This window comes from Subtercola vilae (genome assembly GCF_004923255.1).
Lineage (GTDB): Bacteria > Actinomycetota > Actinomycetes > Actinomycetales > Microbacteriaceae > Subtercola > Subtercola vilae.
The window spans coordinates 1-51,344 of sequence record NZ_QYRT01000026.1 but is presented as its reverse complement, the minus strand read 5'-3'; the positions used below and the strand labels follow the sequence as shown (position 1 = coordinate 51,344).

Sequence of the window (51,344 nt, the reverse complement as noted above, 5' to 3'; positions counted from 1 at the left end):
GTGAGCATTCAGGGGCAAGCCCGCAGGGCGCGGCAGCCCCCAACGAATGCCTCGGCCGACAGCCAGAGGATGGGTTGGTGGTCTCTGATGTGTTGACGAGGGATCGTCGTACGGGTGAGCAGTTCGTCTTCGACCGGTTCTATGACCTCCTGACCGTCGCGGCAGGCCTCACCGGTGCGCCGCGGATCAACGGGGCCGCCCCGGTGCTGAACATCCGGGTGGAACTTGACGACCTCGCCCAAGGGCATGGTGTGGGCTGGGTTGATGGGATTGTTGACCCGGTCCCGATGTCGAGTGTGGAACAGCTCCTCTGCCACGGCGACATCACGACCACCGTCTTCGGGCTGCACGGGGAAGTACTCCAGCACGGGAAAACGAAACGGCTCTTCACGACAGCGCAAAGGGCCGCTATGGCCGCGCGGGATGGTGGGTGTGTGTGGCCGGGCTGCGACCGGGGCCCGTCGTGGTGCGAAAGCCACCACGTCGATGATTGGAAACACCAAACGTATGCACCCGGCCGTACAGACATCGACAACGGGGCACTGCTGTGTCACTTCCACCACACACATGTGCATTCTTCTGAGTGGAAACTTGCCATGCAGAACGGCGTCCCGGTTTTGATCCCACCGAAAAGCATCGACTGGGAACAAACCCCACGACCCTGCTCCCAAATCAGATCACGAAGACGCGGACCTTTGCCCACAACACCATTACCGCCATGGGTCAGACAACCACGACCATACACAACCTGAGCACTATCGAGTCTGCCCAGCCACTCTGGCGTACCTCAGTGAACCAGCGACTGACCCGACGTCGTCGGCGCGCTCGAGTACATGCTCTCGATCGTCGGCGCGAAGTCTTTCATGATGACGCTGCGCTTGATGGTGAGCTTCGGCGTGAGGTGCCCGCTTTCTTCTGTCAGGTCAGACGAGAGCACGACAAACTTGCGAATCGACTCAGCGCGCGACACCTTCGTATTCGCCGCGTCGACGGCCCGCTGAATCTCGGCGAGCACCGCCGGGTTCTGCGATGCCTCTTCGAGCGTCATGTCGGCCTTCTGACCGTTGTTTCCGAGCCAGGTGGCCAACATTTCGGTGTCGAGCGTCACCAGAGCCGAGATGAACGGCTTCTGGTCACCCACCACGACGATCTGACCGACCAATGGGTTCGCGCGAATGGGGTCTTCGAGCACAGCAGGGGCCACATTCTTGCCGCCGGCCGTCACGATGATCTCCTTCTTGCGGCCCGTGATGGTCAAGAACCCGTCGTCGTCGAGCGCACCGAGGTCGCCGGTCTTGAACCACTCGCCGTCGAAGGCTTCGGCTGTGGCTTTCTCGTTCTTCCAATAGCCGGCGAACACGTTGATGCCAGCGACCTGAATTTCGCCGTCTTCAGCGATACGGATGCCCACCCCCGGCAGCGGCGGGCCGACAGTGTCGATCTTGAACTGCGACACCAGGTTCACACTGGCCGGCGCTGTGGTCTCGGTGAGGCCGTAGCCCTCGAGGATGGTGATGCCGAGCGAGCGGTAGAAGTGCCCGAGCCGGTGTCCGAGTGGAGCAGAGCCCGACACGGCGTACTTCGTGCGGCCACCGAGCGCAGCGCGAAGTTTCGAGTAGACCAGGCGATCGAAGAGTGCGAACTTGATCTTCAAGCCGAGCGGGATGTGTCCGGCATCCAGAGCCTCGGAGTGAGCGATGGCCACGTCGGCAGCCTGGCGGAAGATCTTGCCGCGGCCGTCGCCCTCAGCCTTCTGCTCAGACGAGTTGTAGACCTTCTCGAAGACCCGCGGTACCGCGAGCAAGAAGGTGGGCTTGAACGAACCGAGGGCGGGTAACAGCTGCTTGGTGTCGGCCTGGTGACCCACCTTGACTCCGGCGTGAACGCAGATGATGGCGATGAACCGCGCGAAGACGTGAGCTGTGGTGATGAACAACAGGGTGGATGCGCCGGGGTGAACCACATCACTGAGCTTCACCGCGGCGTTTCGGGCGAGCTCGACGAAGTTGGAGTGCGTGAGAATGCAGCCCTTCGGCCGGCCCATAGTGCCGGAGGTGTAGATGAGCGTGGCGAAGTCGCTGCCTTTGGCGAGGGTGCGGCGGCGCTCGACTTCGGCGTCGTCGACGCCTGCGCCGGCCGCGACCAGTTTGTCGAGGTCACCGAGGTCGATCTGCCACACCTTGGTAATAAGGGGAAGCTCGGGGTGAGCTTCGTCGAACCGGGCGAAGTGATCGGGCGTTTCGAGAATCACGGCCACGGCTTCGGAGTCGCTGAGGCTCCACTGCACCTGCGAGGGGGAGGAGGTCTCGTACACGGGTACGAGAACGGCCCCGGCGAACCAGGTGGCGAAGTCGATGAGGGTCCATTCGTACCTCGTACGGCACATGAGGCCGATCTTGTCGCCGGGCTCGATACCGGCCGCGATCAGACCTTTCGCGAGGGCCCGCACCTGGGCCAGAAACTCTGCACCGCTCACATCAGACCAGCCACTGCCGTTCGGCAGGGCGAACAGCGGCTCGTTCGGTGCCAGCGCAACACGCTTCACCAACAGGTCGGTGGCGTTGGCTTCGGGATCGGCCCCAACGACGGCTGGGGCGACAAACTGCTGCACGGCAACTCCTTCGGTTCCTTAAGCCTCGAGTCTATCGGCACCGCAATTCGACAGCGGGTCTGGCGCTTGGCAAGATGGCCTTGTGCATGCCATCGGAATCGACATTGGCGGAACCAAGATCGCAGGAGCCCTCGTTGACGAGCTGGGCACCATTATTCGCGCCGATCGCCAGCCGACCACTGCAAGCAACCCCCAGCTCATCGAAGACGCCGTCGTGGCCATGGTCGAACGCCTCTCTGAGGGCGTCGAGGTGGCAGCCGTCGGTGTTGCCGCGGCCGGCTTCATCGACGCGTCGCAGTCGATCGTCTACTACGCGCCCAACATCGCGTGGCGCAACGAGCCGTTTCGCGAGAAGCTGGAGCGTCGGCTAGGCCTCCACATCATCGTCGAGAATGACGCCAATGCCGCCGGCTGGGCCGAATTTCGGTTCGGCGCGGGCCGACTGGTCAGCGACATGGTCATCCTCACCATCGGCACCGGCGTCGGCGGCGCGATCGTCTCGGGCGACAAACTCTTTCGTGGGGGCTTCGGCGCTGCTGCCGAACTCGGGCACATGCGGGTCGTACCCGACGGTTTGCCCTGCGGCTGCGGGGCACGTGGATGCATCGAACAGTACGGCTCCGGCCGTGCACTGTTGCGCACCGCCAACGAACTGGCCGATGCCGGTGGAGTGGGTATCGGACTCGCCGACGTTCGCGCCCGGGTCGGAACCCTCTCCGGAATCGACGTGAGCACGCTCATCCAGTCGGGCGACCCAGGTGCACTTCTCGCCCTGCGCACGCTCGGGCATTGGCTCGGTCAGGCCTGCGCGAGTTTCGGAGCCGTACTCGACCCACAGCTGTTCGTGATCGGCGGCGGGGTGGCTCAAGCGGGAGACCTGCTGCTCGACCCTATTCGCCAGGCGTATCTCGATGTGCTTCCCGCTCGAGGCTTTCACCCTGAGCCCGAGTTTCGTATCGCCGAGCTCGTCAACGACGCCGGTGTGGTGGGTGCAGCCGATCTGGCCCGCATCTATGCCGAGTCGATCTAGACTCAGAACCACGGCACACCGTCGCACCACCGGAGAACCACTACTGCCCACGGCGAGGACAACGATGTTTTACTGGTTCATGAAGTACCTGGTGGCTGGCCCCATAGTGAAGGCCGTATTCCGCCCGTGGGTGCGCGGCGCCGAGAATATTCCGAAGACCGGCGGGGCCATTCTGGCCAGCAACCACCTGTCGTTCGCCGACTCTGTATTTCTTCCCCTGTCGATCGACAGGCGAGTCTCCTTTCTTGCGAAGAGCGAGTACTTCACAGGCAAGGGCCTCAAGGGTCGGTTGGTGAAACTGTTCTTCACTGCCACCGGCCAACTGCCGATCGACCGGTCAGGCGGCAAGGCCAGCGAGGCCTCGCTCAACACGGGCCTCGAGGTTCTGGGCCAGGGTGACCTGCTCGGCATCTACCCCGAAGGAACCCGCAGCCCCGACGGCAAGATGTACCGCGGGCGCACCGGCGTGGCACGCATGGTGCTCGAGGCGGGGGTGCCGATCATCCCGGTCGCCATGATCGATACCGAGAAAGTGATGTCTGTCGGCAAGGGCATCCGCATTCGCCGGGTTGGCATCGTGATCGGTGAGCCGTTAGATTTCTCTAGGTTCGAAGGCATGGAATCAGACCGATTCGTGCTTCGGAGCATCACCGACGAGATCATGTACGAGCTGCACCGCATCAGCGGTCAGGAATACTCAGACGTATATGCGACTTCGGTCAAGGAGAAGCGCGCGCGCGTCGCTCGCTAGCTCGATCTGGTTCGACTACAAGGGTCGATTCAGAAATTCTGTTCAAACGAAAACAATGGAAATGTGTTGCTGTGATAGATCTGTCTGAACGTGTCATCGAAGCGGAGCCTTCTGTGATTGACGGACTCGACTATTGGCGCACACTCGAGGCGAAGCAGCAGCCGACGTGGAATGACCGCTCGGCCGTCGAAGCCGCCTCTGCTCAGCTCTCTGTACTGCCTCCGCTGGTTTTCGCGGGCGAGGTCGACACGCTGCGCGAACGACTCGCCACCGCAGCATCCGGTAACGCATTTCTGCTTCAGGGCGGTGACTGCGCCGAGACTTTCGCCGGTGCGACCGCCGACCAGATTCGCAATCGCGTCAAGACCGTGCTGCAGATGGCCGTGGTTCTGACCTACGGCGCCTCGATGCCCGTCATCAAGATGGGCCGCATGGCCGGCCAGTTCGCCAAGCCGCGCTCGAGCGACACCGAGACCCGCAACGGCATCACCCTGCCCGCCTACCGCGGCGACATCGTGAATGGCTACGACTTCACACCCGAGTCGCGCGCCGCCGACCCCGCGCGCCTCGTCGCTGGGTACCACACGGCCGCGTCGACCCTCAACCTGATCCGCGCCTTCACACAGGGTGGGTTCGCCGACCTGCGTGAGGTGCACCACTGGAACAAGGGCTTCACCTCGAACCCCGCCAACGCGCGCTACGAAGACCTCGCACGCGAGATCGACCGCGCCATCCAATTCATGATCGCGTGCGGCGCCGACTTCGAGGCGCTGAAGCGCACCGAGTTCTACACCGCGCACGAGGCGCTGCTGTTCGACTACGAGCGACCCATGACGCGCATCGACTCGCGCACGGGTACCCCGTACAACACGTCGAGCCACTTCCAGTGGATCGGTGAGCGCACCCGCGATCTCGACGGTGCGCACGTCGACTTCCTGTCGCGCATCCGCAACCCCATCGGCATCAAGCTCGGCCCCTCGACGACCCCCGACGACATGTTGCGCCTCATCGACAAGCTCGACCCCGCGCGCGAGCCCGGTCGCATCACGTTCATCACGCGCATGGGTGCGGGCAAGATTCGGGATGCCCTCCCGCCCCTGCTCGAGGCCATCAAGGCATCCGATGCCACGCCGCTGTGGGTCACCGACCCGATGCACGGCAACGGGCTCACCACCCCGAACGGCTACAAGACCCGTCGTTTCGACGACGTGGTCGACGAGGTCAAGGGCTTCTTCGAGGCGCACCGCGCGGTCGGAACCCACCCGGGCGGTATTCACGTCGAGCTCACGGGCGACGACGTCACCGAGTGCCTCGGCGGTTCGGAGCACATCGATGAGCACACGCTCGAGTCGCGCTACGAGTCGCTCTGCGATCCTCGCCTCAACCACATGCAGTCGCTCGAGCTGGCCTTCCTGGTAGCCGAAGAACTGCGAAACGCCAAGCAGTAGTAGCACGCTGGCCGGCTGCCGGCTGTTGGCTGCTGGCCGGATGGGCGCATGGGCCGAAGGGGCGGCGGGTTGCTGACTGGTCGGCAGCTGAGGCCGGCGGTCAGAAGCCGCTGAAGCTGACGGTGATCTTGCTACCGCGGGGGAGTGAGGTGCCGGCGACGGGGTCGGTTGCACGCACGGTGAAGGCGGAGGGTGCCAGATCGGCGAGGCCGTTATAGGCGAGGGTGAAGCCGGCGGCCTGCAGTGCCGCCTTCGCGTCGCTCCACGACTTGCTCGTCACGTCGGGCACGGGAACCGGCGCGGGCCCCTTCGACACTTCGAGCGTGACCGTCGCACCGACCGGAGTCGGGTCGGCCGGCAGCGCGTACGAGATGACCACGCCGGTCGGCACGGTCTCGCTGTAGCTCTCGGTCGCCACCGAACTCGCCAGCCCGGCCGCGACGAGTGCCGCATTCGCGTCAGCAGACGACTTGCCCACGGTGTTCGGTACAGACCCGAGCGACACCATGAACGTGACAGGGCGTTGCTCGGCGTAGGTCGGCCCCAGCGGCTGCCCGTCTGCACCGAGTACCTGCATGACGGTGCCCGTGTCGTTCTTCGACGAGAATTCGGTCTGCGACGGGGCAAGGGTGAAGCCCGCGTCTTTCACGGCCTGGCCCGCAGCGGCTTCGGCCTGCCCGACCAAGTTCGGCGGCACGGGTAGCTGCGCCGGGCCGGTCGACACGATGACGGTGATGTTCGATCCGTTCAGAACCATGGCCCCGCCGCTCGGGTCGCTGCCGATGACAGTTCCCGCTGGCACGGTGGGGTTCGTCGCCGAGCCCTGACTCACCTGCAGTCCCACACCCGTGAGTGCCGCTGATGCCTGGTCGGGCGTGAGCCCCGCCACCGACGGAACGCCGAGCTGGCCGCCGGGGCCCGAACTGAAGTACCACCCGGTTCCGCCAGAGGCCGCGGCGATCAACAGCACCAGCGCCACGATCCACCAGCCGCGCCGACGCCGCTTCGAACTGCGGGCGGCGAGCTTCTCAACAGGCCCGGCCGGCCGTGTCGCCACCGCGATACCGTGCCCGCTGCCGTCGTTCGAGCCGCTGCCGTCGTTGTTGTCGAACCCCGCGTCATAGTCGTGGGGGTAGCCCGGTGCGCCCGGGGCTCCGGATGCCCCACCACGCTCCGACGAACCGATCAGCCCGGTCGACCCGAACTTCGTCGTCTCGCCCGTAATCGCCGGCATCGCCGCAAACCCAGTGCCGCCCGCAAACCCCGTAGCGCCCGCAACACCCGTACCAGCCAGCTGGCTCGCGCCCGGAGCGATCCTGGTCGAACCAGCGCCAGCGGCTGCGCCAAAACCGGCCGCGCCGGCAATGCCAGCCGCACTGGCCAGACCCGCCGCATCCGCCGCAGCACGCTTGCGCTCGGCTCGCCGAACCTTTGCCGGGCGACGCAGAACCTGTGTCTCGCCTTCGTCTTCACCCTGGGCATCCGCGCTGGCCGCATCGAAGCCGCCGCCAGCAGCACCAGCAGCAGCACCAACACCGTTGACCTCGAACATCGATTTCGGCAGCACCGCCGTCTCGAGCGCCGACGCCCGCAGCATCTGCGCCGTCGCGCGAATCGACGCGGTCGCCACCGCCTCGGCCTCGAGCAGCCGGTCGAGCATCACCCGCGCATCGTATGGTCGTTCGTTGGGGTCGCGCGACGTGGCCCACGTGACCAACTCGTCGACCTCCGGCGGAATCGACGGGTTCGCGATACTCGGCGCCGGAACCGTCTCATTCGCGTGCTGAAAGGCGATCTGCATGGGCTGTTCACCCTTGTACGGCTGCTCACCGACGAGCATCTCGTACATCATGATTCCGGTGGCATAGATGTCGCTGCGGGCATCTGCCACTCCGCGCGTCAGAAGTTCGGGGGAGAGGTACGCGATCGTACCGAGCAGGGCCTGGCCGGTCGCCGTGTTCGCCGAGGCCGCCCGCGCCAGACCGAAGTCACCGATCTTGATGCGCCCGTCGTCGGCCAGCAGCACGTTCTCTGGTTTCACGTCGCGATGCACGATGCCCGCCTTGTGCGCAGCCGCCAGCCCGCCGAGCACCGCCTCCATGATGTCGAGCGTCTGCTCGGTGGTGAGCCGGCCGTAGTCTTTCAGCAGGTCGCGCAGCGTCATGCCGGGCAGGTACTCCATGACCATGTAGGCCATCTCGCTGTCTTGCCCCTGGTCGAACACACTGACCACGTTCGGATGCGCGAGCCGAGCAGCCGATCGCGCCTCCTGCACGAACCGCTCGCGAAACGCATCGTCGTCGGCGAGGTGCCCGTGCATGATCTTGATGGCGACCCGGCGGTCGAGCCGCAGGTCGTTCGCCACGTAGACCGTGGCCATGCCGCCCCGGGCTATGCGCGAGTGCACCTCGTAGCGGCCGTCGATGAGACGGTCGATCATGGGGTCGGCAGGCGCGCTGGTCACGTGCTGATTCTAAATTGCCGAGACCGGGTAAGCCGGTATAGACACTGGGAAGCCGGTGGTGACATCTCTCGATTCGACATGACAGTTCCCGGCGCAACCCGTCGAAACACGCCGGATTGTCGCTGAAGGCACGCGACATGGCAGTCTTGTCGTGTGAGTGAAACTTCTTCGGCCAGAAATTGGCTTTCCATTACCGACCTGTCTGACCGGCTGGGCATCACCCCGAGCAAAGTGCGCAAGCTCATCGAAGAGGGCGCGCTGCTGGCTGTTCGCCGCGACGGCGTGCTGAGCGTGCCCGACGTCTTCATCGCCGGTGACCTGCCGCTCAGCGAGCTGAAGGGCACCATCGTCGTGTTGGGCGACAGCGGCTTCTCGAACGACGAGATGATGACGTGGATGCTCGAGCCCGAAGACTCGCTCGGTGCAGCCCCCATCGATGCACTGCTCGCGGGCCGCAAGGCCGAGGTTCGCCGCATCGCCCAGGCGCTCGGATAGAACCTTCCGGCCGAACGGCCCACCGGCCCAACGGCCGAACAGTCAGGCGTCGCGCTGTGTGATCAGCGTGGCGAGGTTCGCCAGCTCGATCTTCGACTCCTCGCCGAGCTTCGACGCGGCCAGCGCGTGAAGAGCGTTCTCTGCGTGTTGGCTGATCAGCGCCTCGACGCGATCGGCCGCCCCACTGTTCGAGATGGTGGCCTGCAGCATGCTGATCTGCTCGGCATCGAGCTCGGGGTCTCCGAGCAGTTCGTCGAACAACCGTCGGCTGCCGGGTGACAGCGTCTCGCGGGTCAGCGCAACCAGAACGGTGCGCTTGCCCTCGCGCAAGTCGTCGCCGCTGGGTTTGCCGGTTCGCTCTGCGTCGCCGAAGACGCCCAGCAGGTCATCCCGAAGCTGAAACGCAATGCCGAGCGGCAGACCAAAGGCCCGAAGCGCCGCAACGTGTTCGTCGCCCGCCCCGTGCAGCCGAGCACCGAGCACGAGGGGCGCTTCGACGCTGTACTTTGCCGACTTGTACACGATGACGCGCTCAGCCCGAGCGAGCAGCTCATTCTCGGCCACCACAGGCCAGGCACCCTCTTCGAGAATGTCGAGGTACTGCCCCAGCGTCACCTCGGTGCGCATGCGGTTGAACTCGAGGCGAGCGGCTCTGGATGCCCGGGGGTCGCTGAGCATCTCAAGTGCCTGCCCCACCAGCTCGTCGCTGAAGGCCAGCAGAAGGTCGCCCATCAGAATGGCACTGGCTCGGCCGTAGTCGCTGGCGTTTCCCGTGAAGGAGCTATTCGCGTGCAGCGCTTCGAACCGTCGATGCGCGGCGGGCATGCCCCGGCGAGTGTCGGAGTTGTCGATGATGTCGTCGTGCACCAACGCGGCCGCGTGAAAGAACTCGAGCGCCGTGCAGAGTTCGACGAGGGCCCCGAACTCAGCCTTCGCTTTCGGGCCCGATTCCACCCCTGAATCGGGCACAAGATCGGCGTCGGAAACCGCCCGCCAGCCCCAATAGCAGAACTGCGCGCGAAACCGTTTGCCGCCCCTGAGAAGATCCCGCGAGAATTCGGCAAAAGGCGCGAGATCTGGCGCGATTGCGACGAGAATAGGAGCACGGTCTGCGACAAAGCTTGCGATGTTAGAGTCGACGAGCGAGGTCAGGTGTGTACTTTGAGTCACACGCCTAGCCTAGCTACAGACCAAGCAGTAACATTTTGTGGCGCAGTACTATTTGAAGGGCGCGAAGGCCGTGTGTCAGCACGGTCTCTCCCGAACCTGAGGTGAAGAGAAATGCCGCTTTCGGAGCAAGAGCAGAAGCTCCTCGATGAGATGGAGCGCAGCCTCTATCACAACGATGCCGATTTCGTGTCGGCCGTCGGTGCCGGTCGGGGTCGCCTGAATTACGGGTCGCTGGTTCTCGGCGTGCTGCTGGCCATTGTGGGCCTGGGCGTCGTCATCGTGGGTGTCGTGATTCACGTACCCCTGGTCGGCATCCTCGGCTTCGCCCTCATGTTCACGGGTGTACTCGTGGCGCTTCGACCGAGCCGCGGTCTCGGCCGCATGGGCCGCTCGAGCGCCCGTTCGGCAAGGTCGCCGGGTTCGCCGCAGAACAGGGCCGGCTTCATGGATCGACTGAACGATCGCTGGGACAACCGCGACGAGAAGAACGAGTAACAACAACAGAGACTTTCGAAAAAGGCCAACCCTCGGGTTGGCCTTTTTTTGTGCCCAAAAGGGAGGCGCGGGGAACTTGGTGGAGGAATAAACCACCAATGTGGGGTGAAGTGGAGTAAAGTGGAGGAACACCCGCAGTCTGGCCGGAAATGAGGGGGAGTAAGGAGCATGTTCCTTGGTACCTACACCCCCAAACTCGACGACAAAGGCCGCGTCATCCTGCCAGCGAAGTTTCGAGACGAACTCTCGAGCGGCGTCGTGATGACCCGGGGCCAGGAGCACTGCATCTACGTGTTCAGCACGCGTGAATTCGAGACTTTGCACGAAAAGATCCGCGAAGCTCCCGTGACCAGCAAGCAGGCACGTGACTACCTCCGTGTCTTCCTGTCTGGCGCGAGTGCGGAAAACCCCGACAGCCAGCACCGGGTCACTGTGCCGGCACCACTTCGCAGCTACGCCGGCCTCGATCGCGACCTCGTCGTCATCGGTGCGGGCAGCCGCGCCGAGATCTGGGACGCCGAGGCGTGGGAGACCTACCTCGCGGCCCAGGAGGCCGCATTCGCCGACACCTCTGAGGAGGTGATCCCGGGCCTCTTCTGACGACCTCGTTGCCTGTGACTCCCAGCCGTTCGCCCTGACACACTTCCCCGGTGCCAGGTCGAAGCGGGTGGGGATCAGGGGCAACGAATCCCAGATCTCCCTCTTACATATGAACGATGAAATGCACACAGACCCAATCGCCGAGACCGAGACGAACAAGATCCACGTTCCGGTCATGCTCGAGCGCTCGATCGAGCTGCTGGCGCCGGCCCTCAGCCAGCCCGGGGCGATTCTGGTCGATGCCACGCTCGGCCTGGGCGGGCACGCCGAGAACTTCCTCAGCCGTTTTCCCGGCCTCACCCTCGTGGGGCTCGACCGCGACCCCGAGGCGCTGAAGCTAGCGGGCGCACGGCTTGCCCCCTTTGGCGAGCGGGCTCAGCTCGTGCACTGTGTCTACGATGAGATTCAGGATGCCCTGCGGAGCCTCGGCCACGCCGAAGCCCATGGCATCCTCTTCGACCTCGGTGTCTCCTCGATGCAGCTCGATCGTGCCGAGCGCGGTTTCGCCTACTCGAAAGACGCCCCGCTCGACATGCGTATGGACGGCACGGCAGACGTCACCGCCGAGCAGATTCTGGCCGATTACTCGGAGGGCGAGCTTCGCCGCATCTTCTGGGAGTACGGCGAAGAACGCCTCGCTTCGCGCTACGCCAAGCGCATCGTGGAGCGTCGCGCTGACACGCGGCTGGTTCGCTCGGCTCAGCTCGTCGACCTCATCCAGCGGGCCACTCCTGCGGCCCTCGCCCGCCAGGGCCACCCGGCCAAGCGGGTCTTCCAGGCGCTTCGCATCGAGGTGAACCAGGAGCTGGTCGCGCTCGAGAACGCGATTCCCCGCGCCATCGAGTCTCTCGCCCTGCACGGCCGCATGGTCGTGCTGTCGTACCAGTCGCTCGAAGACCGCATCGTGAAGCGCGCCTTCGCCGCCGCCTCCACCTCGAGTACGCCCCAGGGCCTGCCCGTCGAACTGCCCGAACACCAGCCGCAGCTGAAGCTGCTCGTTCGCGGGGCCGAGCTGGCCACCGATGACGAGAAGGCAGCCAACCCCCGATCAACCCCCGTGCGCCTGCGCGCGGCCGAGCGAGTGAGAGTCGCATCATGACCAACCTGGCCCCCGCCTACAGCCCTACGATTGCGCCGTCAGACAGCCCCGAGCTCGACCCGTTCGACGACTTTCCGGCACCCAGCTGGGCCCCGAGCTGGGCCCCCGGCCACACGCCGGGCACCCGCCCGGGCATCCGGTCGACCCTGACTCTGGCCGGCAATGGCGTGCTTCGTCGCCGCAAGCCGAAGCTCGCCTACGCCGCCGTCGTGATCGTGGGCGTGATGGCCATCGTCGTGACCCAGCTGCTGCTCAGCATCGGGCTCTCGAACGGCGCGTACCAGATCGAGTCGCTGCAGTCGACGCAGAAAGACCTCGGTCGCTCGAACGAGTCACTGAGCGAGAAGATCGACTCGCTCTCGTCACCCCAGAACCTCGCGGCCAGCGCCGAGTCGCTCGGCATGGTCTCGAACGTGAACCCGGTGTACCTGCGGCTCTCCGACGGCGCCGTTCTCGGCACACCCAAGAAGGCGCAGGCTTCGGCTGGCTCGCTCACGGGCGGGCAGTCGTCGCTCACTCCGAACGCCGCGATCGCGGGCGCAGCTGCAGCCGGCCAGCCGGCGACCCCTACCGCCGCCGCGGGCGCGGCAGCGGTCACTCCGAGCGCGCCTCCCGCCGCAGCGGCCGCGGCAACAGTACCGTGGACGGGTGAGTTGCCCTCGCCGACAACACACTGATCTTCACCGCCCCACAACGAAAGTGCATTCGTGACCAGTAGACGTTCCACACGAAACCGCATCGCTGTCGCCATCGTTGTGATCACCGCGGTGGTCGCTGTTCTGGTGGTCAAGCTCGTCGACATCCAGGTGGTGCAGGCCAGCTCGCTGAATGCCCAGGCATACGACAAACTCTCGGTGGGGCAGACGCTCTACGGGGCGCGGGGCGATATCGTCGATTCCACCGGAACAGTGCTGGCCACCACGGTCATCCGGTACGACGTCACGGCATCGCCTAAAGACGTTGCAGACTTCACTCAGACCGTCAACGGCGCTGCGGTCGACGTGACACCCCTGCAGGCCGCCGGCCAGATCGGCGCGATCACCGGGCAGAGCGCGACCGATGTGTACGCACTGCTGACGGCCGATCCGTCGTCGGGCTACGCGCTCATCATCAAGGCCATCGACCTCGACAAGTACAACGCCATCAGGGCTCTCAGCATCCCGTGGCTGCAGTACCAGACCAACCCCCAGCGGGTCTATCCCAACGGCAGCGTCGGTGGCAACCTCGTGGGTTACCTCGGTGCCGACAGCTCCACCAACGGCGGCCTTGAAGCCAAAGAGAATCAGTGCCTCACCGGCTCAGACGGCTCGCAGACCTACGAGAAAGGCGCCGACGGGGTGGCGATTCCGAACACCCTCGTCGTCGACAAGGCGCCCGTCACCGGCGGTACCGTGATGACCACCATCGACAGCGACCTGCAGTACTACTCGCAGCAGGTGCTCGCCCAGCAGGTGACGTCCACGAAGGCCGAGTGGGGCAGCGTGGTCGTCGAAGAAGTGAAGACGGGCAAGCTGCTGGCCGTGGCGCAGTACCCCACCCCCGACCCGAACAACCTCGACGCCACCGACCCGCACTTCTGGGGCGCCACGGCGTTCAGCGACCCGTTCGAACCGGGCTCCACGTTCAAGGCCGAGTCGGCCGCGGCACTGATCGACGCCGGTAAGGCGACCCCGGCCACCCAAGTGCTCGTTCCCTACCGCTACAAAGCGCCGGGCGGCTCGGTCATCACTGACTCGGAGAACCACGACCCCGCCCAGTGGACCCTGACCGGCGTGATTCAGGAGTCGTCGAACGTCGGTATCTCCATTCTCAGTGCCATGCTCACCACGCAGCAGCGCTACGACTACATGAAGAAGTTCCACCTCGGAGAGAAGACCGAGGTCAACTTTCCCGGCGAGTCGGAAGGCATTCTGGGCGATCCGAGCCAGTGGGGTGAGCAGACCCTCTACAACAGCTCATTCGGCCAGGGTGTCACCACCACGGCGGCACAGATCGCGAGCATCTACCAGACCCTCGGCAACGGCGGCGTGCGCCTGCCGGTGAGCCTCGTCTCGGGTTGCAAGGCCGCCGACGGCTCCGTGAGCGAACAGCCCTCAACCCAGGGCGAACAGGTCATCTCCTCCGACGCGGCGCAGCAGACAGTGAACATGATGCAGAGCGTGGTGACCGGTGGATACGCCGCAAGCCTGCTGAAGATTCCGGGCTACAACGTGGCAGCCAAGACGGGCACCGCTGAGGTCAGCAATGGCCAGGGTGCGTACGGTGGCGGGTACCTCACCAGCGTCGCGGGCCTGGCTCCGGCCGAGGCCCCGCAGTACGTCGTTTCGGTCAACCTCATGAAGCCGGTTACCATTGAAGACGGTTCTGCCGCCGCCCCTGTCTTTCAGAAGATCATGTCGCAGGTTCTGCAGAAGTACCGAGTGCTGCCGTCAACGACGCCAGCCGTCAACTACCCGACAAGCTATTAAGAAGACAAGGAGCCAGGTGACGACAGGGGTTTCTCCCAGGCTGCGGCCTTCGCACCCCGACGCTCGTCTGGTGACCGATCTGGTTTCGCAGTTCGGGCTCGAGGTGCGCGGCTCGGTCGACGGCCTCGAGATCACGGGCATCACGCTCTCATCGAAGACCGTCGAACCGGGTGACCTCTACGTGGGGCTCGCCGGTGTGCACGCGCACGGGGCGCAGTACGTCGACGACGCGAAGGCGAAGGGTGCCATTGCCGTCGTGACGGATGCCCGGGGGGCAACGCTGGCCGCCCGCTCGGGTCTGCCCGTGCTGGTCACCGCCGACCCGCGCGCCGCCCTCGGAGCCCTCTCTGCCTGGGTCTACCGCACGACCGAGAACACACCAACGCTCTTCGGCGTCACCGGAACCAACGGCAAGACCTCGGTCGCCTACATCCTCGAGGCCGTCCTCCGTCAACTCGGCGTGCTCGCCGGGCTCAGCACCACAGCAGAGCGCCGCATCGGCGACCTCGCCGTGACGAGTGCCCTCACCACCCCCGAGGCGACTGAGGTGCACGGACTGCTGGCCCGCATGCAGGAGGCCGAGGCCGAGGCCGTCATCATCGAGGTGTCGGCTCAGGCGCTGACCCGCCACCGCGTCGACGGCATCGTCTTCGACGTGGTCGGGTTCACGAACCTCACACACGACCACCTCGACGACTACAAAACGATGCAGGCCTACTTCGAGGCGAAGATGCCGCTGTTCACCACCGAACGTGCCCGCCGCGGCGTGATCATCACCGACGCGGAGTGGGGTGTGAAGCTGTCTCGCGCCGCGACGGTGCCGGTCACGACCGTCTCGACCTATCCCGGCCGCCCGGCTGACTGGTACGCAGCGATTCTTCGCGAGAGCATGGACGAGACGCGGTTCATTCTGAACGGTCCCGACAATCAGAGCATCACCACGAGCATCCCGGTTCTGGGTCGGCACATGGCCGAGAACGCAGCCCTCGCGCTCGTGATGCTCGTCGAGTCGGGCATCGAGCTGTCGGCCATTGCGGCCGTGCTCGAGCGCGACGGCGGCATCGATGTGTACATTCCGGGCCGGGCCGAGCGCATCGCCAACTCGGGGCCCGCCGTTTTCATCGACTACGGGCACAGCCCCGACGCCTTTACCAGCACCCTCGATTCGCTTCGGCGCGTCACCGATGGCCGCATCATCATGCTGTTCGGTGCCGACGGTGACCGCGACCCGAGCAAGCGCGAAGAGATGGGCCAGATCGCGGCACGGCTCGCCGACGTTGTGGTCATCACCGACTTTCACCCGCGCACCGAAGACCCTGCGGCCATTCGCCGCGTGCTGGTCGATGCGGCCCGGGCTGCTGTGCCGTCGCGCGAACTGTATGAAGTCGCCGACCCCCGGAAGGCACTTCGACAGGCCCTGTCGGTTGCGACACCCGACGACGCGATTCTGTACGCGGGGCCGGGCCACGAGGATTACCACGAGGTGGCGGGCGAACACCTGCCCTACTCAGCACGAGACGACGCGCGACTCGCGCTTCACGAATTTGGATGGCTCTGAACCCATGATCGACCTGACCCTCGATGAGGTCGCCCGCATCACCGGCGGCACCCTTGTTCTCGGCGACCACGCCGTGGCACAGGGCACAAACGAATCGACTATCGTGAACGGGCTGGTCGACACTGACTCCCGCGAGATCGGCACCGGCGGTATCTTCGTTGCCAAGCCCGGCGAGTTCAGCGACGGGCACCTGTTCATTCCGGCCGCCATCGATAACGGCGCAGACCTGGTCATCTGCGAGAGAGTCATCGACGACCTCGCGGTGCCGCAGATCGTCGTGGCTGACTCGGTCGACGCTCTCGCGGCGCTGGCCACCGAAGTGGTTCGCCGCATCCGGGCCGGCGGCGTGCTGAAGGTCGTGGGTATCACCGGCTCGAACGGCAAGACCACCACGAAGAACCTCGTGCGCACCATTCTCGAACGCCGCGGCCCCACGGTTGCCCCGCGGGATTCGTTCAACAACGAGGTCGGCGCGCCGCTCACCATGCTGAAGCTCGAGAGCGACAGCCAGTACCTCGTGGCAGAGATGGGCGCCAGCAAGCCAGGCGAGATCAGCCGCCTCGTTCGCATGGCTCGCCCCGATGTCGGGGTGGTGCTGACCGTCGGCCTCGCCCACGCCGGCGAGTTCGGCGGCATCGAGAAGACGCTTCAGACGAAGACCGAGATGGTCACCGATCTGCTGAGCACCGACGTCGCCGTGCTGAACATCGACGACTTTCGCGTCGAGGGCATGGCGGCCAAGACGAGCGCCTCTGTGCTGTGGTTCGGCCTCGAGTCGGGGGCGGATGTTCGGGCCACCGACCTCGTCGCGACCTCCACCGGCACCACCTTCACCCTGAGCCTGCCCACCGGCGAGTCGCAGAGCGTGCGTTTCGGCGTTCTCGGGGAGCACCACGTCATGAATGCCCTGGCCGCGGCCGCGGTGGCACACACTCTCGGAGTTCCCCTCGCCGAGATCGTCGACGCCCTTCAGTCGGTCACCCGTGCCGAGCGCTGGCGCATGGAGGTGCTGCCCACGACGAAGGGCGTCACCATCATCAACGACGCCTACAACGCCAGCCCCGACTCGATGCTCGCCGGGCTGAAGACGCTCGCGCAGATCTCGGGCGAGGGCATCCGGCGCGTGGCGATTCTCGGTGAGATGAGCGAACTCGGCGAATTCTCGCTGGCCGAACACGACCGCATCGGGCGCACCATCGTCAGGCTCGGTATCGAACGTATCTTCGTCATCGGCGAAGGCGCGCGCGCTCTGCACCTCGCGGCCACGCACGAAGGCTCGTGGGACGGCGAGTCGGCGTTCTTCGAAACGGCTGATGAGGCATACGCTCTGCTCGAGACCGAACTGCGCCCGGGCGATGTGGTGCTGGTGAAGTCTTCGAACTCGGCAGGCCTGCGCTTTCTGGGAGACAGACTGGGGGAGCTGTTCGCATGATCACACTGATCGGCGCGGGTGGTCTCTCGATGATCTTCTCGCTGCTCATGACACCCGTCTTCATCAGACTGTTCAAGAAGCTGGCCTGGGGCCAGTACATCAATATCGACGGCCCGAGCAGTCACCAGGTGAAGCGGGGTACGCCCACGATGGGCGGCATCGTCATCATTCTGGCGACGCTGTTCGGGTACTTCGTGGCGCTGCTGGTCACCGGCAACCCGCCCTCGGTGTCGGTGCTCCTCGTGCTCTTTCTCATGGTGGGCCTGGGGCTGGTGGGGTTCATCGACGACTTCATCAAGACTCAGAAGAAGCGGAGCCTCGGCCTCGGGCCGAAGTCGAAGCTGGCCGGCCAGATCATCGTCGGTGCGGTGTTCGCTCTGCTGGCCATCCAGTTTCCGAACTCAGCGGGTGTGACGCCCGGCTCCACCCACATCTCCACGGTGCGCAACCTGAATTTCGACTTCCTCGGCTGGGGTCTGGTGATCGGCACCATCGCCTTCGTGCTGTGGATCGTGCTCATCGTCATGGCCACGTCGAACGCGGTGAACCTCACCGACGGGCTCGACGGCCTCGCGCCCGGCTCGGCGATTCTGGCCATCGGGTCGTTCGTCATCATCGGGTTCTGGCAGTCGAACCAGTCGTGCGCGAGCCCGACGCTCGATGCCGAAGTGGTGTTCAAGTGCTACGACGTGCGCGAACCGCTCGACCTTGCGGTCATCGCCGCGGCCATCGCGGGTGCGCTCGTCGGCTTTCTCTGGTGGAACACCAACCCCGCAAAGATCTTTCTCGGCGACACGGGCTCACTGGCCATTGGCGGCGCCCTCGCCGCCCTCGCCATCGAGAGCCACACCGAACTGCTGCTCGTTCTGATCGGCGGTATCTTCGTGATCGTCGCCGGCCAGGTCGTCATTCAGCTCACCTACTTTCGCCTCACCGGCGGTAAACGCATCTGGCGGGCCAGCCCACTGCACCATCACTTCGAGATGAAGGGGTGGGCCGAGGTCACCATTGTGGTTCGGTTCTGGATCATCGCCGGGCTCTGCGTCGCAGCCGGCGTCGGAGCGTTCTATCTCGAATGGATTCTGCAGGACTGACATGGCACACGACAGGCTTTCAACACTCACCAGCTGGCATTCCGACTGGAAGGGGCTGAGGGTCGGTGTTCTCGGCCTCGGTAAGACCGGGTTCTCGGTGGCCGACACGCTCGTCGAACTGGGTGCAGAGGTGCTCGTCGTGGCGCAGCGTGCCGACGACGCGCAGGTGCGGCTGGTCGAGGTAATCGGTGCGGCGCTGGTGCTCGACGAGCAGCTGGCGGCGGCCCCCGGGCAGCTTGTCGAGCTTCGGCCCGAGGTGCTGGTCGTGTCGCCGGGGTTCCACCCCGATCATCCGGTGCTCGAGTGGGCCGGCGAGCAGGGCATACCCGTTTGGGGCGACGTTGAATTGGCCTGGCGCTTGCGTGACAAGGTGCTGACGAATGCTGACGGTTCAAACCGGGCGCCTGCCGAGTGGATCGCCGTGACCGGCACCAACGGCAAGACCACCACGGTTCAGCTCACCGCCACGATGCTCGTCGAGGGCGGCTTCAGGGCGGCCCCCTGCGGCAACATCGGCATTCCCATTCTCGATGCCATTCGCGACCCACAGGGGTTCGATGTGCTGGTGGTCGAGCTCTCGAGCTATCAGTTGCACTCCACTTTCAGCATGTCGCCCTATTCCGCTGTGTGTCTGAACCTCGCCGAAGACCACCTCGACTGGCACGGGTCGTTCGACGCGTACGCTGACGCCAAGGCCCGCGTGTACACGAACACGAAGGTGGCCTGCGTCTACAACCGGTCGGATGCCCGCACCGAGTCGATGGTCGAGAACGCCGATGTCGTCGAGGGTGCCCGCGCCGTGGGTTTCGGGCTGGGGGTGCCCGGGCCGAGTGATGTGGGCATCGTCGACGGAATCCTCTGCGACCGCGCGTTCATCGACGATCGCCGCACGGCAGCTCGTGAGATCACGACCGTCGCCGACCTCGCCGCACGCGGCCTCGGTGCGCCGCATACCGTCGCCAACGTTCTGGCGGCCGCTGCCCTCGCCCGCAGTTTCGGCGTGAGCGTCGAGGCCATTCGCCGAGCGCTAGCCCGGTTCGAACTCGATCACCACCGCATCGAACTCGTCGCCTCGGCCGACGGGGTGAGCTGGGTCAACGATTCGAAAGCCACCAACGCCCACGCGGCGAACGCGTCGCTCGGTGCCTTCGACTCGGTGGTCTGGATCGCCGGCGGGCTGCTGAAAGGTGTCGATGTCGATCCGCTGATCAGGGGTCGGGCCGGCAGGCTGCGGGCTGTCGTACTGATCGGCACCGAGCGCGAGACTCTCAGAAAGGCATTCGAGCGACACGCGCCCGGGGTGCCCGTGTTCGAGGTCGACCACACCGAGACTGAAGAGGTGATGTCGGCCGCGGTGCGGTTGGCGGCGGCAGTGGCACTCGCGGGAGACGTGGTGCTGCTTGCACCCGCGGCGGCGTCGATGGACCAGTTCGTCGACTATTCCGACCGTGGCACCCGCTTTGCCCAGGCAGTACGCGACTTACTTGGAGGTGGGGCAGCTGACGAACACGATGCGCCGCCCCGGGGCTAGAAGCGCCGCCGATCATCCGTCGGCTTCGCGGATGCACACCGCGCGGGTCTCGGTGGGCCGGGCCTTTCAGGCCGAGTCGAGCAACTACTACTTTCTGCTCGGCACCACCCTCTTCCTGGTTGTGCTCGGGCTGGTGATGGTGCTCTCGTCGTCGTCGGTCGACTCGTACACCGCCCGGCAGGGCTTCTTCGGCACCTTCGCCAAGCAAGGCCTCTTCGCGCTCATCGGTGTGCCGCTGATGCTCGTCATCTCCCGCCTGCCGATGCGCTTCTGGAAGCGCTGGGGCTGGCTCGCCCTCGCGGGCGGCGCGGGTCTTCAGCTCATCGTGCTCTTCACTCCTCTCGGCGTCGAGGTGGGCGGCAACCTGAACTGGCTGTCGGTGGGCGGCATCAACATGCAGCCCTCCGAGCTCATCAAGCTCGGTCTCGTCATCTGGCTGGGTGTGATCCTCGCTAAGAAACAGCGCTACCTGCACCTCTGGGGGCACCTCGCCATCCCGGTCGTGCCCGTGGCCGGCGCCGGCGTTCTGCTGGTGATGCTGGGCGGCGACCTCGGCACCGTGATGATCATGGCCGGGCTCATCTTCGGCGCCCTCTTCTTCGCCGGCATCAAGCTCCGGATGCTCGCGGTACCCCTCATCATCGGCTCGGCCGCCATCGTGGTCATCGCGTTCTCGAGCGCAAGCCGGGTTTCGCGCATCGGGTCGTTTCTGAGTTCGGAATGCTCCGACTACGCCGACAGCTGCTGGCAGACCCAGCACGGGCTCTTCGCGCTGGCCGCGGGCGGCTTCTTCGGTGTGGGCCTCGGCAATTCGAAGGCCAAGTGGTCGTGGCTGCCGGCCGCCGACAACGACTTCATCTTCGCCATCATCGGCGAAGAGCTGGGCATGATCGGCGCTCTCGTGGTCATCGCGCTGTTCGTTGCTCTCGCCGTGGCGTTCCTGCGCATCGTGCGTTCGAGCAACGACATGTTCTCGAAGGTCGTCGCCGGTTCGGTCATGGTGTGGATCATCAGCCAGGCGTTCGTGAACATCGCCGTGGTGCTGGGGCTCATTCCGGTGCTGGGGGTACCGCTGCCGCTCATTTCGTCGGGAGGGTCGGCGCTCATCACCACACTCATCGGAATCGGTGTTGTGCTCTCGATCGCCCGCCAGCAGACCACGCCGGTCGGCGACGACGATGACGAACTCGTTCTTCCGGGCGCCCCTCGCCGGGCTCCGTGGGTGCGTCGCTGATGGCCACCTACCTTCTGGCCGGCGGCGGCACGGCCGGCCACGTGAACCCACTTCTCGCCACAGCCGACGAGCTGCGCCGCCGCGACCCCTCCGCTGAGATCATCGTGGTGGGCACGGCCCAGGGCCTCGAGGCCCGGCTCGTTCCGGCGAGGGGCTACGAGCTCGTGACCATCGCCAAACTGCCGTTTCCGCGTCGCCCCAACCGCGCCGCCGTGACGTTCGCGCCGAAACTGCTGCGGGTCATCTCCGACCTCGCCGCGCTGATCGTCGAGCGCCACGTCGACGTGGTGGTCGGATTCGGCGGCTATGCGGCAGCACCGGCGTATCTGGCGGCCCGGCGGGCGCGGGTGCCGCTGGTCATCCATGAAGCCAACGCCAAACCGGGGCTCGCCAACCGGCTCGGGGCCCGCTTCACGCCCTACGTCGGCGTGGCTTTTCGGGGAACAGAGCTGCCGCACGCGCGGTTCGTTGGCATGCCGCTGCGAGCCGAGATCGAGACGCTAGAGACAGCTGAGGCTCTCGCCGAGGCGCGCATCGAAGGCCTCGAGCTGTTCGGGCTTTCAGACGACATGCCCGTACTGCTGGTCACCGGCGGATCGCTCGGCGCCGAACGCCTGAACAGCGCGGTCTTCGCCTCGATCGCGCCCATTCTCGCTGCCGGCTGGCAGGTTCTGCACATCGTGGGCGGTCGCTCGACACTGGTCGACCCCGAGATCTCGGGCTACCGGATGCTCGCCTATTCCGACCGAATGCATCTCGCTCTCGCGGTGGCGTCGCTCGCGGTCTCGCGGGCGGGCGCCGCGACGGTCTCAGAGCTTGCGGCGCTCGGCGTTCCCTCGGTGCTCGTGCCCTACGCGGTCGGCAATGGCGAGCAGCGCTTCAACGCGGCCGACGTGGTTGCGGCGGGCGGTGCGATTCTCGTCCCCGACTCCGATGTCACGCCTGAGTGGGTGGCGTCGACATTGGTGCCGCTGCTCGGCGAGCCTGACCGCGTTGCCGCCATGGCCCGGGCGGCGGCCAGTGTGGGCGTGCGCGACGGTTCGGCGCGCACGGCGAACCTCATCGGCGCTGCCCTCACCGACGCGGCCGACGTCGAGTACACCCCGAACGACGATGGCTCGATCGATGGCGCCCCCATTGATGGCGCCCCCACTGATGACGCCCCGGGCAAGGGTGCCGCAGAGTGAGCGTAACCTTGACGCTTGCCCGCACATCCTGCAGAACAGAAGGTACCCCCTCGTGATCAAACCCGACCTGACCCTCACCATTCCGGCGGAGCTCGGCGCGGTGCATTTCGTGGGCATCGGCGGTGCCGGCATGAGCGGTATCGCACGACTGTTCATCGCTGCCGGCGTGACGGTCACCGGTTCTGACCGCACCGATTCGAAAACCGCCCAGAAGCTGCGCGCGCTCGGGGCCACAGTGCACGTCGGCCACGACGCCGCAAACGTCGGTTCGGCTGACACGCTCGTGGTCACCTCGGCGCTCTGGCCTGACAACCCCGAACTCGTCTACGCCGAGCAGCACGGCCTGCCGGTGCTGCATCGCTCGCAGGCGCTGGCCTGGCTCGTGAACCGCCGCCGGCTCATCTCGGTCGCCGGGGCGCACGGTAAGACAACCTCCACCGGCATGATCGTGACCGCGCTGATCGGCCTGAACGCCGAACCGAGCTTCGTGAACGGCGGTGTCATCTCCGCGCTCGGCACGAGTTCCGCCTGGGGCGACGGTGAGCTGTTCGTGCTCGAAGCCGACGAATCCGACGGCTCGTTTCTGCTCTACGACACGGCCGTGGCCCTCATCACCAACGTCGACCCCGACCACCTCGACCACTACGGTTCGACCGAAGCAGTCGAAGATGCCTTCGTGACGTTCGCCGACGAGGCCAGCGAGCTCGTGGTGATCTCCTCAGACGATGCCGGTGCGAAGCGTGTCGACGCGCGGCTCGCCGCCCGGCAGCCAGTAGGCGCGGGGCAGACCCGCTCCGGCGGGCGCGTACTCACGTTCGGTCAGGCAGCAGACGCCGACGTGCGGGTGCATTCGATCGTGGCCGAGGGTGCGGTGTCGTTCGTGATCGACTACCTCGGTGAGAGCTATGCGGGCGCGCTGCGGGTGCCGGGCATCCACAATGCCATCAATGCGGCGGGCGCCTTCGCGGTGCTCGTGGGCACCGGCTTCGACCCCGCCGCCTCGCTCGCCGCCCTGGGCGAGTTCGACGGCACCGGTCGCCGATTCGAACTGCACGACACCGTTCGCGGTGTGAGCGTCTACGACGACTACGCGCACCACCCCACCGAAGTGGATGCCGCACTCACCGCCGCGCGTACAGTGGTCGGTACCGGGCGCATCATCGCGGTTCATCAGCCGCACCTCTACAGCCGCACCCAGCTGCTCGCCGGCGACTTCGCCGAAACGCTCGAGCGCACCGCAGACTTCACCGTGGTGCTCGACGTCTGCGGAGCGCGTGAAGACCCGGTGCCCGGCGTCACGGGCGCGCTCGTCTCCGGGCGGTTCGCCGATCAGAGCAAGGTGGCCTACATCGCCGACTGGCAGCAGGCGGCCGACTTCACCGCGTCGATCGCGCGCCCCGGCGACTTCATCGTCACCCTTGGCTGCGGCGACGTGAACCTGCTCGTTCCGCAGCTGCTCGGCGCCCTCGCGGTGCCTGTGGCTGCGGGTGCGTAATCGGAGGCGCCCGTGAAGCGCCCCAACGGATTTCCGCCACCGCCCCCGCCCGAAGCTCCTGCTTCGGCACAGGGATCGCCGCGCGCGCCGAAGGCGCCGAAGGCCTCGAAGCGTCCCGCAGTGGTTCGTGACGGAGCTGACACCGCCGGCGTTGACGCAACCGCGCCCGCTCCCGCTCGGTCGTCGGCCACGCCACCCCGCCTGAAGACGACCCGGTGGCAGACGGCTGAGCCCGAAACCCGCACCGCAGACACCGAGCCGGGTTCGGCGAACGCCACCCCGGCCACTCCGGGCGGATCGAAGCCCGGCAGCACGAAGCCCATCGCACAGAACCGTGCCGCGAAGCCACCCACCTCTTACCCGCAGGGAGCCACCCCTGCCTCCGCCGACTCCGCCGCGCCGCGACCGACCGCGACGGTCAAGACCGCCATCGGCGCCCCGCCGAGCCGCTCACGCAGCGACGAAGCACTCGCACGCAAGAACGTGCGGGTCGCCGAGCGTCGCCGTCGGCGTTACGAGCGAGCCGAATCCCGCCGGTTCACCGAGCGGTCGCGTCGTCGTCGCCTCACCTGGTTGATCTCGCTCGGAACCCTCGTGGGTCTCATCGTGGTCGTCGTCGTCACCGCATACTCACCCCTGTTCGCCGTGCGCTCGGTCAGCATCACTGGCACGAGCCGCATCGACGCCGCGCAGGTGGAGGCCGCGCTCTCGGGCCAGGTGGGCCGCCCATTGGCTCTGGTCGACTACGGCTCCATTCAGTCTCAGCTCGCCGCGTTCCCGCTGATCCAGAGCTACTCGACCGAGTCGCAGCTGCCGAACACACTTGTCATCCGCGTCGTCGAACGCCAGCCCGTCGGCTCGATCGTGAGTGCAAGCGGCGCCGGGTTCGACCTGGTCGACCCCGCGGGTGTCGTCGTTGAGCACAGCGACGCCCGCCCGGCCGGCTTTGCGCTGATCGACCTGGCCGGAACCCCCGTCGGCAGCCCCGGCTTCCTTGCCGCCACGACCGTGCTGCGCACCCTGCCCGCAGACCTGCTGGCCAACGTCGACTCCATCAGCGCCGCTACGCCAGATTCGGTGACGATGGTGCTCGGGGGAGTGGGCCAGAAAGTCATCTGGGGCAGTTCGGCCAACAGTGCCCTGAAGGCCCGCGTGCTCGACAAGCTCATCACGACCCAGAGCGCGAACGAGAAACTGACGTACGACGTGTCGAGCCCCGAAAGCCCTGTCGTCGAATGACGTGCGTGCGGCATCCGATGCCCGATTCTGGTCGCCGGTTCGCGACACGCGGCGCGGCTAAACGCGCAGCCCACTACATCGACCATAGGTTCGTCGTAGGAATTGCATACTGAGCATAACATTAACTGTCAACCTGAGGTTGAAAGTATGCGCCCGTTGACACTAAATGAGCCCGGAGGCCAGACGTGACGTCAAACCAGAACTACCTCGCCGTAATCAAAGTCGTCGGTATCGGCGGTGGTGGTGTCAACGCCGTCAACCGCATGATCGAGCTCGGCCTTCGCGGCGTCGAGTTCATCGCCATCAACACTGACGCGCAGGCGCTCCTGATGAGCGACGCCGACGTGAAACTCGACGTGGGCCGTGAGCTCACCCGCGGTCTCGGCGCCGGCGCCGACCCCGAGGTCGGCCGCCGTGCAGCAGAAGACCACGCCGACGAGATCGAAGAGGCGCTGGCCGGCGCTGACATGGTATTCGTCACCGCCGGCGAAGGTGGCGGTACCGGTACCGGTGGCGCTCCCGTCGTGGCCCGCATCGCCAAGTCGATCGGCGCTCTCACCATCGGTGTCGTCACCAAGCCGTTCGGCTTCGAAGGCAAGCGCCGCATGTCGCAGGCCGAAGACGGCGTTGCCACGCTGAAGAACGAGGTCGACACCCTCATCGTCGTGCCGAACGACCGCCTGCTCGAGATCAGCGACCGCGGTATCAGCATGCTCGAGGCGTTCTCGACTGCCGACCAGGTGCTGCTCGCCGGTGTTCAGGGCATCACCGACCTCATCACCACCCCTGGCCTGATCAACCTCGACTTCGCCGACGTGAAGAGCGTCATGCAGGGTGCAGGCTCGGCCCTGATGGGCATCGGGTCGGCGAGGGGAGCCGACCGGGCCATCAAGGCCGCGGAGCTGGCCGTCGCGTCGCCCCTGCTCGAGGCGAGCATCGAGGGTGCCCACGGCGTTCTGCTCTCCATTCAGGGCGGGTCGAATCTCGGCATCTTCGAGATCAACGATGCTGCCAAGCTCGTGCAAGACGCCGTGCATCCCGAAGCCAACATCATCTTCGGTGCCGTCATCGACGACACGCTCGGCGACGAGGTACGGGTCACCGTCATCGCGGCCGGGTTCGACAGCGGAGATGCCAGCTCGTCGGCCGAGTCGAAGAAGGCGTTCCCCGCTGTTCCGAACGATGCCAGCGACCTGTTCGCTTCGAGCTCGGCAGCGCCGCTTCGCCGCGACCGTGCAGAAGAGCCGCCCGCCGCGGCATCGTGGGCGCAGACCCCCGAGCACAGCATCACCGGAACAGCGCAGCTCGACCCGGCGTCTGACGACGACGACTCCGACCTCGACGTTCCCGACTTTCTGAAGTGAGCTCGAACGAGGGCGGCCCCGGCCTCGCCGAGCGGCTCGCCCTCGTTCGGCAGCAGATCGGCGAGGCGGCCAGCGCCGCCGACCGGTCGAGCGATGAGCTGACCCTCATCGCCATCACCAAGTTCCACGACGAGTCACTCCTGCGTGAGCTCGCCGCGCTCGGCGTTCGCGACTTCGGCGAGAGCCGGCACCAAGAGGCGCGTGACAAAGCGGCGAACCTCGCCGATCTTGACCTCACGTGGCACTTCGTGGGGCAGATTCAGAGCAAGAAGGCCCGGCAGATCGCGGCGTACAGCGCGGTCATCCACTCGCTCGACCGCGCATCGGTCGCCGACCTGCTCGGTACGACGTTGTCGTCGTCGCCTGAAACCGTGCTGAAAGCTGCAGCGTCGGCATCGGATGCCCGGCCACCGGTCGACGTCTTCATCCAGGTCAACCTCACCCCCGATCCCGCCCGCGGGGGAGCAACTCCCGGCGACCTTGAAGCCCTCGCAGAGCATGTCTCCGGGCTGGCCGGCCTCCGCCTCAGAGGAGTCATGGCGGTCGCTCCCCTCGGCGAGCCGGCCCGGCCCGCCTTCGAGCGCCTGCGGCTGCTCTCAGCCGCGGTACAGCGCATCGACGCCGGTGCAAGCGCCATCTCGGCCGGAATGTCGAACGACTTCGCCGACGCCATCGCCGAAGGTGCGACACACCTACGAATTGGGTCGGCAATCACCGGATTCAGGCCCGTGCAACGTTAATCTCGTTACCAGGCACCCGCAATCACCTCCGGAGGATCACATGGCCAATCCACTACGCAAGACGATGGTCTACCTTGGGCTCGCAGACGAAGAGCTCGAGTACGAAGAGACCCCGGCATCGCCGGTCGCCCATGTGGCACACCCGCAGGCTGAAGCCGCCCCCGTGCAGCGGGCGCAGGCGTCTGCCGGTCACAACAACTCCGCACACAACGGTGCCGCGAACAACGCGGGCCGTGCTCCGGTCACCCCCCTCCGTCGAACCCAAGTTCAAAAGAATGTGGCGCCGCTCGAAATGAATGAAATCCTGACCGTTCACCCCAAGCAGTACAAAGACGCTCAGATCATCGCCGAGAGCTTTCGCGAGGGCATCCCGGTCATCATCAACCTCTCGCAGATGACCGACGCCGACGCGCGCCGCCTCATCGACTTCGCTGGCGGCCTCTCACAGGGTCTCTACGGCAAGATCGAGCGCGTCACGAGCAAGGTGTTCCTGTTGTCGCCGTCGCACGTCTCAGTTTCAGGTGAGGCCGCAACCGACGCTCGCGCTGAGGCATCGTTCTTCGTTCAGTCGTAGTCCAGTCATAATTGACGAGTGGGTTCACTAGTCGGTCTTATCGCAACAGTCGCGTACTTCGCGCTCCTGCTCTACTTCTTCGTGATGTGGGGCCGGTTCATTCTTGATCTGGTGCGCAGTTTTCAGCGCCAATGGCGCCCGCAGGGTGCCGTTCTGGTGATGGCCGAGGTCGCGTACACGGTGACAGACCCACCCATAAAGTTTTTTCGGCGCGTCATCCCTCCGCTTCGCGTGGGGCCCGTTGCCTTTGATTTCGGGTGGAGCATCGTAATGCTCCTCGTGGTCATACTGCTTTCGGTTACGAGTTACGTACGCTTGATTGCGTGACGCATGTATCGTAGTTTGTGAAACGCCCATAACTCTCAAGTCTCAAGTAATAAAGGTGGAAGAACATGCCGTTAACTCCAGAAGAAGTGGTTAACAAGCGCTTCTCGCAAACCCAGTTTCGGGCAGGCTACGACCAAGATGAGGTCGACGACTTTCTCGATGAGGTAGTAGTAGAGCTTCGTCGCCTGATTCAGGAGAACGAAGAACTGCGTGCCGGTATCGTTCCCGCCGCGAGTGCAACCCCTGCCGCCAGCGAAGAGGCTGCGCCCGTCGAGGCCGCACCCGTCGCTGACGACACCGCCGTGGTCGACGTGGTCGACTCCGATGACAGCCAGGCCGCACCGGCTCCGGTTGCTGCTGCTCCCGTCGCCGCCCCGGTCGACGGCGACGACGCACAGAGCACCACCAGCCTGCTGCAGCTTGCTCGCCGTCTTCACGACGAGCACGTCAAAGAGGGCGCCGACAAGCGCGCCGAGCTCATCGAAGAGGGCCAGGCAACCGCTACGCGCCTCGTGGCTGAGGCTGAGGCCAAGCAGCGCACCGAGCTCGCGAAGCTCAACCAAGAGAAGTCGGGCATCGAGCACCGTATCGACGAGCTGCGCTCGTTCGAGAAGGAATACCGCCTGAAGCTGCGCGGGTACATCGAGGGCCAGTTGCGCGACCTCGACTCGTCAGGTTCAGACAGTGGAGAAGCGGCGGCTCCGGCCTCCAGCTTCCAGGGTTTTGGGGCCTGACGCCCAAACAACGACTGTGAGCCCTGAAACGGGCCGCTCAAGAAGGGTCAGCCCACGTGCGCTGGCCCTTCTTGTGGTTGTCGCTGTTTTCGTCTATGCGATCGACCAGATCGCGAAATACCTGGTTGTCGCCAACCTGCCCTTGAACCAGTACGTTCCTGTATTCGGTGACGTGCTGCAATTCTTCTATGTCACCAACTCCGGCGCAGCCTTCTCCATCGGCAGTGCCTACACCTGGATCTTCTCGGTGCTGGCCGCCGCCGTGTTCGTGTTCATCGTGTGGTTCTCCCGGCGCATCCGCTCGCTTGGCTGGGCCGTGGTCTTCGGGCTGCTTCTCGGCGGGGTTCTCGGCAACCTCACCGACCGCCTCTTTCGTGAGCCCGGCTTCGGCATCGGGCACGTTGTCGACTTCATCAAGATTCCGCTGCTGCCCGCCATCTTCAACCTGGCTGACACGGCCATCTGCGCTGCCATGGTGGTCTTTCTGGTGCTGACAGTGATGGGCGTCGGCCTCGACGGTCGTCGTGCGCCGAAGACCGGTGAAGCTACCGAAGCGGCCCCCGAAACCACGCAGAGCCTCGAGCCCGGCGCCGGGCATCCCGACCGCACCGAGGCCGAGTAGCTGTGGAGTTTCGCCAACTACCCGTTCCCGACGGGCTCGACGGTGACCGTGTCGACGCCGGCCTCGCCAAACTGCTCGGCTTCTCGCGCAACTTCGCGGCCGACGTCGTTGAGGCCGGGGGAGTCGTGGTCGATGGCCGTGTCGTCTCCAAGTCAGACAAGTTACGCCGAGACTCCTGGCTCGAGGTCAGCTGGGCGCCGCGAGAAGAGGTGCGCATCGTCGAGACTCCGGTCGACAACCTGACGATCGTGTACGACGACGATGACATCGTGGTGGTCGACAAGCCCGTGGGCGTGGCCGCGCATCCGTCGGTCGGCTGGACGGGCCCCACCGTTCTCGGCGCACTCGCCGCGGCGGGCTACCGCATCTCGACGAGCGGAGCCGCTGAGCGCGCCGGAATCGTGCACCGCCTCGACGCCGGCACCAGTGGGCTGATGGTGGTGGCTAAGTCGGAAGACGCCTACACGTGGATGAAGCGCCTCTTTCACGACCGTGAGGTCGACAAGATCTACCACGCGGTGGTGCAGGGGCACCCAGACCCGTTGGCGGGTACGATCGACGCCCCCATCGGCCGGCACCCGAAGAGCGACTGGAAGTTCGCCGTCGTCTCAGACGGCAAGAACTCGGTGACGCACTACGAGACCATCGAGGCGTTTCCGAGCGCATCGCTGCTCGAGATCCACCTCGAGACCGGCCGCACGCACCAGATCCGCGTGCACATGTCGGCGCAGCGCCACCCGTGCGTGGGAGATGCGATGTACGGCGCCGACCCCACGATGTCGGCGAGACTCGGGCTCACTCGGCAGTGGTTGCACGCTCTGAAACTCGGATTCGTGCATCCGGCATCGCGTCAGTATGTGTCGTTCGAGACGACCTACCCCGACGACCTGCATCACGCGCTCGACCTGCTTCGAAATGATTGACCGACCAAAAGTAGGGCTATAGTGAGGAGTAGTCACTATATTCTTGTATATGAACGACAGGTGTCGATGCCTTTTCGATCGAGTCTTAAGGTGCGCCCAGCCGTTCGAGACGCAGGGTACCGCAGTAGAGATATCTCGGTACAACTGATGTACGCCATGATCATCGTGAGCATTGCGTGTACGGTCGGAGCGCGTGTCGTGGTGAACACCTTTTGGGAGATATTTTTCCAGGTAATCCTTATCGGTGCGGAGTGGCTCGGTGTTTTGGCATTTGCCGCATGGATCGTTTCGCGAATCGCCGTGCGCCTGATTATCGGTCGGCGGCGATGGTCGCGTTGGTAGAGAGTTCTTCGAACAGTCTCGATCCATCGACTGAGCAGGCCATTCGGCCGAGCTGTTGACGCCGAGCTCTGCTGCACAGTGGCTAAACTGAAGGGTCTCTCCTTACCCCAGAGGCGAGGTCGTACCCCCTAGCTAGCCGGAGAATCTGTGCCCACCCGAGACAGCTCATTCGTTCATCTTCACGTGCACAGCGAGTACTCGATGCTCGACGGGGCCGCCCGGGTTAAACCCCTGATCGAAGCCGCTGTTGAGCAGGGCATGCCCGCTGTGGCGGTCACCGATCATGGCAATGTCTTCGGTGCATTCGACTTCTGGAAGACGGCGACCGACGCCGGAATCAAGCCCATCATCGGCACCGAGGCGTACATCACGCCCGGCACCCACCGCAGTGACAAGACACGCGTGAAGTGGGGCGGCCCGAACTCCGGCCGCGACGACGTCTCCGGCTCGGGCGCGTACACGCACATGACCCTGCTGAGCGAGAACACCGCCGGCATGCACAACCTTTTTCGTCTGTCGTCGCGCGCGTCGCTTGAGGGCTACTACTTCAAGCCCCGAATGGATCGCGAGCTGCTCGCGCAGTACTCAAGCGGCCTCATTGCGACGACCGGGTGCCCGTCGGGCGAGGTTCAGACGAGGTTGCGCCTCGGTCAGTACGCCGAAGCCGTGAAGGCGGCCTCCGACTTTCGCGACATCTTCGGCCGCGAGAACTACTTCTGCGAGATCATGGATCACGGTCTCGGTATCGAACGCCAGATCATGGGCGATCTGCTGCGGCTCTCGAAAGAGCTCGACCTGCCGCTCGTGGCAACGAATGACCTGCATTACACCCACGCGCACGACGCGACGAGCCACGCCGCTCTGCTCTGCGTGCAGTCGGGCTCGACGCTCAGCGACCCGAACCGGTTCAAGTTCGATGCCGACGAGTTCTATCTGAAGAGTGCCGCGGAGATGCGGCAGATCTTCCGCGATCACCCCGATGCCTGCGACAACACGCTGCTCATCGCCGAGCGTTGCGAGGTCAAGTTCGACACCTCGGCGAGCTACATGCCCCGCTACCCGGTGCCCGAAGGCGAGACCGAAGACACCTGGTTCATCAAAGAGGTCGAGAAGGGCCTCGTCGACCGGTACCCCGGCGGCATCTCGCAGGCGGTACGCGAGCGGGCCGACTACGAAGTCGGCGTCATCGTGCAGATGGGGTTCCCCGGTTACTTCCTGGTGGTCGCCGACTTCATCAACTGGTCGAAGAACAACGGCATTCGGGTCGGCCCGGGCCGAGGCTCCGGTGCCGGCTCGATGGTGGCGTACGCGATGCGTATCACCGACCTCGACCCTATTCGCCACGGGCTGATCTTCGAGCGTTTTCTGAACCCCGACCGCGTCTCGATGCCCGACTTCGACGTCGACTTCGATGATCGTCGCCGCGGCGAGGTGATTCGCTACGTCACCGAGAAGTACGGTGACGAGCGCGTGGCGCAGATCGTCACGTACGGCACCATCAAGGCCAAGCAGGCACTGAAAGACTCCTCGCGCGTGCTCGGTTTTCCCTTCGGTATGGGTGAGAAGCTGACCAAGGCGATGCCGCCGCCCATCATGGGTAAAGATATTCCACTGTCGGGAATCTTCGATCGCGATCATCCGCGATTCAAGGAGGCGGCCGATGTGCGGGCCGTCATCGAGGCCGACCCCGAAGCACGCACGGTCTTCGACACCGCCGTGGGCATCGAGAACCTGAAGCGCCAGTGGGGCGTGCACGCGGCGGGTGTGATCATGTCGAGCGACCCGCTGATCGACATCATTCCCATCATGAAGCGTGAGCAAGACGGCCAGATCGTCACGCAGTTCGACTACCCGGCCTGCGAGTCGCTGGGTCTGATCAAGATGGACTTCCTGGGGCTTCGAAACCTCACCATCATCGATGACGCGCTCGACAACATCCAGTCGAACCGAGGGTTCAGGCCGGTGCTCGAAGACCTCGAACTCGACGACGTGCCGGCGTACGAGCTGCTGGCACGGGGCGACACCCTCGGGGTGTTCCAGCTCGATGGCGGGCCCATGCGGTCGCTGCTGCGCCTGATGAAACCCGACAACTTCGAAGACATCTCGGCCATCCTCGCGCTGTATCGCCCGGGGCCGATGGGTGCCGACTCGCACACCAACTACGCGCTGCGAAAGAACGGTCTGCAGCTCGTCACCCCGATTCACCCCGAGCTCGAAGAACCGCTGCGCGAGGTGCTCGGCCAGACCTACGGGCTGATCGTGTACCAGGAGCAGGTGATGTCGATCGCGCAGAAGCTCGGCGGGTTCACGCTCGCCCAAGCCGACCTGCTGCGCCGCGCGATGGGCAAGAAGAAGAAGAGCGAGCTCGACAAACAGTACGAGGGCTTCTCGAAGGGCATGAACGACAACGGCTACTCGAACGCCGCCGTCAAGACGCTGTGGGACATTCTGCTGCCCTTCTCCGATTACGCGTTCAACAAGGCGCACTCGGCGGCGTACGGGGTCATCTCGTACTGGACCGCCTACCTCAAAGCGCACTTCCCGGCCGAGTACATGGCGGCCCTGCTCACGAGCGTCGGCGACTCGAAAGACAAGTCGGCGATCTATCTGAACGAGTGCCGGCGCATGAACATCACGGTGCTGCCGCCTGACGTGAACGAGTCGATCGGGTTCTTCGCGGCGGTGGGCGAAGACATCCGGTTCGGCCTCGGCGCTGTGCGAAACGTGGGTTCGAACGTGGTGGAGGGCATTCGCGAGTCGCGCGAGAGCAAGGGGCGGTTCACGTCGTTCCACGACTTCCTGCAGAAGATTCCGATGCAGGCGACGAACAAGCGCACGGTCGAATCGCTCATCAAGGCGGGCGCGTTCGACTCGCTCGGCAACACGCGGCGCGCGCTCGTCGAGATTCACGAGGGTGCCGTCGAGGCCGCGGTGAGCGAGAAGCGGGCCGAGGCGAACGGGCAGGTCGGCTTCGACTTCGACAGCCTGTGGGATGCCCCGCAAGACAATCGGCAGGTTCCCGACCGGCCCGAGTGGGCGAAGAGAGACAAGCTGGCCTTCGAGCGCGACATGCTCGGGCTCTATGTCTCCGATCATCCACTTGCCGGGCTCGAGATCGCGCTGGCCAAACATGCCTCGACGACCATCACCGAGATGCTGACGAGCGAGTACACGAACGACGGCGACACGGTCACGGTGGCCGGGCTGATCACCAACGTGCAGCACCGCGTGGCGCGCAACTCGGGCAACCAGTACGGCTCGATCGTGGTCGAAGACTTCGGCGGCGAGGTGACGGCCATGTTCATGGGCAAGGCTTACCAGGAGTTCGCGCCCGCCCTCACGAACGACTCGATCGTGGTGCTGCGGGGGCGGGTGAGCATCCGCGACGACGGAATGAACCTGCACGCCTTCAGCGTCTTCACGCCCGACCTCGGGCAGCAGGGCGGTGGCGGCCCCATCGAGATCTCGATGTCAGAGGCGCGGGCGACGACCGACACCGTGCAGGCACTGAACGACGTGCTGATCAGGCACGCGGGTGACAACGAGGTGCGGCTGAAACTCATCAAGGGGCAGACCGCGCGGGTGTTCGAGATTCCGTTCAGGGTGCGGGTCACCGCAGACCTGTACGGCGAGTTGAAGTCGCTGCTCGGGCCCTCCTGCCTGATGTAGGGGTGCGGGCGCTGGGGGCGTCTGCGCTGGGCTCTCTGTGCTGGCCTGTCTGCGCTGGCCTGTCTGAGTCGGGCTGTCTGAGTCGGGCTGTCTACCCCAGAGCCCCGGCCCGGCGCCTTGGGTAGAGTGGGGGAGCTATGATCCAGACCATCGATTTGCGGGGCCAGACCCCCTCCCGTGCCCAGTTGCTCGACCTCGTACCGCGGGCGGTGACCGATGTCAGTGTCGCCACAGAGGCCGCAGAGGCTCTCATCGACGACGTTCGCTCCCGCGGGGTTGCGGCCCTGCGCGAGCAGGCCGAGCGGTTTGACGGCGGTGAGGCGGCGAGCGTGCGGGTGCCCGAGAGCGAGATCGCCGATGCCGTTGCGGCGCTGGCTCCGGATGTTCGGGCGGCGCTCGACGAGGCCATCGACCGTGTGCGTTCCGCCACTGCGGCGCAGATTCCCGCGGGCCAGCTCACCCAGCTCGGCGACGGCGCCGTGGTGGAGCAGCGCTGGCAGCCGGTCGACCGGGTGGGGCTCTACGTTCCGGGCGGTAAGGCGGTGTATCCGTCGAGCGTGGTGATGAACGTGGTTCCTGCGCAGTCGGCGGGAGTGCAGTCGATTGCGCTGGTCTCGCCGCCGCAGCGGGAGTTCGGCGGGCACGTGCACCCGGTCATCCTGGGGGCCGCTGGGCTTCTGGGCGTCACGGAGGTGTACGCCATGGGTGGTGCCGGCGCGATCGGTGCGCTGGCGTACGGTGTCGACGACATCGGGCTCGAGCCCGTGCAGATCATCACCGGCCCGGGCAACGTGTACGTCGCAGCGGCGAAGCGGCTTGTGCGCGGTCGCACCGGTATCGACTCCGAGGCGGGGCCCACCGAGATTCTCATCATCGCCGACGAGACGGCCGACGCGCGGTATGTTGCGGCCGACCTGGTCAGCCAGGCAGAGCACGATGAGCTGGCGGCGGCGGTGCTGGTGACGACGTCACCCGCGTTCGCCGGGGAGGTTCGGGTCGAGCTCGAAGGATTCGCGGCGGCTACGCTGCACTCGGAGCGCGTGCTGGTCTCCCTCGGCGGGCAGCAGTCGGCCATCGTGCTGGTCGACGATCTTGCCGCGGCGGCACGGTTCAGCGACGCATACGGGCCGGAACACCTGGAGATTCAGGTCTCTGACTCGGAGGCGGTGCTGGCGAGCATCCACTCGGCCGGAGCCATCTTCATGGGCTCGTACTCGCCGGTGAGCCTCGGCGACTACCTCGCCGGGTCGAACCACGTTCTGCCGACGGGCGGGCAGTCGCGCTTCTCGTCGGGTCTCGGGGCATACACGTTCTTGAAGCCCCAGCAAGTCATTCGCTACGACAAGGCCGCGCTCGAGGCGGTGGCCGGGCGAATTCACGCGCTGGCGCACTCAGAGAATCTGCCGGCGCACGCCGAAGCGGTCGAGGCGCGGTTCGGGCACTGAGTTCGGCGCCGAGCCGCGGCGGTGACCGGTAAACTTGCAGCACCATGTATTGCCCGTATTGCCGGTACCCAGATTCCCGCGTCGTCGACTCGCGCACCACTGACGACGGCGTTGCCATTCGACGTCGGCGCCAGTGCCCCGACTGTGGCCGACGCTTCAGCACCACTGAGACGGCGAGCCTCAACGTCATCAAACGGAGCGGGGTCGTGGCGCCGTTCAGCCGCGAGAAGATCATCAACGGAGTGCGCAAGGCCTGCCAGGGGCGCCCGGTGACCGACTCCGACCTCGCGGTGCTCGCGCAGCGGGTCGAAGAGACCGTGCGCTCGACGGGTGCTGCGCAGGTTGAGGCGAACGACATCGGCCTGGCCATCCTGCAGCCGCTTCGCGAACTCGACGAGGTCGCCTATCTGCGCTTCGCCAGCGTCTACCAGGCGTTCGATTCGCTCGACGACTTCGAGGCGGCCATCACGCTGCTGCGTGTCGAGCACGATACGGCGGCGGGTGCCGCGGGCGGTTCGAACGGCCCGGGCGGCGCAGCCGGCTCGAAAGCGTCGGCCGAGTAGCGTGGGGTTGTACAGCCAGCTTTTTCGTCATGTTCTCGCGCGCCTCGACCCCGAGCAGGCCCACCATCTCGCATTCGACGTAATTCGCGCCCTGCCACGCACCGCGCTCGGCGAGTATCTCCGCCGCTACACCGCGCCAGCGCCGCAGCTGCGTGTTCACACTCTCGGGCTCGAGTTCGAGTCGCCGTTCGGTGTTGCCGCCGGGTTCGACAAAGACGGCCGGGCGATCGTCGGGCTAGGCCAGCTGGGCTTCGGTCACGTGGAGGTCGGCACGCTGACCGCCAAGGCGCAGCCGGGCAACGAGCGCCCCCGTCTCTTTCGCCTCGTAGCCGACCGCGCCGTCATCAACCGCATGGGTTTCAACAACGGGGGAGCGGCCGCTGCGGCCCTCCGCATCGCGCAGACCACGTCGGCCCGGTGGCGACCTATCGTCGGCGTCAACATCGGCAAGAGCCGGGTGGTCGACGTCGCCGACGCCATCGACGACTACCGTTCGAGTGCGCGCGCCCTGGCACCCGTCGCCGACTATCTCGTCGTGAACGTCAGCTCGCCGAATACGCCGGGGCTCCGCGGGTTGCAGGAGCTCGACAAACTCGCACCGCTCCTGACGGCCGTGCGCGAAGAGTCGGGCACCGTTCCCCTGCTCGTGAAGATCGCGCCCGACCTCAGCGACGACGAGGTGCGCCGCATCTCCCAGCTCGCGGTCGACCTCGGCCTCGACGGAATCATCGCCACCAACACCACCATTCTGCGCGAAGAGCTGGGGCTCGTCAGCGATCCGGCCCTGATCGCGGCGGCCGGTGCGGGCGGGCTCGCCGGCCCCCCGCTCGCCGCTCGCTCGCTCGAGGTACTGAAGCTGGTGCGCGCCGTCGTTCCCGCCGACATGTGCGTCATCTCCGTCGGCGGTGTCGAAACCGCCGAAGACGTCGCCGAGCGCCTCGCCGCCGGTGCGACCCTCGTGCAGGGCTACACGGCGTTTCTCTACCGCGGGCCGCTCTGGGCGCGCGAGATCAACCGCGGCCTCGCCCGGCTCCTCCCCGCCTGAGCGGCCCGCCTCCACCCGACTTCCGCCCTGTTCGCCTCACCCCGCCCTGTTCGCCGCGCGCGTCCGCACCGCGGGTTCCCCGCTCCTCCGCGTTTCGCGCGGCGCTGTGGTGCCGGCAGAGAGCCACGACGCGCGTCGACACGAAGAAGCCCCCCGGATCTCAGGATCCGAGGGGCTTCTTCGTTACGGCTATGGGGCCCGTTCAGGCGGGAAACTGGCCGCGCTTCACCTGCGGCTTCGGCAGGCGCATGGGCCGCAGCTGCAGGGCGCGCATGGCGCCGTACCAGCGGAGACCACGGTCGGCCGAACCGAACTTCGCGGCGAGACGCTTGTTGATGCGTGTGCCCATCACGAAGATGTCGACAACGACGATGAGCACGAAGGCGTAGAGCACGAGCATGAGGTAGGTCTGGATGCTCGTGTTCGGCACCAGCGTCAGCAGGATCACCCCGAACATGACGGGGATGATCACTTCACCGATGCTGAACCGAGCGTCGACGTAGTCGCGAACGTACCGGCGCTGGGGGCCGCGGTCGCGGGCCAGCAGGTACTTCTCTTCTCCTGCCGCCATGCCGATGCGGGCACGCTCACGGGCTGCCTGGGTCTGCGTCTTTGCGCTGCGGGCCGCTTCTTTGCGGTCGCTCGGCACCAGCGGGCGCTTGCGAGCGTCTTCGCGCTCTTTGCGGGTCGGGGTCGCCCGACCCTTGCCGACGTGCGAAGCGTCGCTTTCTGGAGCTTCGATTACGGGTGTTTCGCGCTTGGCCACAGTCATTCCTCGAGTTCGGCGGGCCACGTTCGGGCCTGCCCGTTAAGATTACCCGTATGACCGAACAAGAGGGCACTTCGGTGCAGAAACACAGCCTGTCGAGCGAACGCGAGGCGGGTATCCGCTCATCTGTTGCAGCAGGGCTGCCCGTGGCCGTTGCCGATCTGAGCGACCTGGTGCGCATTCCGTCGGTGTCGTGGGACGGCTTCGACGCGTCAGCAGTGGCGCAGAGCGCCGAGGCTGTTGCGGCACTCTTCGAGGCGACGGGCGTCTTCGATGCGGTATCGGTGAAGCGAGCGAACACCGAGACAGGGGAGGCGGGCCAGCCTGCCGTTCTGGCAACCCGCACCGCCCGCAACGGCAAGCCCACCGTGTTGCTGTACGCGCACCACGACGTGCAGCCTCCCGGCAACGACGCCGACTGGAACTCGCCCCCCTTCGAACCGACCGTACGCGGCGACCGCCTGTACGGCCGCGGCGCCGCAGACGACAAAGCGGGTGTCGTCTCGCACGTGGCCGCTGTGCGCGCCCTCGCCGAATCGTATGGCGACGACCTCGAGCTCGGTCTTGTGGTCTTCATCGAGGGCGAAGAAGAGTTCGGTTCGCGCTCGTTCGCCGACTTTCTCGAGCAGAACCGGGAGGCGCTGGCCGCCGACGTCATCGTCGTCGCCGACTCCGACAACTGGAACATCGACACTCCGGCCCTCACCATCAGCCTGCGCGGCAACGTCACCCTGAAACTCACCGTCTCGACGCTCTCACACGCCTCGCACTCCGGCATGTTCGGCGGCGCAGCGCCCGACGCCATGCTGGCGACCATCCGGCTGCTGTCGACACTGCACACGACCGACGGTTCGGTTGCCGTCGAGGGTCTTACTTCGTCGGGCGAGGCCGTGCCCGAAAGCTCTGACGCCGACTTCATCGTCGACGCTGGGCTTCTGCCGGGGGTCACGCCCATCGGCACGGGCCCCCTGCTCGGCCGCCTCTGGGCGAAGCCGGCCATCACGGTCACCGGCATTGACGCGCCCAGCGTTCAGAACGCGTCGAACACGCTGCAGCCGCAGGTCTCGGTGAAGATCAGCGCGCGCATCGCTCCGGGTCAAGATGCCCGGGCCGCCTTCGAGGCCCTGAAGACGCACCTCTATGCCAACGCCCCCTTCGGTGCCCACCTCGAGATCAGCGACGTCGACACCGGTCAGGCATTTCTCGTCGACACCAGCGGATGGGCGGTGGCCGAGGCCAAGCAGGCCATGGCCGACGCCTGGGGAGTCGACCCGGTCGAGACGGGGGTCGGCGGCTCGATTCCGTTCATCGCCGACCTGGTGCGTGTCTTTCCCGAGGCGCAGATTCTCGTCACCGGCGTCGAAGACCCCGACACGCGGGCGCACAGCCCGAATGAATCGCTGCACCTCGGCGTGTTCAAGCGGGCCATTCTCACCGAAGCGCTGCTGCTGTCACGGCTGGCAGAGAAGCGGCTCACCGATTTCTGACCCCGATTCGGAATGATTGCCCGACTTCGCAGGTTGGAGGTTTAGGATTTCAGTAATTCTGGTCACCCGTGCCGGGCATCCGTGCCGGTCACCCGTAAGGAGACACTCATGAGCGACACCATCACCCTCGCACCCGAGGTGCAGAGCCCCGCGCACAAGGTCGGTCTCACCGACGCCGCCGCGCTCAAGGTCAAGAACCTGTTGAACCAGGAGGGTCGTGACGACCTGCGCCTGCGCGTGGCCGTGCAGCCCGGCGGCTGTTCAGGCCTCATCTACCAGCTGTACTTCGACGAGCGCCAGCTCGACGGCGACGGGGTCGTCGACTTCGACGGCGTCGAGGTCATCGTCGACAAGATGAGCGTGCCGTACCTCGAGGGCGCCACCATCGACTTCGAAGACACCATCCAGAAGCAGGGCTTCACCATCGACAATCCGAACGCCGGCGGCAGCTGCGCGTGTGGCGACTCGTTCCACTGACTCCTGCTCTTACCTCATTCTGCTGCGGCCACACGCCGCGGTAAATTTTTCTACGTCAAGTAGAACCCTTCTTCATCACTCGATGGGGCTGCCAAATGGCGGCCCCATCGGTGCTTTAACCCGATTCACATGCGCGAGTGAGCAGTTTCTCAGGTGAGTCGTGAGACATTGCCGCTGAAATCGACGCGTTAGGCTAGGCAGGGTCAAATACACTTGACACAAGATTTGCCAGCAGTAGTTCCGAAGGGTTACAGGTGCGCTCGAACCGACGTCTTAGATGGGTCGCCATCCCGGTGATGGTAACCATGGGTCTGCTGCTTGCGGGCTGCTCGCAGCAGCAGCTGCAGGGCTTCCTGCCAGCAGAACCCGGTACCACCAACAACACCGACAAGGTCACGGGCCTCTGGGTCACGTCGTGGATCGTTCTCCTCGCCGTGGGAATCATCACCTGGGGCCTCACGATCTGGGCCGTGGTCGTGTTCCGTCGCCGCAAGGGCCAGACGGGCCTGCCCATCCAGCTTCGGTACAACATGCCCATCGAGATCTTCTACACGATCGTGCCGCTCATCCTGGTGCTCGGCTTCTTCGCCTTCACCGCGAAAGACCAGGCCGACATCGAGCAGCCCTACGCGCAGCCCGACCAGGTCATCTCGGTCTACGGCAAGCAGTGGGCCTGGGACTTCAACTACGTGAACCAGAACGTCTACACGGCGGGTGTGCAGGCGCAGGCCGACCCCAACGACGCGAACGGCGCGCTCGTTGAGAGCCAGATCCCCACGCTCGTTCTGCCCGTCGACAAGAAGATCACCATCGAGCTTCACTCCCGCGACGTCATCCACTCGTTCTGGGTCATCGACTTTCTGTACAAGAAAGACATGATCCCCGGCAAGACGAACTACATGTACGTCACGCCTGAGCGAATCGGAACATACGCTGGCAAGTGCGCCGAGCTGTGTGGCGAGTACCACTCCGACATGCTGTTCAACGTGAAGGTCGTGTCGCAAGCCGACTACGACGCGTACACGGCTCAGCTTGCGGCTGAAGGCAACACTGGCCAGCTCGGTGACGACTACAACCGCAACACAAACCTCCCGGGCACCACGTCTCCGCTCGCGGAGTCGACCAGCAGCAGCGCGAAGTAGAAGGCGACGATGACGACCCTAACCGCCCCCAAGACCACCCCGGTCGAACGTAAAGGCAACGTTCTGGTCAAGTGGATCACCTCCACCGACCACAAGACCATCGGGTACATGTACCTCATCGAGTCGTTCATCTACTTCTGCCTCGGCGGAGTGATGGCACTCGTCATTCGGGCTCAGCTCTTCGAGCCCGGTGAGCAGCTGCTGGCAACCAAAGACCAGTACAACCAGCTCTTCACCATGCACGGCACCATCATGCTGCTCATGTTCGCGACACCGCTGTTCGCCGGTTTCGCCAACGTGCTCATGCCGCTGCAGATCGGTGCTCCGGATGTCGCGTTCCCGCGTCTGAACGGTCTGGCTTTCTGGCTCTACACCTTCGGCTCGGCCATCGTGGTCGCTGGGTTCCTCACCCCCCAGGGCGCTGCGTCGTTCGGCTGGTTCGCCTATGCGCCCTTGTCGAGTACAACGTTCACGCCGGGAGACGGCGGGAATCTCTGGGTGTTCGGGCTCGTGCTCAGCGGGTTCGGCACCATCCTCGGCGCGGTGAACTTCATCACCACCATCATCACGATGCGTGCCCCCGGTATGACCATGTTCCGCATGCCCATCTTCACTTGGAACATCCTCGTCACGTCCATTCTCGTTCTGATGGCCTTCCCTGTTCTCGCCGCTGCGCTCTCGGCGCTCGGCGTCGACCGCGTGTTCGGTGGTCACATCTACGACGCGGCCAACGGCGGTGTGTTGCTCTGGCAGCATCTCTTCTGGTTCTTCGGGCACCCCGAGGTGTACATCATTGCGCTGCCGTTCTTCGGGATCATCTCCGAGGTTCTGCCGGTCTTCAGTCGGAAGCCCATCTTCGGTTACAAGACGCTCGTCTACGCGACCATCTCGATCGCCGCCCTCTCGGTCACGGTGTGGGCTCACCACATGTACGTCACCGGTTCGGTGCTGCTGCCGTTCTTCGCCCTGATGACCATGCTCATTGCGGTGCCGACGGGTGTGAAGATCTTCAACTGGGTCGGCACGATGTGGCGAGGCTCGGTCACGTTCGAAACGCCCATGGTGTGGGCGATCGGCTTTCTCATCACCTTCACGTTCGGTGGTCTCACCGGTGTGATCCTGGCATCGCCGCCGCTTGACTTCCACGTGTCTGACTCGTACTTCGTCGTCGCGCACTTCCACTACGTGGTGTTCGGTACCGTGGTGTTCGCCATGTTCTCCGGCTTCTACTTCTGGTGGCCCAAATGGACCGGCAAGATGCTGAACGAGAAGCTGGGCCAGTGGCATTTCTGGCTGCTGTTCATCGGGTTCCACACCACGTTCCTCATCCAGCACTGGCTCGGAGTGGTGGGCATGCCCCGTCGCTACGCGTCGTATTCACCCGACGACGGTTTCACCTGGATGAACCAGATCTCCACCGTGGGCGCCTTCCTGCTGGCCTCGTCGATGATCCCGTTCTTCTTGAACGTGTACATCACGGCCCGAAACGCTCCGAAAGTTACCGTGAACGACCCGTGGGGCTACGGTCGCTCGCTCGAATGGGCTACCTCCTGTCCGCCTCCTCGCCACAACTTCACCTCGATTCCTCGTATTCGCAGCGAATCTCCTGCATTCGACTTGAACCACCCCGAGGCCGGCGTGCCGGTCGGAGTGGGCCCGGCGAGAGATGCGCCCGACGCACCGACGTACGACATTCAGACTGAGAAGGTGAAGTAGTACCGTGCGCGCCAATATCAACGTCTTCTGGATTCTTGCGGGCTTCTTCATCCTCGCCGACGCGGTCTACGTGTTCTGGTCGCTCGTGTCGTACGGCAAGGTCGAGTGGGTCGGCACGCTGGGTATAGCGCTCGGCGCTATTCTCGGCGCGTTCCTCGCGTTCTACCTCGGCCGCGTGCACGGTGCCCAGGGCGGCGAGCTGCCCGAAGACATGACCGACTCGAACATCGACGATGGCGACCCTGAGATGGGTTTCTACAGCCCGTGGAGCTGGTGGCCCATCGTTCTCGGTGGTTCGCTGGCGATCTTCTTCGCCGGCCTCGCCGTCGGCACGTGGATCTGCTTCATCGGTGTGTCACTCATCCTCATCGCCATCATCGGCTGGACCTATGAGTACTACCGGGGCTTCTTCGCCCGCTAGAGCCGCTTTCAGGCACGAAAGAAGCCCCCGTGGGTATCCTCAACCGGATGCTCTCGGGGGCTTCTTCGCGACTTCTCGACAAACGAGCCGAGAAGTCGTCTCTCAGCCGCTGACCATCACGGCGCCGAGGTCACGTTGACGGTGAATGCGGCGTCTCTGGATGCTCCGTTGTTGTCTGCTCGAAACGTGAGGCTCACCGGGCCGGCGTGTGCCGGGTCTGGCGTGTAGGTAGCCGTGCCCGAGACCGGGTCGATCGCGCTGAGCGTTCCGAACGCCGGAGCCTCGACAATGCTGTAGTCGAGCCCCGCGATCTGTCGCCACCCGGCGACAGGGGCAATCCAGCAACGCAGCTCGATGCGCACCGGTGTCACTGTATCGGTGGTTGTGCCCGACGTGGCACAGCCCGGCATCAGGTCAGAGACGTGAACGGTGAGCGTGAGGTCGGGGGAGGGCAGGCCGAACGCGTCTACCGCCTTCACCGTCACGTGGTCGGTGTAGTCGCCGTGAATGACGTCGATCGACTGGAAGTGCAGGTTGCCCGCTCCATCGAACCACGCGCCGCCCTCGGCTGCGTTCGACGTGACCGTCGAGGTGAGGTGGTCACCACTTTCGACTCCGTAGAGGTCGACGTCTTCGTCGGAGAACAGCGAGCTGGCTGGGATGACGGTGTCGACTCCGCGCACGGCCTCAATCGTCGTCTGCGGCTTCGCCTCCGGTGCGTATCGGTTGCGGATGGCGACGTAGAACGGCCACGATGTGGTGCCGTCGGCAGCGACTGCCCATGCCTGCACGGTGACGTACTGGCCCTGGGCGGACTGCGGGGCGTCGTAGACGATGCTGCCGTCTCCCGGTCGCACCGTGGGGATGCCGAGCGCCGGGTCGGTGTACAGGTGACCGATCTCGAGACCAACCGGCGCAACGTCGGCAGACGCATCGCACGACACATCGGCCACCGAAATGATGGTGGCGATGCCGAATCCGCCATCGCGGGCCTGCCCGGTGCAGAGCGGTACCGGCTGCTCGTCTCCGGCGGGTGGGGCGAAGTCGGCGATGCCTGTTGTGTCTATGGTGGGTCGCGAGCGTGACTGCCGTTGCTTCGTGAACGTGCAGACAAAGGTCGCGTCGCTGCGTTTGCACGACGAAATGCCACCCCGGCTGAGGGTGAAGATGGCCTGCGTGATGTCAGCTGCCGAAGACATCACATCACTCGTGAACGAGATGGATACACCGGTCTGAACGAACATGCCGGGCCCCATCTTGCCCGTGATCGGTTCTACTGCCGCAAGCTTTGCGAGATCTTTCGCCGTCGTGAGCGTCACCCGGTCGAAGGTGTCGACGCTAGACCCGGTTCGAAAGACATCGAGGGTCACCGGGGTCTTGGCACCCTTCGTTCCCGCGAACGGGTTGATGAAGTCGGTCGGCTCGTCGGGCGACGATTTGTCACCGCCCGTGGATTTGTCTCCGCCCTTCGATGACCGGGCGCCGCCTGCTCCGCTCGAAGAATCCTCTCGCGGAGTCATCCCGGGCAGGGGCAGTCGAAAGCCCGGCGGTGTGGGGCGTGGGGTGGCATCTTTTGGTGCAGGCTCGTAGATCACCAATTTGCCCGACGAGTCGTCGAGCGGCCCACCGCCGGTGCTGGGATCGTCTACCGCACCGCCGCCGCCGTGCCAGCCGCTCGGCTCGTCAGCAAATGCAGCGGCCCCGGAGCCGAGCCCGCCCAGCACGACAGCGGCGCAGAGCGTCGTTGCCAGTAAGAACTTTTTCGTTGTCATGCCTGTAGAGATGCAGTTGGCACTGAATGCTTACGGCAGAACGAAGAAGTCCCCCTCCCGATGAGGGAGAGGGACTTCTGACACAGCGTTATTTTGCCGCGTTACAGGTGCTGCGGTACTGCCTAGTGGTGTTGCGACTGGCGCTCGACGTCGGTCTTTCGAACCGGGGCGATGCGATCTTCGAAGAACCAGTTCGACATGCGACCACGCAAACGCTGGGTCTGCGTGATCTTGCCGCGAGCGTTCGGGCGGATCATCAGCGGCTTGTACTCGTTGAACGACACCAGCTTCCATCGCTCATACTCGTCGACGTCTTGGTGAACCTCGATGTACTCGCCACCCGGCAGTCGAACGATACGGCCCGACTCGAAGCCGTGCAGCGCGATCTCACGGTCTTTCTTCTGCAGAGCGAGACACACTCGCTTCGCGACGAAGTACGCAATGATCGGGCCGAGGATGACCGTTGCCTGGATCGTGTGGATCACGGCCTCGATCGACAGCTGGAAGTGTGTAGCGATGATGTCGGAGCTCGCCGCGGCCCAGAGGGCTGCGTAGAACGTGACACCGGCGGCACCGATGGCCGTGCGGGTGGGAGCGTTGCGCGGGCGGTCGAGGATGTGGTGCTCGCGGCGATCGCCGGTCACCCAGCCTTCGATGAACGGGTAGATCAGCACGGTGACGATGAACAGACCGAGCACCGCGATGGGAATCAGAATGTTGAACGAATACGTGTGGCCCCAGATGACGGCCTCGAGTCCCGGCGGAATGAGCCGCAGAGCACCATCGGCAAAGCCGATGTACCAGTCGGGCTGGGTTCCTGCCGAAACAGGGGAGGGGTCGTATGGCCCGTAGTTCCAGATGGGGTTGATGGTGAAGAACGAAGCGATCAGCGCCACGATGCCGAAGACGATGAAGAAGAATCCACCGGCCTTGGCTGCGTAGACGGGAAGCACCGGGTAGCCGATGACGTTCTCGTTTGTCTTGCCGGGGCCCGCGTACTGCGTGTGCTTGTGAACCACGACGAACACCAGGTGCAGCGCGATCAACGCCACGATGATGGCCGGCAGCAAAAGTATGTGCAGCGTGTACAACCGCCCCACGATCTGTTCGCCCGGGAATTCGCCGCCGAAGATCAGGTATGACAACCAGGAGCCCGCGAACGGTACACCCTTCACCATGCCATCAATGATGCGGAGGCCGTTGCCCGAGAGCAGGTCGTCAGGAAGCGAGTAGCCCGTGAAGCCTTCGGCCAGAGCCAGGATGAACAGAATGAACCCGATGACCCAGTTCAGCTCACGGGGCTTCCGGAACGCGCCGGTGAAGTAGATGCGCAGCATGTGCAGGCCGATGGAGGCGATGAACAGCAGTGCAGCCCAGTGGTGGATCTGGCGCACGAGCAAGCCGCCGCGAATCTCGAACGAGATGTTCAGAGTCGACGACATGGCCGACGACATCTCGACACCCTTCAGGGGCACGAAGCTGCCGTCGTACGTGACGGGAGCCATGGATGCCTGAAAGAAGAATGTCAGGAATGTTCCGGTCAGAATGATGATGACGAAGCTGTACAGCGCCACCTCACCCAGCATGAACGACCAGTGGTCGGGGAAGATCTTGCGACCGAACTCCTTGACGACAGCCGAGATGCTCGTGCGTTCGTCAATGTAGTTCGCTGCGATCGACGTGAAGCGAGCGGATGGTGCGTTGGAGATCTTCGGGGCTTCGGCCTGGGCCGGTGCCTCGGTGGGGCCCGACTCGAGAGGGCCGGGGCCGGGGGCGGTGCTTCTTTCGATGGTACTCATGAACGCTCCCAGAAACTTGGGCCGACTGGCTCGTGAAAGTCACTCTGTGCAATGAGGTAGCCCTCGCCGTCGACCGTGATGGGCAACTGGGGCAGCGGCCGCTTGGCCGGGCCGAAGATGACCTCACACTCGTTGTTCACGTCGAACGTGGACTGGTGGCAGGGGCAGAGAAGGTGGTGTGTCTGCTGTTCGAACAGGGCCACCGGGCAACCGACGTGCGTGCAGATCTTGGAGTACGCGACGATGCCGTCGTAGTTCCAGCTCTCGCGGCCGGCGCTGACGTTGAGGTCAGCAGGGTTGACCCGCATGAGCAGTACGGCAGCTTTCGCCTTCTGCTCGAGCCGGTCGGGGGCGTCGTTGAGACCCTCGGGAATGATGTGGAAGGCCGAGCCCAGTGTCACATCGGAGGCCTTGATGGGAAGGCCGGAGGGGTCGAGCGTGAGGCGTGCGCCAGCTTTCCACATGGTGTGGGAGAGCAACTCTGACGGCACCTCGTTCTGCGGGCCAAGGCCGCGGAAGAGAATGACCGCCGGCAGCGGAAAAGCCACCAGCGCGCCGATAAGGCTGTTGCGAATGAGCGAACGACGGCCGAAACCCGACTCGACGTTGCCCTCGTGGAAGATCTCCACCGCACGAGCTCGTACCTCGTCGCTGCTGCGAACGGGGTGACGGATGTCGATGCCCTCTTCGTCGTGCATGAGGGTCTTCGCCCAGTGCACCGCGCCAAGGCCGATGCCCATGAGCGCCAGCGTGATGCCGAGGCCGAGGAACACCGTGTTCAGTCGTACCGAGCCAGGGTCATTCGCGTTGATGGGGAATGCCATGTACGCCGCGATGGCGAAGATACTGCCGGCGATCGACAGGTAGAAGAGGGTGTAGACCTGCCGTTGGGCGGTGCTCGCCTTCTTCGGGTCTTGGTCGGTGACTCGCTTGCGGTGCGGCGGAAGACCCGGGTCGGGGAGGTTGTCGTCACTGATGACGGCCAGACCGCCCGAGACCTGCTTCGACGGTACGAGGTCGCGGTCGAGCGACAAGCCGCCTGCCCCAGACGAGGTGGCAGCGAGATCCTTACCGCTGCTGTCGTCGTGTGCCATGGTGTTCCCTTTCGAGCCTAAAGAATGTGTTGCAGGAGATGCGGGGCGAGGGTTCTAGTTCGACTTTGCTGTGAGCCAGATTGTCATTGCGACAACCGCGCCGATGCCGAAGATCCAGATGAACAGGCCCTCGGCCACCGGGCCCAGGTTGCCGAGGTCGAATCCGCCCGGCGACGGGTTGTTCTGCAGGTACTTCAAGTAGGTGATGATGTCGCGTTTGTCTTCGGGGGTGATGTTGTGATCGTTGAAGACGGGCATGTTCTGCGGGCCGGTGAGCATGGCTTCGTAGATGTACTTCGATTCCACCCCGGTCAGCTCGGGTGCGAACTTGCCCTCGGTGAGCGCGCCGCCCGCGCCGGCCACGTTGTGGCACATGGCGCAGTTGATGCGGAACAGCTCACCACCGTTTGTAGCGTTACCGGTGTTGGTCAGCTGGTCGTCGGTCGGCACGGCCGGGCCGGGTGAGAGCGAGGCGACGTAGGCGGCGAGTGCGGCGGTCTGGTCTGCCGTGAACTGTGCCGGCTTCTGCATGGCCTGCGGGCCCTGCATGGCGAGCGGCATGCGCCCGGTACCCACCTGGAAGTCGACGGATGCTGCACCGACGCCGAGCAGGCTTGGGCCGGCTGCGGTGCCCTGCAGGTTCATGCCGTGGCAGGTGGCGCAGTTCGATGCGAACAGCTTGCTGCCTTCATCGACCGTGGTCTGTGACGAGGCCGTGTCGGTGTTCGCTGTCGCCGTACTGGTGAACAGGGCATAACCGCCGCCGGTGAAGGCCAGCCCGATCGCGATCAGCACGACGGTTGCAAGCGGGTGCCGTCTGTTCGCTTTCTTCGAAGTGCGGGCCATTCTCTCAACTCTCTTTTGGGGCAAAATCTTTCGGGCCACGACGGACGCTGCTACTTCAGCACGTAGATGACGAGGAACAGGCCGATCCAGACCACATCGACGAAGTGCCAGTAGTACGACACGACGATGGCGCTGGTGGCCTCACGATGACCGAAGTTCTTGACGCCGAAGGCGCGACCGATCATGAGGAGGAAGGTGAAGAGACCGGCGGTGACGTGCAGGGCGTGAAAACCGGTGGTCAGGTAGAAGGCCGAGCCGTAGGCCGACGACGAGAGGGTGATGCCGTCTTGAACGAGGTTCGAGTACTCCCAGACCTGGCCGGAGACGAAGAGTGCGCCCAGAACATAGGTGAGGAAGAACCACTCGACCATGCCCCACTGCGTTGGCTTCCAGCCCGTAGCGCGCGCCTGCAGTCGCTCGGCGGCGAACACTCCGAACTGGCACGTGAACGACGACGATACGAGAATCAGCGTATTCACGGTTGCGAACGGTACGTTCAGATGACCGGTCTCGGTACTCCACAGTTCAGGAGACGTCGAGCGCAGTGTGAAGTAGATGGCGAAGAGGCCAGCAAAGAACATCACCTCGCTGCCGAGCCAGACGATCGTGCCGACGGCCACGACATTGGGCCGCTGCACCAGGGGCGCGGTGGGAGTTTGGGTCATCGAGTTGCTCGTCACAACATCCATTATGTCCGATTTCTTATCGCGCGTTGGGCATTTACACACTCTGTAGAACTCGGGCCCGGCGTGTCTTCCCTCAGCAACGCTTTATGATCGCTGATATGGCACCCGAACAGAGTTGGTCTCACATAATCTCATCGCTTCTCGAGGCGAAAGACCTCTCGGTGGCCGACGCCACATGGTCGATGAACGAGATCATGGAGGGCTCTGCGACACCTGCTCAGGTAGCCGGGTTCCTGGTGGCCCTGCGGGCGAAGGGCGAGACGGTCGACGAGGTCGTCGGTTTTCGGGATGCGATTCTCGAGCACGCGATGCCGCTGGTGGTCGACCCGTTCGCCCTCGACATTGTGGGCACCGGAGGTGACCGATTCGGCACCGTGAATGTCTCCACAATGGCGTCGATAGTGGCATCCGCCGCCGGCGTGCCCGTCGTGAAGCACGGCAACAAAGCCGCTAGCTCACTCGCCGGCTCTTCTGATGTGCTTGCTGCCCTCGGGTTGAACCTCGATCTTGAGGGTTCTGAGGTGGCTCGAGTACTGACCGAAGCCGGTATCACGTTCGCGTACGCCGCCAAGTTCCACCCCGGTTTTCGGCACGCCGGCGCGGTTCGCCGCGAGCTCGGAATTCCGACGGTGTTCAACTTTCTCGGCCCACTCTGCAACCCGGCTCGGCCCGAAGCGTCTGTTGTCGGGGTGGCACAGCTCGACCGCGTTCCGCTCTTTGTGGGCGTCTTTCAGACCCGCGGAGCGACCGCGCTGGTTCTTCGGGGCGATGACGGGCTTGACGAACTGACCACAACAGGGCATAGCCACATCTGGGAGGTATCGAGGGGTGCTGTGACCGAGCACGACCTCGACCCGCGTGACCTTGGCATCGCCCGCGCGCGCATCGATGATCTTCGCGGCGGCTCACCCGATGCGAACGCCGAGACGGTGCGGCGCGTTCTTTCGGGAGACACCGGGCCCGTGCGAGACATCGTGCTGCTGAACGCGGCGGCGGGCCTCGTCGCCTTCGACCTGGCCCGCGATCCGTCGGAGTCGCAGCGCGGCATCGTGGAACGTTTCGCCGCCCACATGCTCACCGCCGCCCACGCTATCGACTCGGGCGCCGCCGCCGCCAAGCTCGACCTCTGGGTCTCCGCCACCAACCGCTGACCATCTCCGCGTGCTGCCAGGCTCTGTTCGAAGGGCAGCGGGAGTCGAAAACGCCCCAAAACAGAAGTCTTGGGGCGTTTCTTCATTCAGCGAGGAGGTGGGGTTATGTGGTGAGGATGGGGAGGAGTGGGCCGGCGACGAGGCCGGCGATGACTCCGCCGATGATGGGGCCGACGACGGGTACCCAGGAGTAGGACCAGTCTGAGGGGCCTTTGCCTTTGATGGGGAGGAAGGC

General features: G+C 65.0%; 44 protein-coding genes and 1 pseudogene. 35 read left to right on the top strand and 10 right to left on the bottom strand.

Translation table 11 applies throughout. The features are described 5' to 3' along the window. Nucleotides 1-77: 77 nt before the first annotated feature. Nucleotides 78-752, top strand: a complete 675-nt coding sequence (locus D4765_RS20160) for an HNH endonuclease signature motif containing protein (protein WP_161580442.1) — start codon at nucleotides 78-80, stop codon at nucleotides 750-752. 35 nt (nucleotides 753-787) lie between these two features. Here D4765_RS20160 and D4765_RS13020 read toward each other — a convergent pair whose 3' ends face one another. Beyond that, nucleotides 788-2,611: an AMP-dependent synthetase/ligase gene (locus D4765_RS13020; protein WP_136642734.1), complete on the bottom strand. Its 1,824-nt coding sequence runs from the start codon at nucleotides 2,609-2,611 to the stop codon at nucleotides 788-790. Between the two features lie 82 nt (nucleotides 2,612-2,693). Between D4765_RS13020 and D4765_RS13015 the strand changes: the two genes are divergently transcribed. From D4765_RS13015 to D4765_RS13005, 3 genes are all read left to right on the top strand, one after another. After that, nucleotides 2,694-3,641 (top strand): ROK family glucokinase, encoded by a 948-nt coding sequence (locus D4765_RS13015; protein ID WP_136642733.1) that lies wholly within the window; start codon nucleotides 2,694-2,696, stop codon nucleotides 3,639-3,641. A gap of 64 nt (nucleotides 3,642-3,705) precedes the next feature. Further along, nucleotides 3,706-4,392: a lysophospholipid acyltransferase family protein gene (locus D4765_RS13010; RefSeq protein WP_136642732.1), complete on the top strand. Its 687-nt coding sequence runs from the start codon at nucleotides 3,706-3,708 to the stop codon at nucleotides 4,390-4,392. A 113-nt stretch (nucleotides 4,393-4,505) separates the two neighbouring features. Continuing rightward, complete coding sequence (locus tag D4765_RS13005; protein ID WP_136642731.1) at nucleotides 4,506-5,840, top strand: class II 3-deoxy-7-phosphoheptulonate synthase; 1,335 nt, start codon at nucleotides 4,506-4,508, stop codon at nucleotides 5,838-5,840. A 100-nt stretch (nucleotides 5,841-5,940) separates the two neighbouring features. On the opposite strand, the gene D4765_RS13000 is transcribed toward D4765_RS13005, so the two are convergent. Then, a complete protein-coding gene (locus D4765_RS13000) occupies nucleotides 5,941-8,280 on the bottom strand; it encodes a protein kinase domain-containing protein (RefSeq protein ID WP_476718329.1) in 2,340 nt (779 codons plus the stop codon). A 177-nt stretch (nucleotides 8,281-8,457) separates the two neighbouring features. On the opposite strand from D4765_RS13000, the gene D4765_RS12995 reads away from it, so the two are divergent. Then, nucleotides 8,458-8,799, top strand: a complete 342-nt coding sequence (locus D4765_RS12995) for an Rv2175c family DNA-binding protein (protein WP_136642729.1) — start codon at nucleotides 8,458-8,460, stop codon at nucleotides 8,797-8,799. 42 nt (nucleotides 8,800-8,841) lie between these two features. On the opposite strand, the gene D4765_RS12990 is transcribed toward D4765_RS12995, so the two are convergent. Beyond that, nucleotides 8,842-9,969 carry a polyprenyl synthetase family protein gene (locus D4765_RS12990; RefSeq protein WP_136642728.1) on the bottom strand — a complete coding sequence of 376 codons (1,128 nt, stop codon included), beginning with the start codon at nucleotides 9,967-9,969 and terminating at the stop codon, nucleotides 8,842-8,844. A gap of 111 nt (nucleotides 9,970-10,080) precedes the next feature. Between D4765_RS12990 and D4765_RS12985 the strand changes: the two genes are divergently transcribed. The 24 genes from D4765_RS12985 (at nucleotide 10,081) to D4765_RS12870 (ending at nucleotide 37,749) form a co-directional block, all read left to right on the top strand. Further along, on the top strand, nucleotides 10,081-10,464 hold the full coding sequence (locus D4765_RS12985; protein WP_136642727.1) for a DUF3040 domain-containing protein: 384 nt from the start codon (nucleotides 10,081-10,083) through the stop codon (nucleotides 10,462-10,464). A 168-nt stretch (nucleotides 10,465-10,632) separates the two neighbouring features. Beyond that, nucleotides 10,633-11,064 carry a division/cell wall cluster transcriptional repressor MraZ gene (mraZ, locus tag D4765_RS12980; protein ID WP_136642726.1) on the top strand — a complete coding sequence of 144 codons (432 nt, stop codon included), beginning with the start codon at nucleotides 10,633-10,635 and terminating at the stop codon, nucleotides 11,062-11,064. Nucleotides 11,065-11,185: 121 nt separating this feature from the next. Then, nucleotides 11,186-12,163 carry a 16S rRNA (cytosine(1402)-N(4))-methyltransferase RsmH gene (gene rsmH, locus D4765_RS12975; RefSeq protein ID WP_237280422.1) on the top strand — a complete coding sequence of 326 codons (978 nt, stop codon included), beginning with the start codon at nucleotides 11,186-11,188 and terminating at the stop codon, nucleotides 12,161-12,163. After that, complete coding sequence (ftsL, locus tag D4765_RS12970; RefSeq protein ID WP_136642724.1) at nucleotides 12,160-12,840, top strand: cell division protein FtsL; 681 nt, start codon at nucleotides 12,160-12,162, stop codon at nucleotides 12,838-12,840. Before rsmH ends, ftsL begins: the two co-directional genes overlap by 4 nt. A gap of 30 nt (nucleotides 12,841-12,870) precedes the next feature. Beyond that, on the top strand, nucleotides 12,871-14,631 hold the full coding sequence (locus D4765_RS12965; RefSeq protein WP_136642723.1) for a peptidoglycan D,D-transpeptidase FtsI family protein: 1,761 nt from the start codon (nucleotides 12,871-12,873) through the stop codon (nucleotides 14,629-14,631). Between the two features lie 16 nt (nucleotides 14,632-14,647). Then, entirely contained in the window at nucleotides 14,648-16,189 is a 1,542-nt protein-coding gene (locus tag D4765_RS12960; RefSeq protein ID WP_136642722.1) for a Mur ligase family protein, read from the top strand. Nucleotides 16,190-16,193: 4 nt separating this feature from the next. Continuing rightward, nucleotides 16,194-17,621, top strand: coding sequence for a UDP-N-acetylmuramoyl-tripeptide--D-alanyl-D-alanine ligase (locus tag D4765_RS12955; protein ID WP_136642721.1), 1,428 nt, complete (start codon nucleotides 16,194-16,196; stop codon nucleotides 17,619-17,621). Next, complete coding sequence (gene mraY, locus D4765_RS12950) at nucleotides 17,618-18,715, top strand: phospho-N-acetylmuramoyl-pentapeptide-transferase (RefSeq protein WP_136642720.1); 1,098 nt, start codon at nucleotides 17,618-17,620, stop codon at nucleotides 18,713-18,715. Before D4765_RS12955 ends, mraY begins: the two co-directional genes overlap by 4 nt. A 1-nt stretch (nucleotide 18,716) precedes the next feature. After that, nucleotides 18,717-20,246: a UDP-N-acetylmuramoyl-L-alanine--D-glutamate ligase gene (gene murD / locus D4765_RS12945; protein WP_136642719.1), complete on the top strand. Its 1,530-nt coding sequence runs from the start codon at nucleotides 18,717-18,719 to the stop codon at nucleotides 20,244-20,246. A gap of 31 nt (nucleotides 20,247-20,277) precedes the next feature. Then, on the top strand, nucleotides 20,278-21,480 hold the full coding sequence (gene ftsW / locus D4765_RS12940) for a putative lipid II flippase FtsW (protein ID WP_237280421.1): 1,203 nt from the start codon (nucleotides 20,278-20,280) through the stop codon (nucleotides 21,478-21,480). Then, nucleotides 21,480-22,667, top strand: a complete 1,188-nt coding sequence (locus D4765_RS12935) for a UDP-N-acetylglucosamine--N-acetylmuramyl-(pentapeptide) pyrophosphoryl-undecaprenol N-acetylglucosamine transferase (protein WP_136642718.1) — start codon at nucleotides 21,480-21,482, stop codon at nucleotides 22,665-22,667. The genes ftsW and D4765_RS12935 overlap by 1 nt, the downstream gene beginning before the upstream one ends. Before the next feature lie 52 nt (nucleotides 22,668-22,719). Continuing rightward, entirely contained in the window at nucleotides 22,720-24,162 is a 1,443-nt protein-coding gene (gene murC / locus D4765_RS12930) for a UDP-N-acetylmuramate--L-alanine ligase (protein ID WP_136642717.1), read from the top strand. A gap of 120 nt (nucleotides 24,163-24,282) precedes the next feature. Continuing rightward, on the top strand, nucleotides 24,283-25,401 hold the full coding sequence (locus tag D4765_RS12925; protein ID WP_237280420.1) for an FtsQ-type POTRA domain-containing protein: 1,119 nt from the start codon (nucleotides 24,283-24,285) through the stop codon (nucleotides 25,399-25,401). Nucleotides 25,402-25,586: 185 nt separating this feature from the next. Then, entirely contained in the window at nucleotides 25,587-26,765 is a 1,179-nt protein-coding gene (gene ftsZ, locus D4765_RS12920) for a cell division protein FtsZ (protein WP_136642716.1), read from the top strand. Next, complete coding sequence (locus D4765_RS12915) at nucleotides 26,762-27,505, top strand: YggS family pyridoxal phosphate-dependent enzyme (protein WP_136642715.1); 744 nt, start codon at nucleotides 26,762-26,764, stop codon at nucleotides 27,503-27,505. The genes ftsZ and D4765_RS12915 overlap by 4 nt, the downstream gene beginning before the upstream one ends. A 40-nt stretch (nucleotides 27,506-27,545) precedes the next feature. After that, complete coding sequence (locus D4765_RS12910) at nucleotides 27,546-28,079, top strand: cell division protein SepF (RefSeq protein ID WP_136642714.1); 534 nt, start codon at nucleotides 27,546-27,548, stop codon at nucleotides 28,077-28,079. Between the two features lie 18 nt (nucleotides 28,080-28,097). Next, nucleotides 28,098-28,406, top strand: a complete 309-nt coding sequence (locus D4765_RS12905; RefSeq protein ID WP_272898628.1) for a YggT family protein — start codon at nucleotides 28,098-28,100, stop codon at nucleotides 28,404-28,406. Nucleotides 28,407-28,471: 65 nt separating this feature from the next. Then, a complete protein-coding gene (locus D4765_RS12900) occupies nucleotides 28,472-29,140 on the top strand; it encodes a DivIVA domain-containing protein (RefSeq protein WP_136642713.1) in 669 nt (222 codons plus the stop codon). 16 nt (nucleotides 29,141-29,156) lie between these two features. After that, on the top strand, nucleotides 29,157-29,762 hold the full coding sequence (lspA, locus tag D4765_RS12895) for a signal peptidase II (RefSeq protein WP_272898627.1): 606 nt from the start codon (nucleotides 29,157-29,159) through the stop codon (nucleotides 29,760-29,762). 2 nt (nucleotides 29,763-29,764) lie between these two features. Further along, nucleotides 29,765-30,685: an RluA family pseudouridine synthase gene (locus tag D4765_RS12890; RefSeq protein ID WP_136642712.1), complete on the top strand. Its 921-nt coding sequence runs from the start codon at nucleotides 29,765-29,767 to the stop codon at nucleotides 30,683-30,685. Between the two features lie 543 nt (nucleotides 30,686-31,228). Further along, nucleotides 31,229-34,696: a DNA polymerase III subunit alpha gene (gene dnaE / locus D4765_RS12885; RefSeq protein WP_136642736.1), complete on the top strand. Its 3,468-nt coding sequence runs from the start codon at nucleotides 31,229-31,231 to the stop codon at nucleotides 34,694-34,696. 137 nt (nucleotides 34,697-34,833) lie between these two features. Continuing rightward, complete coding sequence (gene hisD, locus D4765_RS12880; protein WP_136642711.1) at nucleotides 34,834-36,141, top strand: histidinol dehydrogenase; 1,308 nt, start codon at nucleotides 34,834-34,836, stop codon at nucleotides 36,139-36,141. Nucleotides 36,142-36,185: 44 nt separating this feature from the next. Further along, a complete protein-coding gene (gene nrdR / locus D4765_RS12875) occupies nucleotides 36,186-36,704 on the top strand; it encodes a transcriptional regulator NrdR (RefSeq protein ID WP_136642710.1) in 519 nt (172 codons plus the stop codon). Nucleotides 36,705-36,711: 7 nt separating this feature from the next. Then, on the top strand, nucleotides 36,712-37,749 hold the full coding sequence (locus tag D4765_RS12870) for a quinone-dependent dihydroorotate dehydrogenase (RefSeq protein WP_136642709.1): 1,038 nt from the start codon (nucleotides 36,712-36,714) through the stop codon (nucleotides 37,747-37,749). 202 nt (nucleotides 37,750-37,951) lie between these two features. Here the strand turns inward: D4765_RS12870 and D4765_RS12865 are convergent, their stop codons facing one another. Further along, the gene (locus D4765_RS12865) at nucleotides 37,952-38,521 is read right to left on the bottom strand and encodes a DUF3043 domain-containing protein (RefSeq protein ID WP_136642708.1); all 570 of its coding nucleotides are present in this window, start codon (nucleotides 38,519-38,521) and stop codon (nucleotides 37,952-37,954) included. 50 nt (nucleotides 38,522-38,571) lie between these two features. Between D4765_RS12865 and D4765_RS12860 the strand changes: the two genes are divergently transcribed. The 5 genes from D4765_RS12860 (at nucleotide 38,572) to D4765_RS12840 (ending at nucleotide 43,761) form a co-directional block, all read left to right on the top strand. Further along, nucleotides 38,572-40,005 carry a dipeptidase gene (locus D4765_RS12860; protein ID WP_136642707.1) on the top strand — a complete coding sequence of 478 codons (1,434 nt, stop codon included), beginning with the start codon at nucleotides 38,572-38,574 and terminating at the stop codon, nucleotides 40,003-40,005. 108 nt (nucleotides 40,006-40,113) lie between these two features. Next, nucleotides 40,114-40,482 (top strand): iron-sulfur cluster insertion protein ErpA, encoded by a 369-nt coding sequence (gene erpA / locus D4765_RS12855; RefSeq protein WP_136642706.1) that lies wholly within the window; start codon nucleotides 40,114-40,116, stop codon nucleotides 40,480-40,482. A 254-nt stretch (nucleotides 40,483-40,736) separates the two neighbouring features. After that, entirely contained in the window at nucleotides 40,737-41,624 is an 888-nt protein-coding gene (gene ctaC, locus D4765_RS12850; protein ID WP_136642705.1) for an aa3-type cytochrome oxidase subunit II, read from the top strand. 9 nt (nucleotides 41,625-41,633) lie between these two features. Beyond that, nucleotides 41,634-43,340: an aa3-type cytochrome oxidase subunit I gene (gene ctaD / locus D4765_RS12845; RefSeq protein WP_136642704.1), complete on the top strand. Its 1,707-nt coding sequence runs from the start codon at nucleotides 41,634-41,636 to the stop codon at nucleotides 43,338-43,340. Between the two features lie 4 nt (nucleotides 43,341-43,344). Continuing rightward, complete coding sequence (locus tag D4765_RS12840; RefSeq protein WP_136642703.1) at nucleotides 43,345-43,761, top strand: cytochrome c oxidase subunit 4; 417 nt, start codon at nucleotides 43,345-43,347, stop codon at nucleotides 43,759-43,761. 116 nt (nucleotides 43,762-43,877) lie between these two features. Here the strand turns inward: D4765_RS12840 and D4765_RS12835 are convergent, their stop codons facing one another. The 5 genes from D4765_RS12835 to ctaE form a co-directional block, all read right to left on the bottom strand. Continuing rightward, a complete protein-coding gene (locus tag D4765_RS12835; RefSeq protein WP_136642702.1) occupies nucleotides 43,878-45,533 on the bottom strand; it encodes a hypothetical protein in 1,656 nt (551 codons plus the stop codon). Between the two features lie 122 nt (nucleotides 45,534-45,655). Beyond that, the gene (gene qcrB / locus D4765_RS12830) at nucleotides 45,656-47,332 is read right to left on the bottom strand and encodes a cytochrome bc1 complex cytochrome b subunit (protein ID WP_136642701.1); all 1,677 of its coding nucleotides are present in this window, start codon (nucleotides 47,330-47,332) and stop codon (nucleotides 45,656-45,658) included. Beyond that, complete coding sequence (gene qcrA / locus D4765_RS12825) at nucleotides 47,329-48,426, bottom strand: cytochrome bc1 complex Rieske iron-sulfur subunit (RefSeq protein ID WP_136642700.1); 1,098 nt, start codon at nucleotides 48,424-48,426, stop codon at nucleotides 47,329-47,331. The genes qcrB and qcrA overlap by 4 nt, the downstream gene beginning before the upstream one ends. A gap of 54 nt (nucleotides 48,427-48,480) precedes the next feature. Next, on the bottom strand, nucleotides 48,481-49,272 hold the full coding sequence (qcrC, locus tag D4765_RS12820; protein WP_136642699.1) for a cytochrome bc1 complex diheme cytochrome c subunit: 792 nt from the start codon (nucleotides 49,270-49,272) through the stop codon (nucleotides 48,481-48,483). A 50-nt stretch (nucleotides 49,273-49,322) separates the two neighbouring features. Next, on the bottom strand, nucleotides 49,323-49,937 hold the full coding sequence (gene ctaE / locus D4765_RS12815) for an aa3-type cytochrome oxidase subunit III (RefSeq protein ID WP_237280418.1): 615 nt from the start codon (nucleotides 49,935-49,937) through the stop codon (nucleotides 49,323-49,325). 119 nt (nucleotides 49,938-50,056) lie between these two features. Between ctaE and trpD the strand changes: the two genes are divergently transcribed. Further along, on the top strand, nucleotides 50,057-51,109 hold the full coding sequence (trpD, locus tag D4765_RS12810; RefSeq protein ID WP_136642697.1) for an anthranilate phosphoribosyltransferase: 1,053 nt from the start codon (nucleotides 50,057-50,059) through the stop codon (nucleotides 51,107-51,109). Between the two features lie 103 nt (nucleotides 51,110-51,212). Here trpD and D4765_RS12805 read toward each other — a convergent pair. Continuing rightward, nucleotides 51,213-51,344: pseudogene (locus D4765_RS12805) on the bottom strand (aquaporin); the annotation flags it as partial.

What these genes read in the sequence shown, in the direction of transcription:
- D4765_RS13010 (WP_136642732.1), top strand. Translation starts at nt 3,706, where the DNA reads ATGTTTTACTGGTTCATGAAGTACCTGGTGGCTGGCCCCATAGTGAAG.
- D4765_RS13000 (WP_476718329.1), bottom strand. Translation starts at nt 8,280, where the DNA reads ATGATCGACCGTCTCATCGACGGCCGCTACGAGGTGCACTCGCGCATA.
- D4765_RS12985 (WP_136642727.1), top strand. Translation starts at nt 10,081, where the DNA reads ATGCCGCTTTCGGAGCAAGAGCAGAAGCTCCTCGATGAGATGGAGCGC.
- mraZ (WP_136642726.1), top strand. Translation starts at nt 10,633, where the DNA reads ATGTTCCTTGGTACCTACACCCCCAAACTCGACGACAAAGGCCGCGTC.
- rsmH (WP_237280422.1), top strand. Translation starts at nt 11,186, where the DNA reads ATGCACACAGACCCAATCGCCGAGACCGAGACGAACAAGATCCACGTT.
- ftsL (WP_136642724.1), top strand. Translation starts at nt 12,160, where the DNA reads ATGACCAACCTGGCCCCCGCCTACAGCCCTACGATTGCGCCGTCAGAC.
- D4765_RS12955 (WP_136642721.1), top strand. Translation starts at nt 16,194, where the DNA reads ATGATCGACCTGACCCTCGATGAGGTCGCCCGCATCACCGGCGGCACC.
- mraY (WP_136642720.1), top strand. Translation starts at nt 17,618, where the DNA reads ATGATCACACTGATCGGCGCGGGTGGTCTCTCGATGATCTTCTCGCTG.
- murD (WP_136642719.1), top strand. Translation starts at nt 18,717, where the DNA reads ATGGCACACGACAGGCTTTCAACACTCACCAGCTGGCATTCCGACTGG.
- ftsW (WP_237280421.1), top strand. Translation starts at nt 20,278, where the DNA reads ATGCACACCGCGCGGGTCTCGGTGGGCCGGGCCTTTCAGGCCGAGTCG.
- D4765_RS12935 (WP_136642718.1), top strand. Translation starts at nt 21,480, where the DNA reads ATGGCCACCTACCTTCTGGCCGGCGGCGGCACGGCCGGCCACGTGAAC.
- D4765_RS12910 (WP_136642714.1), top strand. Translation starts at nt 27,546, where the DNA reads ATGGCCAATCCACTACGCAAGACGATGGTCTACCTTGGGCTCGCAGAC.
- D4765_RS12900 (WP_136642713.1), top strand. Translation starts at nt 28,472, where the DNA reads ATGCCGTTAACTCCAGAAGAAGTGGTTAACAAGCGCTTCTCGCAAACC.
- dnaE (WP_136642736.1), top strand. Translation starts at nt 31,229, where the DNA reads ATGCTCGACGGGGCCGCCCGGGTTAAACCCCTGATCGAAGCCGCTGTT.
- hisD (WP_136642711.1), top strand. Translation starts at nt 34,834, where the DNA reads ATGATCCAGACCATCGATTTGCGGGGCCAGACCCCCTCCCGTGCCCAG.
- nrdR (WP_136642710.1), top strand. Translation starts at nt 36,186, where the DNA reads ATGTATTGCCCGTATTGCCGGTACCCAGATTCCCGCGTCGTCGACTCG.
- D4765_RS12865 (WP_136642708.1), bottom strand. Translation starts at nt 38,521, where the DNA reads ATGACTGTGGCCAAGCGCGAAACACCCGTAATCGAAGCTCCAGAAAGC.
- D4765_RS12860 (WP_136642707.1), top strand. Translation starts at nt 38,572, where the DNA reads ATGACCGAACAAGAGGGCACTTCGGTGCAGAAACACAGCCTGTCGAGC.
- erpA (WP_136642706.1), top strand. Translation starts at nt 40,114, where the DNA reads ATGAGCGACACCATCACCCTCGCACCCGAGGTGCAGAGCCCCGCGCAC.
- ctaD (WP_136642704.1), top strand. Translation starts at nt 41,634, where the DNA reads ATGACGACCCTAACCGCCCCCAAGACCACCCCGGTCGAACGTAAAGGC.
- D4765_RS12835 (WP_136642702.1), bottom strand. Translation starts at nt 45,533, where the DNA reads ATGACAACGAAAAAGTTCTTACTGGCAACGACGCTCTGCGCCGCTGTC.
- qcrB (WP_136642701.1), bottom strand. Translation starts at nt 47,332, where the DNA reads ATGAGTACCATCGAAAGAAGCACCGCCCCCGGCCCCGGCCCTCTCGAG.
- qcrA (WP_136642700.1), bottom strand. Translation starts at nt 48,426, where the DNA reads ATGGCACACGACGACAGCAGCGGTAAGGATCTCGCTGCCACCTCGTCT.
- qcrC (WP_136642699.1), bottom strand. Translation starts at nt 49,272, where the DNA reads ATGGCCCGCACTTCGAAGAAAGCGAACAGACGGCACCCGCTTGCAACC.
- ctaE (WP_237280418.1), bottom strand. Translation starts at nt 49,937, where the DNA reads ATGACCCAAACTCCCACCGCGCCCCTGGTGCAGCGGCCCAATGTCGTG.
- trpD (WP_136642697.1), top strand. Translation starts at nt 50,057, where the DNA reads ATGGCACCCGAACAGAGTTGGTCTCACATAATCTCATCGCTTCTCGAG.